This window comes from Bradyrhizobium sp. 25ACV, assembly GCF_054863005.1.
Map to the genome: position 1 here is coordinate 167,864 of NZ_JAVAYO010000012.1, position 57,671 is coordinate 225,534.

Here is a 57,671-nt window from a genome sequence, read left to right on the forward strand (position 1 = left end):
GGCCGACATGGGACAGAAGCTCCCGCGCACGCTCGCAAGCTTTGTCATAAGGCATGCCATGCGCGACCGGGCCGACAGTGAGAATTTGACCGACCGTCGATCGCGGATTGAGCGATGCGAAAGGATCCTGAAAGATCATCTGGATGTTCGGCCGTAGCGGCCGAAACTCGGCTTCGGAAAGCCCAGCGATGTCGCGGCCTTCGAACAGAATCGAGCCGCCGTCGCACTCCATGAGCTTGATCAACAGCCGACCGAGCGACGACTTGCCCGAACCGCTTTCCCCGACGACGCCGAGCGTGCGACCCGACGTGAGGTCGAAGCTGACCCCATTGACCGCAGGCACGATGCGCTGCGTACGGAAAAGCGCGCTGCCGCTGCGATAAGTCTTTGCCAGGCATTCGACCTTCAGGATCGACGCTCGCTCCAGGGCTTCCGAGGGAACGCGGTCCTTCCCGGTCAGGTGGGGCACGGCTGCGATCAGACGGCGCGTATAGAGATGACCGGGCGACTTCAGCACCTGCGCGGCACTGCCCTGCTCCACGCAATGGCCCTTCTCCATCACCACAACGTGGTCGGCAATCTCCGCGACGACGCCGAAATCATGGGTAATGAACATGACGCTCATTCCCTTGCGGCGCTGAATGTCGCGGATCAATTGCAGGATCTGCGCCTGGGTCGTCACGTCGAGTGCGGTGGTCGGCTCGTCCGCAATCAGGATCGCAGGTTCGAGAGCCAGAGCCATAGCGATCATCACCCGCTGCCGCTGCCCGCCCGAAAGCCGGAAGGGATATTGGTGATACATGAGCTGCGGATCAGGCAGACCCACTTCAATCAACAAGTCTATGGCCCGGCTGCGGCGCGAGGCCGGCGTGCCCACGTCGTGCGCGGCCATCACCTCCTCGATCTGCGCGCCCACGGTCATCAGCGGGTTGAGCGCCGAGAGAGGATCTTGAAAGATCATCGAGACGACTCGGCCGCGCAGACTGCGGAGCTTTTCTGGCGCGAGGCCTACGATGTTCGTCCCATTCAGGTGGATCGCCCCCGAGGTGACCCTGATCACCTTCGGCAGAAGCCCCATGATCGCATTGGCGGTGACCGACTTGCCCGATCCAGATTCTCCGATGATGCAGAGAATCTGTCCACGTTTGAGATCGAAGGAGATGTTCTCGACGGCGTGGGCCCGCTCCATTCCTTCAGGCAGGCTCACGGTCAGTTCGCGCACCGACAGCGCGACATCGGCGGGGGCTGCAGCCGGCTCGCCAGAGGCCATCGGAACATCCTCCCTTTTTAGCTTCGTTCGGCCATCCTGCTGCGAGCCGCGCCTTCGGTTCTTTGCCTTGCCACGCTTCTTCGACAGGTCGACGATTTGACGTTCGACGTGCCATTCCTCCATTGGAGGCTGCGACATGATTCAGGCCTCCCCGCGCAAGAGGCAAGAACTCTTCTTCGCAGTGCGGCGCCGACCGAACAGGTCAGTTCGATCGAAGCGAAGCATGGATGGTGCCGAGCTCATAGCTTGATCGCTTCTGCCAAGATCTGCTCCTCGACAAGGCTCATGCGGGTTGCCTCTATGGACTTCGATCCTTCGATCCGTTCTGCCGATCTTGACGATTTGAATCACCCTGGAGTCGCCGAAAGCCGGCATCGAAGCAGCAGGAACTTCTGAAAACGAAGTCCGATTTGGCATTTCAGTCTGCGCCGCCAGCCCTGCCGCGGCGGCGCGCGACGGATCGCAGGAGCACGTGCATCAGTCTCGTCGCCTGCAAGCTGCGACCCAAGCAAAGTATTTTCGCAATAATAGCCTGTGTCAAAGGCAGTAAACCGCAGGATATTCGGTCTCATGGCCAAAGTCCGCGGGGCCTGCCGCAATTCCCCGGTTACGCTACGCAACCACCGGAGATCCCTGTCGGATGAGCGCGCCGCTCCTGCATATCGAATCCAGTCCATCCCTGCCTCGTGAGGCGGACGTCGTCGTCATCGGCGGCGGCGTCGTGGGCGTGTTCACAAGCTACTATCTCGCGCGTCGCGGCCTCAAGGTTGCCTTGCTCGAGAAGGGCCGCGTCGCCGCCGAGCAGTCCAGCCGCAACTGGGGATGGTGCCGACAACAGAACCGCGACGCACGCGAGCTGCCTCTTGCGACCAAGAGCCTCGATCTCTGGGAACGAGTTGCCCAGGAAACGGGTGAACACACGGGCTTTCGCCGCTGCGGCCTATTGTATTTGTCGAACGACGAGAATGAGCTGGCAGGCTGGGCCAAGTGGCGAGACTTCGCCAGGACCGTTGGCGTCACGACGCATCTGTTGAGCTCGGAAGAGGCGAGCGGTCGGGGCAAGGCGACGGGTCGCAAGTGGAAGGGCGGCGTCTTCTCGCCGACAGACGGGACGGCGGACACTTCAAAGGCCGTCCCCATCGCCGCGCGTGCGATCATGGCGGCGGGCGGCACGGTGCACCAGCTCTGCGCCGCGCGCGGCATCGAGCTCAGTGCCGGCCGGGTCAACGGCGTGGTGACCGAGGCGGGCACGATCCGGACGAGGACGGTGGTCATGGCAGGAGGCGCATGGGCATCTTCGTTCTGCAACCAGCTCGGAATTCGCTTCCCGCAGGCATCCGTGCGCGCTTCAATTCTCGCCCTGGCCCCGGGCGCGGCCGACCTGCCTGATGCCCTTTACGCAGGGCTCGTGTCGGCCACGCGACGCGGCAATGGCGGATACACGCTGGCCATCAGCGGGCGCGCGCGACTAGATCCGACGCCGCAGCAGGTCAGGTTCGGCCGCGAATTCCTCCCCATGTTCGCCCGCCGCTGGCGAAGCCTCAGCCCTGGGGCCTTCGAGGGCATGCGGCAAGGCCACGAATCCCTGGCGAAATGGAGGCTCGACGAGGTGACTCCGATGGAGCTGAACCGAACGCTCAATCCCCGCCCCGACATGAGGCAGATTCGGCTGACGCATCGACGCGCGTGCAAGCTGGTCCCCGAGCTGCGGCACCTCGCCATCTCAAACGTCTGGGCCGGCTACATCGACAGCACACCGGACGGCATTCCGGCAATCGGCGAAGTTGAATCCATTCCAGGCTTCATCCTTGCGGCGGGGTTCAGTGGGCACGGCTTCGGGATTGGGCCCGGCACCGGGCACTTGATCGCCGACATCATCACCGGTCGAGCACCGATCGTCGACCCGCGTCCCTACAGGCCGGAACGGCTGAAAATGAGCGCCTGGGGGAAGGTCAGCGAGTTCTGAATTGCAGTTTCCGCCTCGTTGGGAAAAGCTGCTGGTTGATGCTATGACAATGCATATGACGCTGAAGACTCAAAGCCCTGACGCCGTTGTCGGCCCCATCTGATGGCATTGCTATGAAGCTCGATAAGATCGACATCAGGATTTTATGCGAACTGCAGAAGAACGGGCGCATTTCCAACGTCGAGCTCGCAGAGCTGATAAATCTTTCGCCGAGCCCGTGCCTGATGCGCGTCAAGAGGCTCCAGACGGAGGGCTTCATCACCGGCTATTCCGCCCAGATCGATGTTGCCAAGCTCGGACAAACTCTGACGGTCTTCGCTGAAATCACCCTGAAGAATCATCGGCAGATCGATTTCGCTCGCTTTCTCACGACGATCGAAAAGATCGATTCGGTCGTCGAATGCCATCTGGTTTCGGGCGGGTACGACTATCTCGTCAAGTTCATCACCGCGGGGATCAGCGAATACCAGGCGGTCATGGAACGCCTGGTCGAGATGGATATCGGCATCGACAAGTACTTCAGTTTCGTCGTGCTGAAGTCCCCGATCGTGAAATCCCATCTGCCGCTCGAAAGCATCTTCGATAGCTAAGAACAATCTCCGACCGGCAGCGCGGTGATCATCCCTTCATCGCCGCGCGGACGTCCTTGTCTTCGAGCGTCTGGTCGAGCGTAGTCTTTGTCCGCTCGATAATGCCGTCGATGTCGTCATCGGTGCAGCACAGCGGCGGCGCGTAGCCCAGCACGCCTTGCGCGAAGGCGCGGATCACGAGACCATTGTCCCACGCGCGGTCGAAGATGCGGCGCGCCGCGTCGGCTTCCGCCGGCAGAGGCGTCTTGAGCTCCTTGTCAGTCACGAGCTCGATTGCAGCCAGCATGCCGCGACCGCGGACATCGCCGACAAGCGGATGATCGGCAAGCGCCCGAAGACCTTCCATCAGCCGGTGCCCGGCCTTCCGGCCGTTTTCCAGCAAGCCGTTTTCATAGAGATCAAGGCACGCGAGCCCAACGGCTGCGCTGACGGGATGAGCGGAATAGGTGTAGCCGTGGCCGACGGCCACCTTGCCGGCGCCATCGGCAATCGTGTTGTAGACGCCGTCGGACATGAGAACGGCCCCCATCGGCACGTAGCCAGAGGTTAGCCCCTTTGCCGTGGTCATGAGATCCGGCACGACGTCATCCTCTTCACAGGCGAAGAGCGGACCGACACGGCCAAAGCCGGTGATGACCTCATCGGCAACGAACAGAATATCGTGCTCCTTGCAGACCGCATGCATCGCCTTCAGCCAGGACGGCGGCGGAACGAGGACGCCTCCTGACCCCTGTATCGGCTCGACATAGAAGGCGGCGACGCGTTCGGCGCCGAGTTCGGCGATCTTGGCCCGCAAGGCCGCGACCGACGCCGCAATGATAGCCTGGGGATGGGAACCGACAGGGTTGCGATAGGCGTAGTGCGAGGGGATCTTGTGTTGCCAGTTGTATGGCACCCCAAAGCCCGCATGAAAGGCGGGCAGCGCCGTCAAGCCAGCCCCTGCCGTCGACGATCCATGGTAGCCAGACTCGACGGAAATGAACTGGTCCTTCTGCGGCCGCCCTTTGGAATGATAGTAGTACCTGATGAACCGGATCGTACTGTCGATGGCATCGGAGCCACCCAGCGTGAAGTAGACATGGTTCAGATCGGCAGGCGCCAATTCAGCCAACCTGGCCGCCAGCCGGATCGCCGGGTCCGAGCCCAAACCGAAATAGCCCGTCGCATAAGGCAGCTCCTGCAGCTGCCGCGTAGCCGCTTCAACGATGCTGTCCTGTCCGTAGCCGGCATTGACACACCATAGGCCGGCGAAGCCGTCCAGCAATTGACGTCCCGAGACATCGGTCAGCGTCGCGCCCTTCCCTGACTTCAGCACGCGGACACCCGTCGTCTCGTGGCTTCGATAGGATGAGACCGGGTGAATCAGATGCGCGCGATCGAGTTCAATCAGCGAGTTGCTCAACATGTCGTCCTCCAGATCAACCGCAATGTTTGTGCGGCCACCCCGATGTTTTCGCACTCAACGTAGGATGACCAAGACAGCAGTTGCTCCCAGGCTGGACATGGACGAAGGGCATTTTGACTGTCATTGACGATCGGCGCCGCATCTTATGCCGGCATCGGCTTGCGCCAGGCATTGGCGCTCACGTCGGATGCGCCTATTTCGCACAACTCTCTGCCACAGCTCCGATCCGATACGACACAATCTGCTCCCGGTCACCGCGACATCGGTGCTTTATCTTGTCGGGTGCTCGCTATGATGCTTGTCGTACCGGCAAGCGGTGCGTGAGATCGCAAGGATTGGAGCTATGGCGACGTTCAGACCCAAATACATCACCTTCGACTGTTACGGCACGCTGACCAATTTCGACATGGCCGGCGCGGCGAGGAGAGTCTATGGCTCTCAACTTTCTGCCACGACGATGGCTAGTTTCATCAAGGATTTCGCCGCCTATCGCCTGGACGAGGTTCTTGGCGCGTGGAAGCCGTACTTCGAGGTCGTGCATAATTCGGTGGAGCGCGCTTGCAAGCGCAACGGTATCGTATTTCGGCCGGAGGATGCCCAGCGCATCAATGAAGAGATCCACACGTGGGGTCCACATGCCGACGTCCCGGCTGGTCTGGCCAAAGTTGCCAGGGAGATTCCGCTGGTCATTTTGTCGAACTCCATGAAGAACCTCATCATGTCCAACGTGGAGAAGCTCGGTGCTCCCTTCCACACGGTCATCACGGCCGAGGAGACTGGCGCCTACAAGCCACACATGAAGGGCTTCGAATACATGCTCGACAAGCTGGGCTGCGGCCCGGAAGATATCACCCACGTCTCCTCCTCGTTCCGCTACGATCTGATGACCGCCTACGATCTGGGTATCAAGAGCAAGGTATGGGTGAACCGCGGTCACGAGCCGGCGAACCCCTTCTATGAATACGCCGAGGTCTCTGGCATCGGCGGCTTGGCTGCCGCAGTCGGCCTGGAGCCTCTTCGTAAAAGCGCCTAAGCGCAGTTCTTTCGGGATCGCTCGCGGCATTTCAGCAATAGAGATCTGCGCTGGTCAAGGAAAAGGGGGCGGTTCAACCGCCCCCTTTTCTTGTTTCAGATCCGATGGACGCTCAATCCAGGCCGCCGACATGAAGGGCCTTGCTCTCGAGATATTCTTCTATCCCGAGCTGAGATCCCTCGCGTCCCAGGCCCGACTGTTTGACACCGCCAAAGGGCGCAACCTCGGTCGAGATCAGGCCGGTGTTCAAGCCGACCATGCCGAACTCCAGCGCTTCGGCAACACGCCAAGAACGCTTCAGGTTTTCAGTGTAGAAATACGCCGCAAGACCGAAGGGCGTACCGTTTGCGATCGCTATCGCCTCGTCCTCCGTCTCGAACCGGAAAAGCGGCGCGACCGGCCCGAAGGTCTCCTCCGAAGCCAGGAGCATCTCGGTCGTCGCGCCACCGAGCACGAGAGGCCGAGCAAATTGCCGGCCCTCCGGCACCGCCTCACTCTCAGCGATGATCTTTGCGCCTTTATCCAGCGCGTCCATGACGTGCCGCTTGATCTTCTCGATCGCTGCGCCATTGATCATCGGCCCGATTGCGACCCCATCTTCCGTACCGGCACCGACCTTCATTTTCGCGACCTTGCCGGCGAGCTTCTGTGCAAAGGCATCGTAGACACCCGATTGGACAAGAATGCGATTGCAGCAGACGCAGGTCTGTCCGCCGTTGCGGAACTTCGACGCAATTGCGCCCTCGACGGCGCGGTCGATATCGGCATCGTCGAAGACGATGAACGGCGCGTTGCCGCCGAGCTCGAGACTGAGCCGCTTGATGTTGTCGGCGGCGCCTTTCATCAGCAGCGCGCCGACGCGGGTCGATCCCGTGAACGAGATCTTGCGGACGGACTCATTGGCCATCAGCTCCTTGCCAATGTCCGTCGGCATGCCCGTCACGATGTTGATCACGCCAGGTGGAATCCCCGCCCGCTCCGCCAGCACACCGATCGCGAGGGCCGAAAACGGCGTGAATTCAGAGGGCTTGATGACGACGGTGCAGCCCGCGGCCAGCGCGGGCGCCACTTTCCGTGTAATCATCGCGTTGGGGAAATTCCAGGGCGTAATGATCCCGCAGACGCCGACAGGCTCTTTCAAAACCAGAATGCGGCGATCGACCGTGGGAGACGGGACCGTCGATCCGTTGATCCGGCGCGCCTCTTCCGCAAACCATTTGACGAAGGAGGCTCCATAGCGGATTTCGCCGAGCGATTCCGCCAGTGGCTTGCCCTGCTCCAGCGTGAGCAGAAGAGCCAAATCCTGCTCATGGAGTCGCATGAGCTCATACCAGCGCTCCAGCAGCGCGGCGCGCTCTGCATGGGCCTTGGTCTTCCAATGCTTGAACGCGTCGACCGCAGCGCTGATGGCAGCCTTGGTCTCCTCGCACCCCATATCGGGGATGGTGCCAAGAACTTGCTGGCTGGCAGGATCGATGACATCAACCGTCGCCTTCGCACTCGCGTCGCGCCAGTGGCCGCCGATCAGTGCCTGCTGGCGAAACAGATCCTTGTCTTTCAATGCAACCATGTATTTGTTCCCTTACTCTTCGGGGTCAAACCGCCAACACTGCCGGATATGCGATTGGCGAGACAAGCCGTCTCATCTGAGCCATACAGCACCGCGCGCCGCATTTTTCATCGAGAAGGAAGCGTCTGACCGCGTTGAATCCGGTCAGACGGGCACTCGAAAGTCGATTGTTCTGGCCGTCGTTTAGTGAGGCCGCCGTCAGGCATCGTGCTCAGTCATAGTGGCAGACATAGATCTTCCGCACGGTCTCGATCGTGCGCCAGACGCCAACAAAGCCCGGCTTCATCACAAAGCTGTCGCCGGCGCGGAAAGTCTTCGTCTCACCACCTTTTTCCTCGATTTCGATAAGACCCGAGATGATGTGGCAGAACTCGAAGGTGGTGCCCTTGATCGAATGGGTCTCGCCGGGGGTTGCCTCCCAGACGCCCGTCAGCACCTTCTCACCCTTCGAGGCGTCCTGCGCCCAGGTCTTGAAGGACGGATTGCCCGAAATGAGCCGTTCCGGATCCGGCACGGCCTTCTTCGGTACAAAATCCGGATTGGTGTCGATGGCAATCAGAAGTGACATGGCATCTTTCCTGTTAGTAACCGAGCGCTCGATCGACGAGGCCGATCGGATTTCGTCCAGCGCGGTGGCGCCGGATGTTCTCTATGACGGATTGTGCTGCCGTATGCGGTTGCGTCACGGACGCGATATGCGGCGTGATGATCACCTTCGGATGGGACCAGAGTGGATGGTTCTCTGGCAATGGCTCGGGATCGGTGACGTCAAGCATGGCGGCCGCAAGGTGCCCGCTGTCGAGCGCCTCGATGAGTGCGCCCTGGTCAAGCTGCGGACCGCGGCCGACATGCAGCAGCCTTGCTCCCGCCGGCAGGAGAGAGAACAGCTGTGCGTTCAGGATGCCGCTCGTTTGCTCCGTCAGGGGCAGAAGACAGACGAGAATGTCCGTTCCTTTCAGGAAGCTGCCAAGCTGACCATCGCCGTGGAAGCAGGTGACGCCCTCGATCGTTTTGTTGCTGCGGCTCCACGCGGCAAGGGGAAATCCAAACGGCTTGAGGCGATCAATCGCAGCTTGCGCCAACATGCCGAGGCCCAGAAAGCCGACGCGCCGATCGGCAGCCTGGGGCGTTGCAAGAGCCTGCCATAGGCCTCTTCCCTGCTGCTCCCGATAGGCAAGCATCTCGCGATGGAGTGTCAGCACCCCAAGCACGACGTACTCCTGCATCATGCGTATGATGCCATCCTCGATCATGCGCACGAGCTTGACGTGGCCAGGTAGGGTCTCCGGCTTGAATTGATCGACCCCCGCACCGGTGGAAAAGAGCATTTCCAGATTTCGAAAACGCGAGAGATCGTCGGGCGGGTTCCAGGTTATCAGGTACCGTACCTTTTCCGGCTCGAAGCATTCGCTGGAATGATAGAATTCGAGATCAGGGAGCTCGCGCGCAAAGGCCTGCCGGAATATAGCCGCCCGAGCAGCATCGGAATTGAAAAGGAACGCCATCGACGTGGTCCTCTCAGGTCCTCGCCCGGGATGCGGCGCGTTGAGACCGGACTGGCCGGCCACCGAGGGCTGGAAAGGCGGCGAGCCCTACGAAGCCTTCAACGTTCACTGGGGTCACCCTGCCTGCTGTTGCCGGATATCGATAGGCCGCAACCAGTAGCTTTCCCTGCTGAATCGAGCTCCACTGGCGGCGAAACATTCCGAGTACCGCCCGCCAAACAGGCGAAACCTGCTGGCCTTCCGCGCTATGCTGCTGCAAAAGAGGGCTTGTGCGGCACGCAGCAGAAGGTCGGCGGGGGATAGGCCGCGGCCTTTGAGCCCGCAAAGGAATGGATGAGCTGAATGGGACGAACGGTACGCGTGAAGTCCTTTGAACTGGTGGCCAAGGACATAAACGACGTTGATGTGAAGCTGCTCCACGCGCTTTCGATCGGTGTCGGCTGGCCGCATCGCCCCAAGGATTGGGATTTCCTACGCCGCGCCGGCCACGGCATCGTCGCCGTTGACGGCATAGGCCGCGTTTTCGGCAGCGCGATGTGGTTCCCTTATAGCCAGGAATTCGCGACGATTGGCCTGGTGATCACATCGCCCCGAACCCAGGCACAAGGTACTGGCCGCTGGCTCATGGAGCAGGTTTTCGAGCGGTGTGGCGACCGGAATTTGACCCTCAATTCAACCCATGCCGCCTATCATCTGTATCTGTCGCTGGGGTTCACGAAGGAAGCCACCGTGCATCTGTGGCAAGGAGAGATCGTCTCACCGCCCCCGCCGGTGCCGGGTCTGGCCGGTGAGTTGAGCTCGCTGTCCACGGCTAACATCGGAGAGATCGCGGCACTGGATGAACGCGCGTTCGGAACTAACCGGCAGAAGCTGCTCGCGTTGCTTTCTGAAGGTGCGTCAATCTCCGTCCTGCGCCGCGGCGGAGAGACCGTCGGTTATTCCATGAAGCGCGAATTCGGGCGCGGTCATGTGATCGGCCCGATCATCGCCAGCAATGATTGTGACGCGATCCATCTCACGGCCGTGCATCTCAGGGATCTCGCGAGACAATTCGTCCGCGTCGATACGCGGGAGCAGACGGGTCTGTTTGCCGACTTCCTTCAACAGAGCCGCCTCGGGATGACCGACACCGTCACGACGATGTCTAAGGGCCGGCGATTCCTGAACCGAAAGGAAAATGAGCCGTGGGTGTACGGGCTAGCTGGTCACGCGTTGAGCTGAAGCTATGAAGCGAAGCTTCGTGGGGACTGGTGCCAACGGCCGATCGCGACCCTACAGAGACGGGCCGTGGCTAGGGCGACCAGCAGAGGGACGAGTCGCTCGCGAAGCGGCCCCAAGCGCACGAAATCGTAGTTTGACGCACACAATCGCGCAATTGGCGGAGAGAGTGTCCGACTAACTAAGTCTTCGTGACGTTCGCCATCGTCCGTCTAAGAATGCCGAATCCGCTCGAAATTGGCTGATTTCGCCGCCTCCGTCCGTCAATGTCTATACCCGCTCGCCCAAAGCCGTGTTATTTTTGGGGACTGAGTTGGGGACCGGATTGAGGGCGAACATGGCCAGCAAGCTCACCGCGCGCAAAGTCGAGACTGCCAAGCCGGGCAAATACAGCGACGGCGGCAACCTCTATTTGATCGTCTCGGAAACCGGTGCTCGTAAATGGGTTCTCCGCTTTACGTGGCGCGGCCGGGCTAAGGAAATGGGCCTGGGCAGCGCGGCCAGCGTTCCGCTCGCCGATGCCCGCGAGAAGGCCGCCACCGCGCGCCGGAAGATTGCCCGAGGGCTCAACCCCATCGAGGAACGCAAGCGCGACGGCGGCATCCCCAACTTCGGTGAGATGGCCGACGACGTGCGGGAGGCGCTTTCGGCCGGCTTCCGCAACGAGAAACACAAGGCGCAATGGAAATCGACGCTGGAAAGCTACGCGGCCCCGCTACGGTCGAAGCCGGTGGACACCATCACCACCGACGACGTGCTGGCCGTCCTGAAGCCGATCTGGACCACGAAGGCGGAAACCGCCTCACGAGTGCGCGGGCGGATTGAGAAGGTTCTGGACGCTGCCAAGGCCAAGGGCTTCCGGGACGGCGAGAACCCAGCACGCTGGCGCGGTCATTTGGACCATCTGTTGCCAAAGCCGTCCAAGCTAGCGCGCGGCCACCATCCGGCGATGCCCTATGAGGAGGTCGCGACCTTCGTCGGCAATCTGCGGCAGCGGGAGGCAACGGCATCGCTGGCATTGGAGCTTTGTATTCTCACCGCCGCTCGTTCGGGCGAGGTCTTGGGAATGCAGTGGTCGGAAATCGATTTCGACAAGAAAATTTGGACGGTGCCAGCGGAACGTATGAAGGCAGGCCGGGAGCATCGCGTTCCCCTGTCCTCGCGAACCGCCGCAATCCTGCGCCAGCTCGAAAAGCTCAAGAGCGGCGAATTCGTCTTTGCGGGACAGGCCCGCAACAAGCCGCTGTCCAACATGGCGATGGAGATGGTGTTGCGGCGAATGAAGGTGGAGGACGCGACCGTGCACGGCTTCCGTTCTAGCTTCCGGGATTGGGCCGGCAATGTTTCCAACTTCCCGCGCGAGGTCGTCGAGACTGCCCTGGCGCATGTTATCGGCGATAAGGCCGAACAGGCGTATCGCCGCAGCGATGCGCTGGAGAAGCGTCGCAAGCTGATGGATGCCTGGGCCGCCTATTGTGAACCTGAGGCGGTAGATAACGTCGTTCATCTGAAAAAATCAACGCGATAGCGTGCTCCCGAAAGCGCCAGTGCCCCCCACCAAACGAATCCTTCCCTTTGCTTCCTCCGCGGGCGCCACACCCGACTTCGCGATATCCGAGGCAGACTGGAAAGCATTGCAGGCTGCGCTTGGCAAAGAGCTACCTGATGATGTCCGAGGCAAGCTTATTGGCCTAACGGCAAACTTCTTGCACTTTGCGTCTTTTGAGAGGGCTGCAGAGTCATTCGATGGCACCGAAGCACGACTTACAAAGGTTCAGAGATCAGCCAGTGCGTTTCAGAAGGCACTCATCGGCACTGAGAGTACCGATGCTGCTTTCTTCGCAACCTACTTGATCGAGCGGCATTTCGACGATGCTCGAATCCAAAGAGTACATATTCTATCCGACGTCCTGACAGCATTCATCAGCGCCTGCACGAAGGCTCAAGAGGAGGTCGATGGAGATAGTCTCGCTGGGCCTCGCTCTGGCGCGGCATGGAACGCCTGGATACGGAACGTAACCAAACTCTTGCAAGAAAACGATCTGCCGACACAGGTCCGTAAGGATTCCGACAAGAACCGAAGCGGTCAAGCTTCGCCATTTGTACAGTTTGTCAAACGCCTTCAGACTTCTTTCGAGCCGGAATACCGGCGAGGCAAACAATCGTGTGAAGCGCTTGCTGTAGCCATCGCACGCGCGCGTCGGGTCGCAAAACCTCGAAAGAAGCGAGTTAATAAGACCCGCAATAGAAAAGGCTGACCGCTCACAGTCTCCGTCGTCCGCAATGACACAGACGATCACGGAGAAACACACATGAGTACTGGCAGCACGTTTCAGCGCGAAGGCCTTTCAATTTCAGAAGCCTGCGCTATGGCCGGAATCGGCAGAACCAAGGTCTACGAAGCCATCGCCTCGGGACACCTGAAGGCTCGCAAGTGTGGCACGCGGACGCTGATCTTGAGGGATGATCTGCGCCGATTTCTAAATTCGCTTCCGAGCGCGGCATAGATGCCGCTGAAGAACAACCCGGCGCGGTCTCGCCACCGCCGCCGGGCTTCTTTTTGCCAACTCCAGGTCAACAGGAATTAGGCGCGATGACGGTATCCCATTCGAAAGAATATTTCCACCTCCCCGAAATCCTCGACCAGCGCGATCAGCGCGACTTGGGTTCTGACCACCGGATCCGGTGGGTTGCTCGGCGCTGCCGGGTCTCGATCCCTACGGCGGCAACACTGGCAGCGAACGCGGGCCTCCTTGGCAGGGAGGACCGCTGATGACGGTGTTGACGTTGAAGGCTCAGATCGACGCCGGAAACGCCGTTGTCGTTGCCGGTCGGGCCGCGTGGGCCTTGCTGGAACTGCTGGCGGCAGGGCACACCGGCTGCACTTACTTCGACAACCCCGCCCCGCGCTGGAGTAGCTATATCCACAAACTGCGTAAGCTTGGCGTCATCATAGATACCCTGCAGGAAGCGCACGGTGGTCCTTTTGCTGGGTTTCACGCGCGTTACGTGTTGCGCAGTAGCGTAACTGTTCTGGAAATCATCGGCGGGCTGTCCTAATGCCCATTGCTGACCCACAGAACGGCGCTGGTGCGGTTTCGGCCCCGCCGGCACCCTCGGTACGCCTGAACTCGCGAACAATCACGGACGGCATTCTGAGGCAGGAGGCGCATGATGCGTCGCCGCAGGCGTAACAAGCGACTTGATGCACCCCACGTGCGTTTGTATCGCTGGCTGCTCGACTCTCCGGCTTATTTGTCGCTGACATGCCCGGCGCGGGCGGTGCTAATCGAAATCGCGCGAGCATACGACGGATTTAACAACGGACGAATTGGGCTTTCGGTCCGACGTGCCTCTGAGCGCTGCAATATTGCCCGCGGAACGGCATCCCGGGCATTTGTTGAGCTTCAAGACCGCGGATTCATCGAGTGCATGACCAAAGGCGGCTTCAATCGCAAGCTCCCTCATGCCAGCGAGTGGAAACTTACGTTCTGGGGTTGCGACGTCACGGGCGAGCTGGCAACCAAAGAGTTTATGAGCTGGGAGCGAGAAAACTAGAACGCGGCATCAATATATCCCGGCGCGGTATCAAATCAGAGCCAGCGTGCACCTTATAACAGCGCGGAAGGAGCTTCACGGTGCCTCCTTTTGATACCGCAAAGCATGATCTACCTGCGATCGCGGTATCAATCTAGGGCACACATATAGTTTACCATAGGGTGTAGCTAACTAGGACCGCTGGGCGTTGGACTTTCAGAACTGGCAAGTCGATCCGAACGACGAAGCCAGCCAAGGAGCAGAGGGCCGGTTTACCCGCAGTTCCGCGAACGGCAGCGTTTGAGATCTGAGCCGACCAACGCACCAGCGCAAGTCGGTGAACCGCACTAATGCCCACGCCGCCGGGCGTAGTCAGCTAGTCGCTGATATCGATGGTCTTTACGCAAAGGCGGCTCCGCTTGTGCTATGGCTTCCAAGCACTCCGTTAGCTCTCTCGGTGCCCACAACTGATCAGCCAAGATGGCGGCGAGCAAGCGTAGTGAAGACTCTGGGAATCGGGCGCATAGTCCTGATGTATGGAGCTGATGCACAGCGTAGTGAGGGTGTTCGATCGGACGTAACCAGTCCGCGATAGTAGCCAGTACGGAAGGGAACGTATCTGCCCCTGCGATACACATGATGGCGAGAGACTCAGAAATGCTGTTCGACGCGAGGTCGCGCGACTTCGGCCAAATTTGTTGCCAGAAGGGGTGAACTCGATTTTTCCAGTAATCCTCCCGCTGCGCCCCAGCCCCTCCAAGCGCTTGCGAGAGGGCCTGCACCACCTCCTGCAAGCCCTCTTCTGGTAGGGCCCCAATAGCATGTTGGAAGTCCTCGGGCGTGTAGCCTTCCGCCGGGTCCAAGGCGGCGTAGGTGAGGAGTGCTGCATACTGTCGGCCGTGATCGCCAAGACTTTCGTAGTGATGCGCCGTGGACAGGAATTGCGGCTTGAGAGCGATGAGGAGTGGGTGGTACAGCCGAGGCGACCAGAGAAAACCATCCCAAGCTGCCTTTGCTTCGCTAGAATTACGGTCCCAGTCAAAAAGAGGCAGTAGATTCTGCTCTGTCCATGGACGATCTACCCGAAACAACGCGATCAGACGTGACGCCAACAACACCCGCCCGTGACGGAAGCGCGCGACTCCAATATCGCACATCGCTGTGAAAAACGGCTCGATGCCAGCAGGCAGCCCTTCATTGTCATTGGGCTTGCGTTCGAACCAAAGATTTAGCAGTGCCTCCGCGACGTGGCCAATCGGATGATTGATGGCTTCCGTCACAGGTTCGTTGACCTGCTTTCCGTCCTCACTGATCCCAGTATCCGGGTCTTGATATGCTGAGAGCAGGCGTCCGCAAAGGTCGAGTAGGACAGTCTCATGCGGGGCAGCGCTTTTAGAGGCCGCCCTCATCCACCAAGTAAGGCTGTGAGCGGTTGCCTGCACAACCGCCTCAGGCATCCTTGCCAGCAAGGGGGCCGCATGGCGCCACGACCGAACAATAAGGATTCCCTCGCTCCACGCCTGTAGCGCCTCTCTCCAACGCCCGGCAGGCCAAATACCCTCACTGGCCAAATCGCATAAGGCAAAGAGACTATGAAAGAACCGAGTTCGACAGGTATCCAGCCATGTGTCTTCATCATAAAAGGACGACATCCTGGTCTGCGGCTGCTTGAGCCATTGGACCAGATCCGTCCGCTTACGAGGTGCAATGTCGACACGCCGCTTTGATTCAAAATCGGGGTCGCCCGTTCCACTCATCCAGTGTGAGAATTCGTCCTGTTCATCTTTAGCCAACCGGCGACGAGCCTCGGCGGCCGTCAAGCTATCGAGCCGCAGAGAAGCGGCTTGCCCCAGCAAACCGCCGCTCTCGCGTAGTTTGGCGAGACGTAGCCAAACTGCGTCCTCTACGATCGATTCCCAATCCTCAGGTGTGAGGCCTTCTCGATACATGTGGCGTGGCGGGCCAGCTAAAATTGCCGTCTCTAACTCGGCTCTAGCTGCCGATGACATCGTCGATCCTTGAAGCACCAGCAATCTCATGGTTTCGCGCTTCGTGCCGCCGGACCATAACCACCAACCATCGTCCAAAACCAACCATCCGACCCACTTTTCTGAATCGATAACGTCACCCTGGCTGGCGGCAAACAGTGCCAACCGCTTGAATGTCGGATACGGTATATTGAACCATGCTAGTGCTATGTGCCGCGCGCGCTCGGGCGCGTATTTTTGGGTTTCCAGCCACGCATCACGCAATAACTCGATCAAAGTCACCCAGTCGCGGAATCCACGGTTCTGCCAATGTGGCATGATCGATGGCAAATCCCAGTACGAACGGTCATCTCGGTCGTCGGCCTCACCCAATTCACGCAGCAAATCCAGCGCATCGCGAAGGAGCTGCTGAAAGTTATCCAAAAGCGATGGTAACGCCGATTGCCATTGGTCATCCGCCAGATCGCGAAGGGACGAATGAACGTGATCGGCGGCCAGCACGAGTTCCCAATCAACCAACTGCTTAATGCGCGTTGGCTCTTCCGTGCGCTCTTCTGCTCCCCAACGAAAGGGCTTTTTCAACGTCACCTTGGGCGACAGTAGCTCGCGGAGTTGCAGCCGCAGCGCAGCTGTTAATCCGTCGCGTTTCAGACGATCCTTCCAGTGGTAAAAGCTTAGCTCGCGCCAAGGCGCTCTTACGTGCCCCGTGAGCAGCAAGCGCCAAATGATTTGCATCAGTGGGCCGGGAATGGCATTGGGTGATTGGGCGCGGATATCGTCCAGTTCGGCCGTCCTTCCGTCCCGAAGTAACTTGGCAAATTGGTTCAATTGTTGCTCGATGAGCCTTATCCAGCGCTCGTGCAATTGGCCACCGTGCTGCGCCAGCCAAAGGATCAATGCTGGATCGTTCAAATGCCTGGCCAGCCAGCGGGCCAGATGGAACATCACGTCGTCCCATTCGCTGCCGCGAACACCACCCGACACGAGTGTCATCCATGGTGCATATCGATAAGGGGCGGGGCGCTGGATCAAGCTAAAACGGAGTTCGTCATCCACGTCTCTGCGCGGTGGAACACCGAAGCGGTTCAAGTCACGGTGCAGGTACCGTGGACCCGAGAACGCCTCTAGCCATTCGAGCCCCGGTACGGGATTAAAGTCAGCGAACTGCTTCGCGGGCAATCCTGACTCGTCGGACAGTGCCCAGAGCATTCGACCCACAAAGTCGTCCTGCTGAGTGCTGCCAGAAGGCCGCGCGAGAGCGTGCGCAAGGACGATCCGCTCCTTGCCGAGTGTGCCATCGCGATAGGTGCCGGCCCACGACTTCAGAGTCTCGTGCAGCGCCGAGTGACTGCCCGCGCGGACCTCGTAAAGGATGGGTGTAACACCCTTTGCTGCCCATTCAATCGTCTTTGCGTGTTCTTGGCCCGGCTCGCAATCGCCCAAAGCATAGGCTTGCGGAATGAACTCGCCCAGCATCCGGTCGGCAGCTAGTGCGTCCATCATGTAGCGCAACACCGGATCGTTGATGCTGTAGCCGACGAAGCAAACCAGGTAATTCCGGAACAATTCGCCTACAAAGCGCGCCGCCCAGCGTTCTGTCAGATACGCAAGGCCAAAATCGCCACTAGTGAGCACCAGCCGGTGAAGCGCGGCATCGTCCGCTTTAGCTGGCAGCAACCCATGTAGATAAACTAGCCCGTTCCACCGGCTGTTCTTCGGTATAGGGAGCATCGGCGCGGCGTAGGGGTCGAATGCCTTGCCGGACCGCTTTCCTACTCGTTCAAAGACGCGGTCGAAATTTGTAGTCACAAGACGCAGTGAGCCGTCGCGACAGCGAGCTAGTTCAAGCAGCGCCTCGTGAGTATCCGTGGCACCCTTGCGGCGCCACTTAGGCTTCAGGGCTTCGGCCAGCTTTTGCCGAACGGCGATGCGATTTCCGGGCAGTCGGCGTTCCAGCAGATCGAGAGTAGCATCGAACTGATTGCGCTCGTAGGCATCTTGCTCAATGGCTGAGCGGCTAGTGCCGACACGCTTGTAAATCTCGTCGACCAGTCCCTTGAAACCCGGCAAGCCAGCGGGATAAGAAATCCCCGCCCCGCAGAAAAAAACAACCCGGCCTTCTTCATGTGCTTGCAAAAGGGCGTCGGGGACGTCGGGGCCGTTAGCGACAAATTGCATGAGAGATCAATCAATGTTGGGCCGTGCAGCGTGAGCCGTGCTCCGCCACCACCATTAACAGGTGATTCGCAGGGTTTCGAGAATGATACGTTGGACGGGCATTGACGGGAAATTGCTCGCTTATCTAACAAATTCACATATGCTTCGGCGGATCGGGGCACATGCCGAGTGCGGATAGACGGAAGAGATTCTCCGACGGCGAGGCGAGCCGAATCACTTGTGGTTCTGCTGGAGCGGCACAGCGCGCTCGGGATTAGATCGGCTCAGAAGCGCTATCTTGAGCTAACTTCTTCGTCGGCCAAGAACTCGCTTTGTGCATGTGGTCGCTGCCAATCCCTGACAGGGTGCGACAGGCACAATTGCCGACCTAGCTAGATGCGGTAATGGGCCCGGCTCCGAGCAAGGGGTCATGATGGTGGCTGTCCCCCGATAGATGATGAAACGGGGTCACGACTTGAGTCGGCCCCAAGCATCTGGAGACGGAGGACAGCCGTGGACAATTATGCCGGAATCGACGTGTCATTGGAACTGTCGAGCGCGTGTGTTGTGGACGCCCAGGGTAATATCCTGAGGGAAGCAAAGGTCGCAAGCGAGCCCGGCGCCTTAGTTGAGCTTTTTGAGGCGCTCGGCTTTGCAGTGAAGCGGATCGGGCTGGAGGCTGGGCCGCTGTCGCAATGGCTGCATGCGGGCCTGAGAGGTGCAGGATTCGAAACAGTTCTGCTGGAAACGCGGCACGTGAAGGCCGCGTTGTCTGCAATGACGGTTAAGACGGATCGGAAGGATGCCCGCGGGATCGCCCAGTTGATCCGGATGGGGTGGTATCGATCGGTACACGTAAAGTCGGTTGACGCGCAAGAGATCCGGGCACTCCTGATCGCACGCAAACAGCTTCTCGGGCGGCTCATCGATGTAGAACTAAGTATCGAGGGATTTTGCGCGGCTTCGGTCTGAAGGTTGGCCCGGTGACCCGAAGGAATTTCGAAGCGCGGATTCGAGAGCTGGTTGCGGGCCAGGCGACATTGGAGCGCATTGCCGATGCGATGCTTTCGGCGCGATCGACCCTGAAGGCAGAATACGGAAGGCTGCACAGGGCTATGCTGGCAATTGTGCGTGATGATGCAGTCTGCCGCCGGCTTATGACGGTACCAGGCGTTGGTCCCCCCTGGTGGCCATCACCTACAAATCCGCGATTGATGATCCTCATCGCATTGCAAAGTCAAAGGCAGCAGGCGCGCTGTTCGGGCTCACACCAAAGAAATATCAATCGGGAGAAAAGGACGTCACGGGCGGAATCACGCTGGCCGGCGATGAGACGGTGCGGACGGTCTTGTATGAAGCCGCCAACGTTCTGCTATCGCGCATCACACGGTTCTCAAAACTCAAGCGCTGGGGGATGGACGTCGCCAAACGGCGAGGCTCGAAGCGCGCAAAAGTCGCCATGGCACGTAAGCTCGCAGTGATCTTGCATCGGATCTGGGTCGACGGCACAACTTACCGATGGGCTGAAGCGGGGCCGATAGCGGCATAGAACAGGCGGAGGAAATTAAGAACGCAACCGGGCTAAACTGAAGCCCAATGCCCGAAGTCCCGTCGCCGGGACGGTGGATCCGGTGAAGCCGTTACACGCCCAGTGGCCGTCGTCTGACGAACCACGCGTATCTAGATAGGCTCACCGCTCCCTCTGACAGCATGATGTGGCGGCCAGGCGTCGACCACGGACAGAAGCATGAGCTCGGCGGCGTGACGTTCACCCGGGAGGCTTGACATCATCGGGCCCATTACAGAAGGGCGTGTACTCATCTGTGGACGCCCCGCCAGATGCAAGCGGTTTTTGAGGAAGATTGGCACGTAGTCGGATGCTGCCATCTGTCCGGCCTCTGATGCAGCGATGGAGCTGCGGGCCTGTATGGGAGTTCGCGGACCGGAACCAAATCATAAATGCGTGCTCTAGGCACGATGAGTACATCTGGTTCTTCCGGCCCCGTCTCGCCGACTGTTGCGCCATACCCTCCTTCGACCGACTACACCTCTGACGACCTCAGGCCCACCAAGATCACGCCTTGGCTGCGACCGGAGCCCTGTAATTTTCCTGCTTTACAAGTAGCGCCCAGACGATCCGCGCCATCTTGTTGGCGAGCGCGATGGTCACCAGCATGCGCGGTTTGCGAGCTAGCATCTGTTCGAGCCACGAACCCCTTGGCGCGCCGCGTTTGCTTGCCTGTTGCACGACCGCGCTGCTGCCGATGATGAGGAGGCGCCTGAGCGTGCGTTCGCCCATCTTGGATGTCGCACCGAGCTTCTGCTTGCCGCCTGTCGATCTTTGAAGAGGCGTGAGACCCAACCAAGCGGCGAAGTCACGGCCTTTGGCAAAGGTCTCGGCCGGCGGTGCTAGAGCGGCGATCGCGGTGGCGGAGATTGGGCCAATGCCGGGAACGGTCATTAGCCGGCGCGATACTTCGTCCTCGCGAGCACGTCGCGCGATTTCCTGGTCGAGGTCCGCGACCTTGCCATTGAGGTCGGTCAGCAGGTCCAACATCAATCGGAACATGGCGTGGGCCGCTTTGGGGAGCGAGCTGGCCATCTCTTCTTCCTCGATCAGGTCGGTAAGCATCGTCACGTGCGACGGCCCCTTAGGTGCGACCCATCCATATTCAGTGAGGTGTCCCCGGATCGCGTTGATGAGCTGCGTTCGCTGCCGCACTAACAGGTCACGGGTCCGAAACACCAGACCCGCCGCCTGTTGCTGTTCGCTCTTCACGGCCACGAACCGCATGCTCGGCCGCTGCGCTGCTTCGCAGATCGCCTCGGCATCGATCGCGTCATTCTTTTGCCGCTTCACAAACGGCTTTACGTAGGCGGGAGGGATCAGTCGAACTTCATGGCCAAGCTGGGCGAGCTGCCGGGCCCAGTGATGGGCTCCGCCACATGCCTCCAGAGCTACCGTGCAACTCGGCTGGGCTGCAAAGAAATCCAGCAGCTTTCCTCGGCTGATCCGTTTGCTGAATATAGCTCGCCCTTTCCCGTCTGCTCCATGAGCGTGGAAAACATGCTTGGCGATATCCAGACCGATTATGATAACCTCTGACACGGACGCCTCCCTTAAGTGGTGCTCAACACCTCCACTTTGGCACATCGATGCCGTCGGGCGGGGCGTCCACCCCATCATAAGTGAGACGCTTGATCTTGGTCGCGCCTGATGTCCGCTCATCATTCAACAGCGGCACAAACAGCAGACATCGTTGAAGGTCGCCGAAGGGCCAACAGCGGTCGTTCCGCAACCGCGTAGATGAGTGTTGCCCTCACCGGGAAGCGAGGCGGCGCATCGGGTGGAGCGGGTACAAACGCCGCAAGCCATTTGAAGCGCCTCGCCTTTACGTTTCGGTACACAGGCTTGACCTTGACGCCCGCGCGTCGCAGGTTTCGGGGGTGCCGCGCGGCTCGCGCGCCTAACAGGCAGGATCGATCTTTCATGGCATTCGTGCAGTTCACGCAACCGGACGATCAGCCCATCGTCATCAACACGCATAGGATCGTGACCGCCACACCACTACGACGGACAAGGCACGCGCATCACCTTCAACAACGGTGGCCATCAGGACGTGAAGCAACTCATCGCTGACGTGCTGCGGCAGTTGAACATAAGCGCGTAGGCTCGGGCAGCGCCGCCTGGGCAAACAATTCCGCCGATGAAGTGAGATCGTGCACTTTTTTTGAGTGCTGCCCACGTCGCAGGTGGGTCATTGAAAAAGCAAAACGGCCTCAGTGCGCGCGTCTGAGGCCGTTTGAGACCTCCCGCCGGGCATTGGGCAAAATGTCGACCGGTCGGTGGCTTGGCTTTCGGAGATAAGATCGCCGATCGCTCAAGACCAAGACCAGCCCATGTGAATCGTTCCGCCTCAAACTGAAATCTTTAGCGCCCTGATCGCACCGCAGATGACGCGCTGGCCCTGTTTTGACCCTTGAAGCGCTCTGCAACCCCTAATGCAGCAACCGAACACGAATTAGCTGGCTATTCGGTTCGATCGGGATCTATATAGCTCCATCACCGCCGCATCCCGGGCATCCACCGGTGACAGAGAGTGTTGCGCTCCCGCCTATTCGAGGGGAGGCATCATATGCCCCAATCCAAACGCATGTCGTCCGCCATTCCGCCAGTTGCATTTGGGCGCCCAGCCTGCCCGAAGTGCAAGGCCAAGATGATGCTTACCAGCATCGAGCCAGCACGCCCAGGCGTCGACTTGCATACGTTTAAATGTGCTGTTTGCAATCACGTAGTTACGGCCCTGGCCGCGTATGAAGATCCTATGAAGTCGAAGGCTCTGGGACGCTGGCTTCAAGGCGACTTGCATTCGCCGACATAGTTAAGTGTAAACACAAAAGGGCAAATTAGGCCTCGAACTCCCGGGAAACTCCTTTCGACTTTCGGCCCACCGACAAAAAATTGCGTAATGAGCAACTGCAGAAGGAGGAGGAAATGAGGGATTATACATACGACCGTCAGGTGCCCACCGCGGCCTTGCGTAAGGCACGAAAGGCCTTCAAGGAGGCGGACGTCAAGGTAGCGATGGCCGAGTATGAACGCACGCAAACGGCGCTCCATGCAAACCACGAGCGATTAAAGGCGGAGCGAGTGGCTCGCGATGCCGAAGCAGCGCGGAAGCTCAAAAACTGATCGAAGGCTTTCGGTCCATAGCTCCTCGAACCTATTAGGCCGAAATATCTTGCTGCTCGTCGGTGATCTGCACCTGCCAGCTGGCCCGAATTTGGGTGCGAGCTTTCGTAACCGCCAGCATTGGACTGAGTGGCTAGCACCGACGGTTTCCCGTCCTCCTTCTTCGCATGAATGCTGAACGTCATCCCATCCTCAAAAGGGAAAGGTCGGCTGACGTTGCGCCGCTCTGAGGACTATTAGCTACAACCACTGATGGCCCTGCACCGCCTTCAGTATCTGCCCCTCAGCGAAAGCCAGCATAGATGCGTGCGCTACCTCTCACCACTGGATATGACAGTCACACACTGACTTACGACAGCTTGGTCACTGCTAGCGTCGATTCGGTGTCACGACTGAATGACCATTGTCTCAAATGGGTCACAAGCTGCCCATGCCACGGCGCCCACCACAGGTCTGCTATTGAGGCAGAACCGGCCCGGTGCGCTGCCTCAGGGACACCGCACTCACCGAACGACGTCCGCATGTTCGGTTTCGTCAAGTCAGCGAACAACGGCCGCAGCATCGTCCTTGCTCGGTACCAGCCAATCGACCGCAAGCAGGCAACCTTCGAGGACAATGAAGGCAGCCAGGCCGCCGAGCCAACCGAAAAAGACAATGGAAAAGGTTGCGAGCATGAGCGCGCAAAAGGCGTCGGCGAGCACCTTGGCGGTGCGGATGTCTCGGGTCTGATCCGACGTGAAGTAAGGCATTGTGCTCTCCTAGAGGTTCGGAAGCGTAGCCTCAAGCGTGCCTAACCGTCCACTCCTCTCGGGACTGAAAGGCCCCGTCGTCTGATCTCATCCTCGATTTCTCCGATGAGCTTGAGCATTTCGAGGCCATCCATGTCCTCTCGCGCGGCTTGCCTGAGGCGCTCCACGAGTGTCAGCTCAGTCTTCGTAAAGGGTCTATTGCCGTTTTCCATCAACCGTCTCCATTCCTTAGGAGGCGGGAGCATTCGGCTCTCAGTCACCGATAGAGGCCACGGACCATGCGGTGATACGGAAAACTAGCACTGCGCCGATGACGTTGTCTGGTCCAAAATTTAGGCACCCATTCAGGGACGCTTACCTGTCGGCCTACCTGGTTCTTAGTGAACTCGCACCCTTAGGAGAGATTGCTGCTTTTGCCATGGGACGGCGCGGCGACCACTTCAACCGTCGCGGACACGGTCGCGTCCGATGGCTTTCCATCTCGAGCAAAAACGCCGCCCGCTTAAATAAAGCGCAGGCGGCGGCTTACAGCCCTGGGAGGGTGAGAGTAAATTCCCGATGAGAATTAATCTCCTCGCTTTGTGCCGAGGTTCATCGCTTTAGCGAAGAAGATCAAGTTGGGGGCCGTAGTCCCGGCGAGGTCAGCCACTTGTTGACCTCTCCGGCAACATCGATCTGCCGGGCCTTTTGCAGGAGCTCCGTGCGGCGGATGCCTGGGGGCATTCCTCTGGCTTGTTGGCGCAAGTTAATTGCGTCTTGCGCAAGACGGTACTCGAATGTCGAGGATTGTTCCAGGATTCGTCGGCCCGGCATCTTTTTGTGCTCCGCTGTGGCGTTGAGCGGGAGCGCAAACTTGCGTCCACACCACCGATAGATGCTACGGGCCGCGCGGTGGCAGTGAGACAGTGCACCTTTATTAGCTGGATAGCTAGCCTTTATCGTCGCAAGCTATTTGCAGCTGCCCGGCGATGCCGCGGGCTGGATCACTCATCGTGGCTCGAGGTCTTGTTCGAACGATCAACGCGGACCCCTCGAAATTCCGCAGGCCCTTGAAGCAGGCGCTGCTTTCTTGTCGATTGGACCTTGGAGCTTGCGGAGCTATCTGCTCTGTCATCTATTGCCGCGCCAGCCAGATGAAGAGCCCGCTTCCGGTGGCGGGCCACTCGGCGACCTTTGGCACCGTCTTTCGTCATTTGACTAGCCCCCTAATTGAAGCGTCCATGTTCGGAACACGCTCGCGCGGTCGGCGAAACTCAGCAACCGCGGCAAATATTCTTTAGCTTTGCGGCGGTTCTGGCTTCTTCCGCAAGGAATGGGTCCTTGTCGCTTGACGATGAGTCGATAACGGTCTCGGCTGGCTTCCTCGTTTTTGGAGGAAAGGCTGCGTCGTAGCAGGAGAGGCGCGCGCTGGTGCTTTCGACCGCACGGCAGTTCGGCTCCGCGGCGAAAGCGGCAGGCGTAGGGACGGCAAGTGCCGAGGCCAGAAAAAGCGCCGCCGTCCATGAACCTGTTAGGCCCTTCGTCATGCTGAACATCTCATTCCTACTTACCTGCCCAAGAGAGACGCTCGCCCGTGCAGGCCGGAAGAGCATCCCATTCGGACCAACGCATCCGGCGCTCCTCGTCTCCGACCCTGACGAAAACAAAGGGCGCATCGTCCCGTCCTGTTTTCGAACCAACAAAAATTGCCGGGACTCCATAGGCGTCCCTGATGATCGCTGTGTTTGCCATTTCCGACTCCTGTCTGGGCCGGAGGCTTGGCTCGATCACCCGGCCGCGGTTGTGGGACCTATCGCTATAGAACGGCAGCGGCAGCGATCAGAAGTAAAAGAAATATCGGCACCAATAATGGTGGTACGAGCCACTCACGAATATCGAATTTGACAGGATCGGACATCTGACCGCCCTCTTTCAGTTGGAGGCGGGAGCGCAACGCTCTCAGTCACCGATAGATGCCACTGATCGGGGCGGTGATGGGTGACACCCTAGGCCTTAACAGCGCGCAGCGATATCGAAAAATGCGCACCGGAACGCGACGAAATGGCTGTCAGCGGCCTAACTCCGACGAGCGCAGAACGGTGGGATGCATTGCGTTCCGTTTCTGCTGCAGGCCGGCGACCACGCCGATAATACGCTCTGCAGTGAGCGGATCGAAGGGGAAGGCCGCGAGTCGCCCGTAGTGGGAGATTATCTCGTCTAGCTCTTTGCACGTTTCGCACATCGGCTCACCCGCTCAATTTGAGGCGGGAGCACACGGCTCTCGGTCACCGACAACAGAGGATGACACTGGCTAATGGCTGCCGGTGCGCTTTCAGTTCCTAGGAGCGGCCACCGGGCGCGGGCTGCGGACGCAGGAGAACGTCGCGCCGAATGTGCAGTAGGGGTCAAAAGCCGCGGTGAGCACGTCCATCTTCAGACGTTCGTTCGCGATCAGTAAGCCGATATGGCGAATCGCCGTTCGTTGCCGTTGGGGCGCCAACAGGCACCAAGCAATTCGCAATGACCGCGTCCGATGAAATCCGATACAAACCAGCCTTGGCTGAAATGGAAGAGCCCGCCTGAGGTGGCTAGTACTCGTCCTCGTCGCTGTGATGGAGATCAAAAGCTCGATCGTACCTGTCGCGGGCTTCGGTACCTACGCTGTATCGGCCGGGCCACCATGAATGTGGTGGATTGTAGTTGTCGTTCTCAGCGTCTTCCTTGGCTTTTCTGCTCAACTTCTCGGGCGTCCAAAGCGACATGGATTTATCTTTACTCATGCCTAGGTCCTTCCGAGGGTGCTGCGGCCTATCGCACCGGCAGCGATTTGAAGCGAAGTGCCAACCGCCCAACAGCATCCGACCAGAACTCTGAATCCATCGTGCACGGTCTCATCGAGGACAATCATGCTGACGGACAGAAAAAGAGCGAGCGCGGAAGAGAAAGTTCCGGCCGCGCTGGCGAGCGCCGCCGCGTCGGCACCGAACCTCCATTCTTCCGGCCGTTGGAATCTTGCTGTGTGCGCAACACGGTTAGGCAGATCGATGCCCACATAAAAACCAAAGGCCCCGTAAAGCATCATCAACAGGACCATCCATTCGTTTCGAAACAACGCGGTTTGCATGCGCATCAGTCCAATGGCCACGTAAAGGCCGCCCGCGCCGCCGACCATGGCAAGTCCACTTCTTTCAAAGATGTGCGCCACCTTGATGACCCCGGAACGGCCGAGCCACGTCGTGAGGGTGACGTAAGCGTGCTTCGCCAAGTCCTTCTCTCCAAATGACAAAGAGCTAAAGACAACCGCAATGCTCATTTTCGCAGGCACTGCCGGAGTGCATCGTGATGCAGTTCGGATATCAATTTCAGAATGATGTGTGCCCACCGACGGCACTGGGCCGCCATTGATGGAAGCGGAAACGCCGATGCGTCATCGCTTTTGATGCAGCTCTCGAGCAATTCGCTCGACCAAGTAAAGGGTACGCCCTTTTCGTTCGAGCACCTAGTAAATAGCTCTCGTTCGGGAAAACTTATCGTGAGGCTCACCGAGGCCGTCTCGCATACGCCCAACATTCATATACTTTGGAGATGCGAGAGCCGATTTCAAATGGGCCAATGGGGCTGCCAGCAACGAACTTGCCAACCGACGCCGGGCGGCCAATTGGACACCTTGTCGCTTCAGGTGAGGCTTTCTGGATGTAAAGGTCGGTGGACCCATCGGAATTAGCCTTGAGAGTTTGACGAGCGCTGACCGAGTAGCGGCAAGTTGCTCCCCAAGGCACTCCGCAAAAGCTCACGGACTGGGAGGTCGCTTTGACCTAAATCAAAGGAACTAGCGGCGCCGCCATCTTGAACATACGGACATCAATTCCGGTTACTGATCGCATCCATTTATGAGATTTGTCTCGACTTCCGACCGCGAAGGGAATGTAGTTCAGTCATCACCGCCCATCGTAGGCACCCCACCGGTGACTGAGAGTGTTGCGCTCCCGCCTGAACAAGCGTGAGTAACGATGGCAAAGAACACCCCGCCGCCCGTCTGCCCGAAATGCCGGAAACCGATGCACTTCGTTATCGTAGAGACCGGAGGCCGTAAATTCCGGTGCCTGGATTGCCATGGGGAAGACCCGATGAAGTCCCCTGACGTGACAGGGTGGCTTAAGGGCGAATTGGCGGTGGAAAGATAAGGCCGCCTCATTGGCGGGCTCTCACGTTTCTGGCGGCTTACCGGGAACGGTAGCATAAAGTTGGCTCCCCTACTGCAGGCATGGTCGCAATGCCCATATACGAATGTCCCGGCTGCCATTTCGGTGGCCTGGCGTTTCATCAGGGCAAGCACTTTGTCCGTGATTTCCCGGGTGTCTTAATTCCCCTCTGCGGGTGTCCCGCCATCACGCATTGAACCTTGGCACGACACGTGCAGACAGACTGGTATCGGGATTTTACAATCTCCCTCCCGGGGCTGGAAGACCGCCGCCTGCATTGGATTTCAAGCGGGCGGCGTTTTTAATGGTATCCTAATCTGCCAGCGCGCGTGTCCAGTGCGAGTGTAAATCTCGTATCTGGAAACGTTCTCGCAAACTTCAGCGTGTATTGCGCGAAGCAGGGTTGGGGTTTCGATGTCTTACATAACTGTCCCTTTCGGGTGCTGGCGTACTTATACGCTCGTCTGAAGTCTGCTCCGATGCGGCTCGGCGCCCTTAGCCAGACTGATCCAATCAGTGGCAAGCCTCAGCCATGCTTCTCGATCCACTTTGCTGAACGCCAATTCAGCCAGACGAAGGCATTCATCCGCTTCCATGCGGAACCTGTTCGCGTTGGGTTCGCTCACGAAGCCGCCTCCTAAACAAGTTCGCCGTAGCTGTGGCTATCGAGGCCGCCTCAACTCACGCAATAGCCAGCCCAGTGCCTCAGAAGTAATCGGGTCTTCGGGAGCCTGCGCTTCGGAGATCAGTCCGCATTTTCTGCACCGTAACGTGCGGTGCTCCAAGCCAGGTCTTCCCGTCACAATGCGCAAAACCTCCAACCGGGTTTCGCAAACCGGACAGCCGGGCCAGACCGTGTCGCGTAGGGAGAGACTTTTCGTGAGGAGTGTATCCTGCATGGTGCTCCCTTTCTTGGGAGGGCGGGAGCACAACACTCTCAGTCACCGATGAAAGCCACTGGTTGGGCGGTGATAGATAGCACCCTAGGCCTAAACCGCGTGTAGCGATATCAAAAAGGCGCACAGCACGCGATCAAATAACGCTCTCAGCGGCCTAAGTCTGCGAGCGGCAGATCGGTGGGATGCATCGCGTCCCGTTCCTGCTGTAGGCCGGCGATCACTCCCGTAATGCGTCCCTTAGTGAGGGGATCGAAGGGAAAGGCTGCAACGCACCGGTAGTGCCAGATTGTCTCGTCTAGTTCCTGGCACTTTTCGCACATGGGGCTCACCGGTTGAACTCCGGGGCGGGGAGCACGCGGGCTCTCACTCACCGATGACGGAGGACGGGGCGGTGATGCTGCTTAACTGCCACCTGTCGGCTCGGTTCCTAATCGAAGCGACCTTAGCCCCAGATGACGTGGGCCAGTCGTTCAATTGCGAAGCCCCTCTCTAGCTGTCTGCAGCGCATCCTTTTGCGGACCATGCCGGTGAGCGGCTTGCCGGTCGGAAGTAGCTTGCCTGCTTCAGGTCAAAGTCCGATCTCATGACGCGTCCCGCTGCACGTCCCTCAATGCCAGTCGGCTGATTTGGGTTGTCCACCCGTTCCCTCGATCAAAGACCGACCTCGGACCGCATATGACCGGTGTGGCCGGCTGCTGCGCGCGTATCGGGAGCGGCGCCATGACGATGGCCGCTCCTATCAAACTTATAAAACACCGGCACCCAATCATGATCGCTCCGATCATGTCATTTCCGATTTCGGCAGCGCCCGACTTGCCATCATAGCCGCTGAAATGATGGTGGTGAAATGTTGGTGATGTCTGGTCCGGGTCAAAAATGCGAAGAACTCAGGTTGAGTAAATCTGGGCCGCTCTGCCATGGTGAGCGGACCTTCGCCAGGCCTGGCGCAGCTTCGCAGATGGGCCAATCGGCGACATAGGGAGCGTCCCTCCAATGTCACCATAGTCTGAGCAAACAGTCGGTCAGCGCGACTGACGTTTTAGCTCGGCAGAGGGCGGCGCGGCTTGAGAGCATCGCGAAGCCCGGCGGCATCTGCATATCTTCCGCCGCCTACGATCAAGTTCGAGGCAAGGTCGGGGTTGAGTTCGCCGATCTGGGCGAGCAGAACCTCAAAAATATCGCCCTCCCAGTCCGTGCCTATGCTTCGCAGCTCTCCGATGCGCTGCCGGTTGTTTCGGGCTTTCCGTTTGGTCTGTGGCCTGCGCATGGTGTGCGGCGAGTTCGGGTGGGTCTAACGACGGCGCTTCTCCTGCTCATGGCTGGCGGCGGTCTCGGTTACTGGTACATCCGTTGGAGTGAGCCGCAGCTGGTGAACCATCGCCTATCGATTGTCGTGCTGCCATTCACAAATTTGAGCAACGAACCCGATCAGGAATACTTTGCGGAAGGTATTGCCGAAGATCTAAGTGCTGATCTCTCGCGCATCGAGGACAGCTTCGTGATCGCGCCGAGTACAGCCCGTGCCTATAAGAACGTTGACCCAAAGCGCGTTCGCCGCGAACTCGGCGTCCGCTATATTCTCGACGGTAGCTTGCGCAGAACGCAGTCAATTGTCCGGATCAATGCCCGGCTGATCGATGCGCGGACCGGCGCACAGATCTGGTCGGAGGGCGTCGACGGCGAGTGGTCCAAATCGTTACAGCTTCAGGATGTCATAACGGGTGGACTGGCACGGCGGCTTGATCTCGAACTGACTAACCAGGAAAGCCGCGATGCCGAGGTTGCGCGGCCCAACAACCCCGACGCGGTCGATCTTACAATGCGGGGCTGGGCCGTGCTCAATCGGCCCTATTCGCGCGAACAGTTGGCTCAGTCGAGTGCCCTCTTCGAGCGCGCACTCCAGATCGATCCCGGCTACCCTAAGGCCCTCGTAGGCTTGGCAGATACTCTGGCAATCCAAGTCAACTATCGTTGGATCGATGCGCCCGCCGATAAGCTGCGGCGCGCTGGGAGTGCGGTAGACCAGGTTCTGTCCCAGTTTCCCAGTGACGCTATGGCACATTTTGTAAAGGGCGAGATCCAACGGGCGAAGGGCAGGAACCTCGACGCTGCGGTCGGCGAGTATATGGCGGCAATTGCGATAAATCCGAGTCTCGCCCCGGCTCATGGCGCGCTCGGCGCTGCCAAGATACGCGTCGGCCACTCTGCGGAGGCATTTGTCCCTCTCCAAATGGCCATCCAGCTCAGCCCCCGCGATCCGCTCTTGAGCACTTGGTACTTCTACGTCTGCCATGCACACAGCCATCTCGGTCAATATGATGAAGTGATCGACTGGTGCGGCCGCTCCATCGCGGTGAATCCATTTGGATTGCCTACGCGGATCTCGCCGCCGCTAACGCATTGACGGGACATGAGCGTGAAGCTCACGCCGCCGTCGCCGAGCTTCGTCGGCTCAGGCCCAATTACACCGTTGCCCTTTGGCTGCAGGATGGATCTGAGTGGTCCGATAACGTCGTCTTTCTTGCCGAATTTCAGCGCATCGCTGAGGGTTTGCGCAAGGGGGGCTTCCGGAGTGAAGGGTTGCACGGGCAAAGGATCGAGCCCGATCCTCGCGCTCGCTGCGTGCCTGATGAAGGCTCGCCGGACCCCCGCTCCAGCCATAATGGAAAGATTCGGGAGTCCGGAATGGGTCAGGAGCGGCTGTCGGCACAAATTTGAGAAGCCCCACCAATTCTTTATCTGTCGGGCTTGTTGCGACCTCAGATCGGGAGTGTAATTTCGCAGAGAAGTCCGTCTTTGCGCCAGTCAAAGTGAACTTTCCCCTTTAGCTGGGCGATCATTCCTGCAATGATGCGGCCACCAACGCCCTTTCGCGTGGGTTCCTGCACGGCAGGACCACCTGTCTCTTTCCAGCGTAGATGCAATTGACCGCGAGCCTCGTGCGACCATTGCAGGTGGACCTGGCCGTTGGACTGGGACAAAGCACCGTACTTCGCGGCGTTGGTGGCCAGCTCGTGCAGCGTCATGGCAATTGCCTGAGCGACGCCGGGTTCTAACAGGATTGGCGGTCCATCTATCAGCAGTCGCTTCCCGGAATATGGAGCAAGTTCTTGTTCGGCGATCGCCGATAGATCGGCACCGATCCAGCGTGTCGCGACAAAGAGCGAGCAAACCTTCGCAAGCGATTCGATGCGCCCAACAATCGTCTGTTTGAGATCTTCCGGCGAGCTTGATTGAGAAAGATTAACCACCGCCAGAACGCTCGCAAGCATGTTCTTGCTGCGGTGCTCGGCCTCGCGTGCCAATGTCGTGATCACCTCCTGATTTTTCTTTTGCTCGGTGATATCTCTCGCGATCTTTGATGCGCCAACGATCTTGCCGCTGGCATCCTTGACAGGCGAAACCGTCAGCGAAACGACAATGAGGCTGCCGCGCTTAGTTTGCCGAACAGTCTCAAAATGGTCGATGCGCTCACCTCGCCTGATGCGAGTAAGTATCTCGCGCTCCTCGCCTTGCCGGTCCTCAGGGATAACAAGCGTAATGGGCTGACCAATCGCCTCACCGGGCGAGTAGCCGAAGATGCGCTCGGCACCCCTGTTCCAGCTCGAAATAATGCCATCGAGATTCTTGCTCACAATCGCGTCGTCGCTGGAATCGACTATGGAGGCCAGCCAGCGCAGCCGTTGCTCACTTTCGTGAAGTGCATTTTCAAAGTCGCTTTTCCGCGTCATAGGGCCCCCCTAGTCCAGAAGCTCCGCGGCCTTTGACGGCAACATCATAGCACCGATGTTCCGTCCAGCGTTGACCCGCCAACGTAGAAATCTGGTGCCAGTTCATGATGTCGCCTTTGGGGTCAAGATGCGAAGAACTCAGATTGAGAAATCTAGTCCGCTCTGCCGCAATGAGCGGACCTCCGTCAGACGAGGCGCAACTTCGCCGATGGGCCAATGTCAGACGTCGCCCGCGAGAAAGACGCCGTCCTTCTGGGCGGCGTTACTCCGCATCGATCCTGTAAACGTCGCCGGGTTCGAGCTTGAGTTCCTCGAACATCCTTTGCTGCTTTTCAGTGAGAACCGCTGGCACAACTTCCGCCGTCCAGCCTTCGGGAACGGCCGCGAGGACCAGCGTCATCGCGTGACTAGGTTTGGCTAACGCTAGCCACATCTGCTTCGTTGGCTGGGGCGCGTCGTCCGAGGTCACCTCAATGACAGTGAACGAATTGCCGAACGACTCTGCCATCTGAGTTGCAATAACTAACTGGGTCGAGGAAGTCGGACGGGGCCGGCAATCAACCTGTAAGTGGGCACCCAAGCGGTGTTCCACGATTCCATGGTCGCGCCGCAAACCGAACACTCGAAGCTGGCGATCTGCCGCCCCGGGGCCATCGCCTCGGTTCGGCTATAGACCGCCCCGCACCGACAGGATCGGTTATGAGAATCGGGCATCCCCATTTATGCGCTCGAAAGGCGACACAGGCCACTGCGAAAATCGAACTAGGCGCTGAGGCTGGAAAGAGCTGGAACCGCTGTGCAGGGTGTCCGCCTTGCTCCCGGCTCTGCATGTGGTTACGCTCAACAGTGAAGCTCAATTCGGTACTGGCAGAGACTTCACATGCTAACGACGACACGCGAGTACATTGTTTTTTGGGTCGAGAACAGCGTTCACGCTGCGGAGCAATCCGGGACACCGGGCGCGTCACAAAGCGTGGACGTATTGGTTGAGCGCCTCGTTGACGGGGCCAAGAATCAAAACATCACGCGTGAGGCCATTGAAAAAGAGGTTGGTGATCTAAAGCAGTACATCGAGGGAAAGCTCACGGCTGCCAACCGGATTGAGCAGGATCGCCGCAAATAACATCGACTTGCACCTGAGTTCCAGGGCCGCGAAATCGCGTCTGTCTTAGCTCCCATCTCGAAGACACTGCGAGAATAGCCATGGCAATCCGAAAGGAAATAAAGCGAGTGATACATGCTGCAACAGCCGGTATGTCGCAGCAGCTCTACTCAATGCTGCTGGTGTTGGGCGAGCTCTTGAGCAGCGCACTCGACAGAACCGATTCGAGAAAAAAGCCGATAGACAAACGGCAGATAGACGCTGATCGAGCACCAAGGGGAAGAGCATCCCTGAATGGAACTTAAAAAGGTCTCACTTGCCGGCATTGCCCTTGACCTCTCGCGCTAACCGCTCCGCTCTGAGACGTCTGTGGTTTTCTTGAAACTCTGGATCGGCCTGACTGTCCGCAATCGTTTGCCGCGCTCCGTTTGGGTTTTGCGCCTTGCGGTCCGCCTCGTCGGCTACCTGCTGCTGGGCCGAGCGTTTCCGTTCGATCATTACTAGATCCTTGCACTCATTGATCAGGGCCGTATCGCCCTGCAAAGATAGTTGGAAGAAGGAGCCATCAAGTCACTTCGCGTAACCCTGAGATCGGAGCCACGCGATCCGACGCTCTCCATTCATCCAATCGTCAATTTCGGTCTTGCTTGTGAAACCCGTGATTTCTCTGGGTTCTGCGCCTGGGTACTCGGCGATGATAGCCCAGTCGCCTTCATAGTTACGGACTGGTTTGAAATTCACTTTTGCTTTTGCCATGCCGAACTATGCAGGAAAGTGCGCAAAAAGTGAAGCTCGCGGAAGCATTTCGAGCCGCCTGCCCCCGACGCCTTGTCCTTTTGTCGCGCAGACGAGGAGCCGTTATATTCCCGAGCACCCAAGGTCGTTCCGGCAATCAGTCAACAGGTTCAGAACGAATCCACCAACGGTGATGAAAAGCACCGTTGGCTTTCTTATTGAAGTCTCTCAACTGCTGGTGTATTGTTTCGAACATCGATACTGGCCGAACAACTGTTCCGCTTTCGCCTCAGCTCCTGACGGCGCGCACGTTTCAGGCATTCTCCAACATCGACTAACCGGAACACTGGCCGCAACTCCGCGCGCCAGCTCCTGCGCGTATACGAAAGGACGACCTGATGAACACAGGCACAGTGAAGTGGTTTAACAGCCAAAAGGGCTTCGGCTTTATCCAGCCGACAAACGGCAGCAACGACGTTTTTGTTCATATCAGCGCGGTGGAACGCGCCGGTATGGATACTCTGAGCGAAGGTCAGACGCTGTCTTATGACGTCGTCGCAGACCGTCGTACAGGCAAGTCCGCTGCCGAAAATCTTCGTGCTGCTGCTTAAGTAAGAGCACGACAGACCTGTCGCTCTCGCCACGGATGTACTGGCAGAGCTTGTGGTCATGCCCCGTTCCCAAATCATTGGGAGCGGGGTTTTTGATTGAACCCAGTCAAAGCGATACATAAAGTAATCTCGTCGGTGGCTTCGCGTCAAAATCATCGCGCGTAGTCACCGAGAGACGAGCCGACAATCTGTTCTGGACTGCGTTCGCCAAGCCAACTCAAGAGTGACGTTGGTATTGGCGGCAGCCTCCGATCGCTGGACGGCTGACTCGTAGTTCGATCCCTGGCGAAAAGCAGCAAAGGCTGTTCGAAGAGCTAAACTACGAGCGATGCTTGCGGACTGCGGGAGTATCCCCGCTGCCGGGGATGCCTTTCCTGTTGTTATGTTCGCTCCCTCCCCTTCGGCCTGATGGGGCCTATTGCCTCTTTAAGAAACGATTGGTGTGTGGATTGAGCGGCCGTGCAATTCGACGAACGTGGTAGGGTTAGCGCAAAGCAGGAGATCAAATGAGTATTGTAAAGCGGCATCTGGCTGAGAAGGAAGAGCGCCTGGTCTTAGTCGAGGAAATCTGCATCGATAAAGGAGCGCTCGTCTTGGATACCGCCACAGACGAAGTCTCCTTTTCTGCGGATGAAGAGGCTTACAGGAACGCCTACGTCGCCGTGTTTCAGGCGTGGGCAAAGGGCACAATCAAAGGCACGGCGGAACAGATATTCGACGCTACAAAATCCATACTCGAGGATTAGCGAAGCCGCCAAGCCAAAATGGTCCGCACGTGAGTGCGTTAGGATCCGGAAGCAACAGGATGCATTCAGTTCCGCTGGAGCAGCCGCAACCGTAAGGTAAACACATGTCCTATGCGTATAAGCTCAATGAAGACGTTCGCCACCAACCCCAAGGCCCACAAGGACGGACTGGAACTGAACGGCCAGTGATTTACACCATCGTACAGCATATGCCCATCGAGTCCGATGGACGAGTTAGGTGCCGCATTAAGTGCAAGTCTGAGAGGATCGAGCGAGTCGTTACGGAAGATCAGCTTTCGTACCTTCAGTGACCTTCAGCGGTTGACCGATCGCGAAAATGTCCTGAGAGCGCGATGCGAAAAGCCGCCTCAAAGGCGCGAGGTGTGACAAAGGCGGTCGATATGACGCTCAGACTCGTAAAGTTCGAGCGTTCGCAGCCACGACTTGCCGCACCAAAGGCGTGCACGTCGGCCAGCCCCATGAGCAGCGAACTGCTGAGCCCTGTTACGCAAAAGGCGGTACCTCGACCAGCGTTCCGATCAATCGCAACAATGCTTGCTGTTCGGGCCCACTTCCGTGACGCAAGAACTCACCCAACTCGACGTGAGATAGGCGGCCACCAGAGGGCGCATTGGGCTGGTGGATGATGAAAGCATGACCGCTTGCCGGCTCGCGAGCGATGAACCATGCGTCGCCATTCGGGCTCCGATAGAGCTCTCGCCGGTCTGACATATCTCCTCCTAGCTCCCCCCGACAATATAAGAGGCGATGGCCGCTTGCGAGAGAGGCATCCGAAACGCCACCCAGGGCCCTTAGGAACTTACATGGACAGCCACGACATCGCACTGGGAAACAGGACAGTCTCACCACTGAACTTTGAACGCCGAGAGAGCCAAACGACCGGCGGCCAGGTCTGCTGAGGGTCATTCGCGTCGATCTAGCCGCGGCGCCCTCACGTCCGGTCTGGCCTCTACTGCTGACGCGTCGAATCCCGTCTCGATCTTCGCCTTCGGGCCAATAGCCGAAGTTCACTCGCCTTCACTCCTCTCAGGTGCCGGGCGGGCACTGACCGGTCGTTATCTTCAGTCGTCTGAGATGCCTGCGTCGGTGCGCCGCGCGTCTGCCAAATCGGCCGAGCCGATCGAGATCACCTCCATCATCAACCCGCGCGAACCCTCCGCCGGCACCTTAATCATCGTAGCAATGCGGCGGAACGCTGTGAAGGAAAGGCTCTCGATCATCTCCTCGTCGGTGACGACCTCGTAGGCGCCGGCCGGCAACTGCCGATCGATTCCGTTGATTCGGAACGGATGGTTGAAAGTGACGACTTCATATCGGGAACGGATGGTCATGCGCACCTCTACCGTTGCATCACCATTGCTCCGACGATCAGCAGCCCGAAAAAGATCGGGAGCAATACCGGAGGTACGAGCCAGTCACGCCATCCGCTCCCTTCGGGGTGCGTCTGCGGATTTTCCAATTGGGGGGAATGCTTCATTCGGGGGCTCTAAGACCTGGCGACCGTAGCCAATCGCCGATGTGGGAGGCGGTCTCGGTCAGCCGGGCTTGCCTTTGAACGGCATCGCGCAGGTGGCCGGGAGGAAGCATATTGGCTTGCTCATGCAAGCTTTTGGCTTTCTCGGCGAGACGCTCTTCGAGGGATTTGGTCTGCTTGAAACGTCGGCGCATGGTGCGACTCCTTTCCATTGAGGAAGGCGGGAGCGCGACCGGGCGTTCTCAGTCACAGACAACAGCCAAGGTCCGATCTGTGATGAGGATAGTGTGCGCCTCAAAACTGCGCGGCGCGAGTCATATTTACTGAACCTGCAGATACGCTGGCTCTCTTCAAGAGCGCGTCGACCTCGAGCTGATGCAAATGGTGTGCACCAACTTGTCTGCTTCGTCGTTTACTTCCAGCCGCCATTCTTGGCCCGGCCGGAACTTTCCGTCGATGTCGTTCAAAAGCGCACCCGCGTAGCTGGTGGCCTCTCGCCAAGCCGCTTCATCGTCTGGCAATTCCTCGCCCTCATAATCGGCATGGGGGGCGACGTTTTGAACGTTGAAGAAGTATCGTGGCATGCCGAGCAAATGCGTAGGCATGGTCACGGTTCCTGTATCCGTGTCCGCTCCCTCAGGGCCGTGCACGCCTCTCAGGTCCGCTATGAGTGCGAAAGTGGAAGTTGGTTGAGCAGCTGAGACACGGCCGTCACGACCTGGGCAGGCGCGAATGGCTTGTTCAATAGAACGCTGTTCGGCACGCCGCGAGAAGGCCACTCGTCTGCTGCTGCCCCGGTCATATAAATCACCGGTACGGCTGGATTAAGTTCTCTGGCGCGCTTGGCAACGTCCCAGCCCGTTAGCGAGCCGCGGAGGTTAACATCGGTCAAAAGAGCGCGGTGCTTGGCAATCTCTGCTTCGAGCAGGTGGATCGCGTCCTCACCTGACGGGACAACCTGCGCTTCGAATCCACCTTCGGATAGGGCTTCTCGAACTAAATCCTGAATTAGAAAGTCATCCTCCACAACGAGGACTAGCAGCATTTCGTTTTGCACCGGCCGCATCCTCACTCGCGTAGCATCGCTAGCAAGAACGGTTAAGTCCAAAAGTGTACCAAAGTTCCAGACCGGAACCGGCTCCTCACTTCCTCAGGGGCACAGGTCCACTCCTCTCGGGACTGAAAAGCCCCGTCGTCTGATCTCGTCCTCAATTTGTTCGATGAGCTTGAGGATTTCCAGACCATCCATGTCCTCACGCGCGGCTTGCCTGAGGCGCTCCACGAGTGTCAGCTCAGTGTTCGAAAAAGGTCTGTCGCCGTTTTCCATCAACCGTCTCCATTCCTTAGGAGGCGGGAGCAGTTCGGCTCTCAGTCACCGATAGAGGCCACGGACCATGCGGTGATACCGAAAGTTAGCACTGAGCCGATGACGTTGTCTGGACCAAAATTTAGGCACCCATTTAGGGACGCTTACCTGCCGGCCGACTTGGTTCCTAGTGAACTTGCACCTTGGTCGGCCACCTTATGAGAGATTGCTGCTTTTGCCATGGGACGGCGCGGCAACCACCTCAACCGTTGCGGACACGGTCATGACGGGCGAGTCTTTCGTCCTTACGTGGACGGAAAGCTTGTCGGTTAATCCCGAAGGGCTATGGTCCCGTATTCCCTCGGCGAGGTATCTCATCGCGGCATCACGCGCAGCCGCGAGACCAGGAAGCTCCTCACCGTTGTCGTCGAGGATGGTGCCGGCGAGGTCTTGGTAGTCGAAATAAAAGCGCATGCGGGCCAACGCTGCCTCGGTCCACGCGTTCCTGTGTGCGAGCATTAGCAGTGCCGGGGTTTTAGCCAGCTACTCAAAGTTAGTGGGACTGACCGCTCCCTCAGGGACACCGCATTCATTGAACGACGGAATTTCCACTAATGGGATGGACCGGCTGCTTCCCCCGCGGGGATAGTCTGCAAAGACTACCCTGCAGCATCCGGAGAAGCAGCCCATGACCACCACACCTTTGGCCTCGATCGGCATCGACATCGGCAAGGAAGTCTTCCATGTCGTCGGTTTCGGCACTGACGGCAAGATCGCTTTCCGTCGCAAGATCAAAAGACTGGCACTCCTTGAGGTCTTCAAACGACTGCCTCCCAGCATCGTCGGCATGAAGGCTTGTCTCAGCGCGCACTTTGTCAGCCGTGCTCTGCGCCAATTTGGCCATCAGCCAACGATCATCCCTGCGATCTATGTGAAGCCGTTCGTGAAGGGACAGAAGAACGACTACAACGACGCCGAAGCTATTGCTGAGGCCGCTCTGCGGCCGAACCTGCGCGTCGTGCGCGAGAAGACACAGGACCAGCTCGACCTCCAGGCTCTGCATCGGGTTCGCTCCCGCCTGGTCTCGCGGCGATCGGTGTCGATCAAGCTCATCGATAGGAGATCGTCGCTGTGACAATCTCGACGTAGTTGAGGAAGCGGCTCAATAGAGTGTGAACGCATGATCACGTTGGATCAATCATTCAGGCTGCTTCGATTTGTTCCTGCACTGGTGCGCGCGAGGGATGAGAGGGCGACTCGATCGCGTTGATCGAGCGCAGACATTAGACCGCACGCATCGACCAAGTGTCCATTTGGGAGCGCGTTATACTCAGTGGAGGCGAAGGCCGCCTATGCCGCCGTGATTGGATCGGCCGGCGCGATCGCGCTGATCAACTCGATCGGCAATCTCGCCGGCTTTGGCGGCCCTTATCTGATCGGCTGGGTCAAGGAAGCGACAGGGCAAACCTCGACAGGGCTGCTCGTGCTCGCGATCCTGCTCTTGATCGCCGGCATCCTGGTCTTCGCCGGGGGCCACGAGAGCAAGCACGAGTTCGCCGAGCCGAGGCGGTAAGCCTTTCCAGCATCGCCCCGGCAAATGCGAGACCCATATCCCAACTTGGGGTATGGGGGACTCAGCGTCAGAAGCGATAAGGCGCGACGGAGTACCCTGATCCTTTACTAGACCTGGACCGAAGTCAGCTTCTTCAGGCAGCGCAGCGCAAACGATGACCGGCTGTGGCGGATGCCCGGAATGCGATAGAGCTTTTCGCGCAGAAAGCGCTCATAGCCGGCGGTGCTTTCGACCGCGACCTTCACGATGTAATCGTAGTCGCCGGTGGTGAGATAGGCCTCGATCACCTCCGGCAAATTCGTAAGCAATTGGCCAAAGCGCTCGAGCATCTCCTCGTCGTGGCGGTCGAGCGTCAGCTCTATGATGACCGTTTCGGGGAGGCCAAGCTTGTCCTGATTGAGCAGCGCGACGTAGCCATCGATATAGCCCTGGGTCTCCAAACGCTTCAGCCTGTTCCAGCATGGCGTGGTGGAGAGCCCGATTCTGTCGGCAAGTTGCGCCGTCGTCAGGCGCGCATCCTGCTGCAAGGCACGCAGGATCTTGCGATCGATCTCGTCGAGCCGAAGTGCATCCTTGCGCGGAGCTTTGACAGGCCCTCTGGCACGTCCGACCGATGCCATACCAAGAATCCCATTCTCGCTTTGCTATTCGTACCCGGAAAATTTATATCGCATTTTGCGACTACACCCAGATCAAAAGAACGACAATCCTGGCTTTTGCCAGTACGATGTACTTAATACAATGAGACGCATGCGGTGTTTGTTCTCGAACTGCAGACCAGCAATATGCACGCCGCACTCGGCCGCCTGCTCGACCAGACCCGTGTCGCAGGGCTGCCGCTTGCTGCTCTCAGTGCGCGGGCGGATGCGGATGCCTGCCGCATCTCGGCTTCCATAGACATCAATGACCGCGACGTCATCGAACGGCTCGTTCGCCGCGTTGGTGCGTTATTCTGCGTCGATGCAATCGAGGTGAGAGGTGAAAGCCAATGTCCGACCCCAACCTCATCCGTGACATGATCCCGCAAGACGGGGCGGCTCCATCCGCCGAGCATCCGCCACTGAGGCTGCACGTGCCGGAGCCGGCGGTGCGCCCGGGTGGTGCGCCGGATTTCTCCAACATCCGCATTCCGCGCGCAGGCCAGGTCAATCGTCCCGACGTCGACGTGGATGCCGAGACGATTCGTGATCTCGCCTTCTCGGTTATCCGCGTGCTCAATCGCGACGGCCAGGCCGTCGGTTCCTGGGCAGGTGCGCTCTCCGACAACGAACTGCTCGAGGGCCTGCGTCACATGATGACGCTGCGTGCGTTCGATGCGCGCATGCAGATGGCGCAGCGTCAGGGCAAGACCTCGTTCTATATGCAGCACATGGGTGAAGAGGCCGTGAGCTGCGCCTTCCGCAAGGCGCTCAATCCGGGGGACATGAATTTTCCGACCTATCGCCAGGCCGGGCTTTTGATCGCCGGCGGCTACTCCCTGGTCGAGATGGCCTGCCAGATCTATTCCAACACACACGACCCCCTGAAGGGGCGCCAGCTGCCCGTGATGTATTCCTCAAGGGAGCACGGCTTCTTCACGATCTCGGGAAATCTTGCCACCCAATACATTCAGGCGGTCGGCTGGGCGATGGCCTCGGCAATCAAGAACGACACGAAGATCGCGGTCGCCTGGATCGGCGATGGCGCAACGGCAGAATCCGACTTCCACGCGGCCCTCGTGTTCGCTTCGACCTATCGCGCGCCGGTCGTACTCAACATCGTCAACAATCAATGGGCCATCTCGACCTTCCAGGGCATCGCGCGAGGTGGCTCCGGCACGTTCGCGGCGCGCGGCCTCGGCTTCGGCATTCCGGCTCTACGCGTCGACGGCAACGACTACCTCGCCGTCCACGCGGTTGCGAAATGGGCGTGCGAGCGTGCACGCCGCAATCTTGGCCCGACCCTGATCGAGCACGTGACCTACCGCGTCGGCGCGCACTCCACCTCGGACGATCCCGCGGGCTATCGGCCGAAGACGGAGTCCGAAGCGTGGCCGCTCGGAGATCCCGTGATCAGGCTGAAGAATCATTTGATCGTGCGCGGCGCCTGGTCGGAGGAACGACACAAGCAGGCCGAGGCGGAGATCATGGACACCGTGATCGCGGCGCAGAAGGAGGCCGAGGGCTACGGCACGCTGCATTCACCTCAGCATGCCTCGGCGCGTGACATGTTCGAAGGCGTGTTCGCGGATATGCCGCCACATCTGCGCCGCCAGCGCCAGGAAGCGGGAGTCTGAGCGATGCCGCGCAAAACCATGATCGAGGCGATTCGCGAGGCCATGGATGTGATGATGTCGCGCGATGACGACGTCGTCGTGTTCGGCGAGGACGTCGGCTATTTCGGCGGCGTGTTCCGCGCCAGCCAGGGCCTGCAAGCGAAATACGGAACGAGCCGTTGCTTCGATACCCCGATCAGCGAGCTCGGTATCGTCGGCATCGCAGTGGGCATGGCGGCTTACGGCCTGAGACCCTGCGTCGAAATCCAGTTCGCCGACTACATGTATCCGGCTTACGACCAGATCGTCTCCGAGGCCGCGCGGCTGCGCTATCGCTCGAACGGTCAATTCACCTGCCCGCTCGTGGTCCGCATGCCGACCGGCGGCGGCATTTTTGGCGGCCAGACACACAGCCAGAGCCCGGAAGCTCTGTTCACGCATGTCTGCGGTATCAAGACCGTCGTGCCGTCGAACCCACGGGACGCCAAGGGCCTGTTGATCTCTGCGATCGAGGACCCCGATCCCGTGATCTTTCTCGAACCGAAGCGGCTCTATAACGGTCCATTCGACGGTCATCACGACCGGCCGGTAACGCCGTGGTCGAAGCATGATCTCGGCGAAGTCGACGACGGACATTTTGCAATTCCGCTCGGCAGCGCCGCGATCCGCAGGCCGGGTGAGGCCGTCACCATCCTCGCCTACGGCACGATGGTGCACGTCGCCGAGACCGCCGCGACCGAATCCGGCATTGATGCCGAGATCATCGATCTTCGCTCGCTGCTGCCTCTCGATCTCGACACCATCGAAGCCTCGGTCAAGAAGACCGGACGCTGCGTCATCGTGCACGAGGCGACGCTGACCTCTGGCTTCGGTGCTGAGCTCTGCGCATTGGTCCAGACACGATGCTTCTATCATCTGGAAGCCCCGATCGTGCGTGTCGCCGGATGGGACACGCCCTACCCGCATGCGCAGGAATGGGACTATTTTCCGGGCCCTGCGCGTGTCGGCCGCGCATTGATCGAAACGCTGGAGGCTTGAGATGGCCGAGCGCGTGGTCAGGCTGCCCGACGTCGGCGAAGGCATTGCGGAGGCCGAGCTCGTGGAATGGCACGTGAAGGTCGGCGATGTCGTGCGCGAAGACGCCGTGCTCGGTGCCGTCATGACCGACAAGGCGACGGTGGAAATTCCTTCACCGACGGACGGACGGGTCATCTGGCTCGCCGGCAATGTGGGCGACGTTCTCGCCATCGGCTCGGACTTTGTTCGGCTGGAGGTGGACGGCAAAAGCGCGCCAGCGGCGGAGGCAGTGAAGTCAGCATCGTCCACGGCAAGCACTTTGGCCAAAAAGCCTGACGTCGCCGCAAGCGCCCCGTGCATCGCGCGCGAGCCGCCCAACATGCTGAAGTCGCAGCCCTCTGCGGCGCCACCCCACGACGCAGGCGATCGACCTCTCGCCGCCCCCGCGGTTCGGCTCCGCGCGCGGGAGGCAGGCGTCGACTTGCGTCAGATCCGGGGCACGGGCCCCGCCGGGCGGATCACCCATGATGATCTCGACGCCCATCTCGCGCGCGGCCGCACCGGAACGGCGACGCCGTATCCAACGCAAACCGCGGTCACTGACATCAAGATCGTCGGCTTGCGACGCAAGATCGCCGAGAAGATGTCCGTTGCGAGCTCGCGCATTCCGCACATCACTTATGTCGAAGAGGTCGATGTCACCGCGCTCGAGGATTTGCGCGCGAAGCTCAACAGCCAGAAGCAGCCGGGTAGACCCAAACTGACAATGTTGCCGTTCCTGATGCGCGCCATGGTGCGCGCGATCGCCGAGCAGCAGCATCTCAATGCCCATTTCGACGACGAGGCCGGGATCGTTCACCAGCACGCAGGCGTTCATATCGGGATCGCCACGCAAACGCCGGCCGGCCTCGTGGTCCCCGTCGTCCGGCATGCGGAAGCGCGCGACCTCTGGAGTTGCGCCGCCGAGGTGGCACGGCTCGCGGAAGCGGCTCGGAACGGCAGCGCCACCCGTGACGAGCTCACCGGATCGACCATCACCATCACATCGCTCGGCGCGCTGGGCGGGCTCGCGACGACGCCCATCATCAATCATCCGGAGGTCGCGATCGTCGGCGTCAACCGCATCGCGATCCGTCCGCATTGGGATGGCGCCGCCTTCGTGCCGCGTCAGATGATGAACCTGTCGTCCAGCTTCGACCACCGGGTCATCGATGGGTTCGATGCAGCCCAGTTCGTGCAGCGGATCAAGACCCAGTTGGAGACACCCGCCATGATCTTCATTGACGGGTAGGATGATGACCGAGATCACCTGCAAGCTCCTTGTCATCGGCGCGGGCCCCGGCGGCTACACCTGCGCGATCCGTGCCGGCCAGCTCGGCATCGATACGATCATCGTCGAGGCCGAGAAGCCGGGTGGAACCTGCCTCAATGTCGGCTGCATTCCTTCCAAGGCCTTGATCCATGCGGCCGGCGAGTATGAAACCATTGCGCGCGCCTCGGCGGGCGAGAGCGCACTGGGCATCACCACGGCGAAGCCGTCTCTCGACTTCGCCAAGACCATCGCCTGGAAGGACAATATCGTCCGACGTCTGAACGGCGGTGTGGCTGGTCTCTTGAGAAGGGCCGGTGTCAGGCTCGTGGCCGGCTATGCTCGCTTCCGCGACGGCAAGACCGTCGAGGTCGAAACGCAATCCGGCCGGCAGGTGATCCATGCCGAAACGGTGGTGATTGCGACAGGCTCCGAGCCGGTCGCCCTGCCGTTTCTTCCCTTCGGTGGCCGCGTGATCTCCTCGACCGAGGCTGTGGCGCTCACCGAAATCCCTAAGAGGCTCGTCGTGGTCGGCGGCGGGTACATTGGCCTCGAGCTCGGTACTGCATTCGCGAAAATCGGCGCGACCGTCACGGTCGTGGAGGCCGCGCCACGCGTTCTCCCGCAATATGATCGCGACTTGAGCGAGCCCGTCGCAAGGCGCCTGACCGCGCTCGGGGTCACGGTTTTGACGGAGGCAAAGGTGAAAGCACTCGCCACCGACGGAACGGCGCTGGCGGTCGAGACCGCCGATGGTGAGCAGGTTTCTCTCGCAGCCGACAAGATCCTTGTCACGGTCGGCCGCAGACCCCTGACAAGCGGCTTCGGCCTCGAGCAGCTCGATCTCGATATGGACGGACCTTTCATTCGAATTGACGACCGATGTCGTACCTCGATGCACGGCATCTCTGCGATCGGAGACGTCACGGGAGAGCCGATGCTGGCGCATCGCGCCATGGCGCAAGGCGAGATGGTAGCCGAGATCGTTGCCGGCCGCCGTCGCGCCTGGGACCGGGTTTCGATCCCGGCGATCTGCTTCACTGACCCCGAGCTCGTGACGGTCGGCCTGTCACCCAACGAGGCGAGCAGCAGGGGATTCGACGTCAAGACGGACCTCTTCCCGTTCAAGGCCAACGGCCGCGCATTGACGCTGGATCGGGAAGACGGCTTCATCCGGACGGTCGCGCGAGCCGACAATCACCTCCTGTTGGGTATCCAGGGCGTCGGCGCCGGCATCGCCGAGCTTTCGGCAGCCTTCACCCTTGCGCTGGAGATGGGCGCGCGGCTGGAGGATATCGCCATGACCATCCATGCGCATCCAACCCAAAGCGAAGCCTTTCACGAAGCTGCGCTGAAGTCGCTGGGGCATGCGATTCATATCTAAGCACAGGCACCACCTGCGCCGTAGAGCTGCCACCTGGCGCCACAACGAGCGCCCGTCAAATTCGAGTCGCCGCCAGAACTCGGTTCTTGGCGCCACAACGCAGTCGCAGCGGTGGTCATTCTTACAGCATCAATGGTTGCCCCTGTTACCGGGCAGTGCTGGCTTGGTCCTGTCCCATTTCGAATGGCCCTGCTCAACCCCGGTGCACACGTAGTGCACACGCTGCCATCTAAGTGATTGAAAGACCTAAATTCCCAATCGATCATGGGGGCTATGGAAAACTTCCGATCTAACCCGTTCATTTACTGAGATATTCGCCTCTGCCCGGCCCTTGATGTGATTGGACCGATTGAGAAATCTGGTGTGCCAAGGCTTCCGAAACCTTGAATTGGAAGTGGAAATCGCATCTTCGGAGTCCCGGTGCACCCGTCACGCAAACGCTCAGCGAGAGGGCACACGCCACTCATAGGACACGCAGCAAAGGGCCTCGAGCACTCAGCTGGGAGATATCGGCTTCGATCATATTCGGTCGGCAATGTGAATCCAGGTTGCGCAGACGCTGAGCCCATTCAATCGCGACCGCGCAGACCGAAATTTCCCGCCCTGGTCAGACGACACACACCCGGTTGCTCACATCCGCGCATGATCCGCTTGTCTTGTCGTGAATTACATTTGTCACAATGACCGATCATATGTATAGTTGATTGAAATGACACAAGCCGCTTAAGCGGCATCGTCAGCCAGGGAGAGCGCCGGAAGCTTCAGATCTCACGACTACAATGACCGCCCCACTCCGCGCGGCGCGGGGCAGCGCATTCGAATCGAGCGAGAGACCGCTGCGCGGTCGACGCGCGGCGTGACACGCGACCCATAGCAGAGGCGTCATGGTCCGAGTTGTTCAGATTTCCGATACGCATCTCAGCCCCAGCAAGCAGCACTTCGAGGCAAACTGGGCGCCCCTTGCGCGTTGGATCGCGCAGCATAAGCCAGATCTCGTCATACATACCGGCGATGTGACGGTCGATGCAGCCGATCAGGAAACCGACGCAGCATATTGCGCGACCCAACTGGCCTCGCTCGGCGTCCCTGTCGTGGTGGTTCCGGGAAATCATGACGTCGGCGAGGTCGGCAATCCGCATCAGCCGGTAAATGGCGAGCGGCTCGATCGCTTTCGCCGCCACTTCGGCGACGACCGCTGGCTACGCGATGTGGACGGTTGGCGCCTGATCGGCCTCAATTCGATGATCTTCGGCGGCGGCCCCGAAGAGGCGCGGCAGACCGAATGGCTCGAGGCCGCGATGGCCGATGCTGCGGGACGTCGCCTTGCCTGGTTCACGCACCGGCCGCTGTTCATCGAGTCACCGACCGAGGCCGACACCGGTTACTGGTCGGTCAAGCCGGAGCCGCGCCGCGCCCTCCTCGATCTGCTGCAACGCTACCGGGTTGAGATCGTGGCCAGTGGGCATTTGCATCGGTGGCACGAAATCCGGCTGAACGGCACGCACTACATTTGGGGGCCGGCGGCCGGCTTTCTGGTCGGTGAGAAACTGGCGCCGCCGATGGGCGGCGCTGCCCGGCTTGGGGCGGTGGTCTACGACATCAACGGCGAGAACATCGACGTGAGCATTCGTCCGGTGCCCGGCCTTACCGATTACTGGATCGACGACGTCGTGCACGAAGTCTATCCACCGCGCGAAGCTGAGGCGTGAGCTGCGATGGCCGGCCTCACATTGCGCGGCATCCATAAGGCCTTCGGCGACACGGCCGTCCTCAACGACATCGACCTCGATATTGCGGACGGCGAATTTCTGACGCTGGTTGGCCCCTCCGGCTGTGGCAAGTCGACGCTCCTGCGCATCATCGCCGGCCTCGAACCTCAGGACCGCGGCTCGGTGTCGATCGGCGGGACGTCGGTCGACCATATGCGGCCTCACGAGCGCAGGATCGCCATGGTGTTCCAGAATTACGCGCTCTATCCCCACATGTCGGTGTTCGACAACATCGCGCTGCCCCTCACCATGACGCGCCTCAACCTGTTCGAGCGCCTGCCCTTGATGCGTCATCTGTCGCCTCGCCGCAGGCGCATCATGGACGAGATCGCGCGTGAGGTGCGGGCCGTCGCGGAGCAGCTTCGCATCGAATCCTTCTTTCACCGCCGCCCCGGACAGCTTTCGGGCGGGCAACGGCAGCGCGTCGCGCTCGGCCGCGCAATGGTGCGTCATCCCCAGGCTTTCCTGATGGACGAGCCATTGTCGAACCTCGACGCCAAGCTGCGTGTGCACATGCGTGGCGAGCTGACCGAGCTGCACGCGCGTCTCGGCGCCACGATGATCTACGTGACACACGACCAGATCGAGGCGATGACGATGTCCGATCGCCTTGCCGTGATGGATCACGGCAACATACTCCAGCTCGGCACCCCCGCCGAGGTCTATGAACGGCCCGCCACGACCGCGGTCGCGCAGTTCATTGGCAGTCCGGCGATCAATCTATTTCCGGCCCATGTGGGGCCCAGCGGTCACGTCGAGCTGCTCGGCCGGACGCTGCCGATCGATGTTCGCAACGCGCCGACGCCGGAACTGACGGTCGGCGTGCGTCCGGACGCGATGCGGATCGGAGGCGGACCGTGCGCCGTCACGTGCAGGTTCCGGCGCCGCGAAAATCTCGGCTCGGAAAGCATCCTTCACTTCGATCTCGTGGCCTCCCCGGAAGTAGCGGTGCTCTGCCGGGTCGACAACAGCATCCCGATCCCCGAGGGCGAGGTCCCGCTCGCCTTCGAGCCACGGGATTGCCACGTCTTCGACAACAACGGCCGCCGCATCGAGGTGGAAAGCCGCAATGCCGCCGGCCGCGATGTGCGCCGCACGAGCGAGGCCCGATGACCACGGTCGCGGCTCTAGTCACTCCGCTCGTCGCGGCGCCGCCAGCCGGCCGCCAGCGATGGGTCGAGCGGTTCGCGGGCTTGGGCTTTGCCGCGCCGGCCTTCATCCTGCTGGTCCTGACGAATCTGGCGCCGCTGGCTGCTCTCGCCTTCCTGAGTTTTACCAACTACGAGCTGGGTGCGCTCGACTTCTCGTTCGTCGGCTTCAAGAACTTCGGCGCGGCGCTGCAGGATCCCGTGATTCGACGCTCGATTACCAATACCCTGCTCTACGTGGCGATTGTCGTGCCCGGCGGCGTCCTGATCTCGCTGCTGGTCGCAATCCTGATCCACCAGCGCAAGCGCACGCGCAGCCTCTATGAAGTGATCTATTTCCTCCCCGTCACCTCGACGCTCATCGCAATGGCCACGATGTGGCAGTTCCTGCTGCACCCGACCCTGGGGCTCATCAATCAGGCGCTCAAGGGACTGGGGTTCGCGGAGACGGCTTTCCTGAGCGAGCCGCGTCTCGTCATCCCGACGCTCGCCGCGATCGGCATCTGGCAGCTCGTCGGCTTCAACATGGTGCTGTTCCTCGCCGGCCTTTCGGCGATCCCCCGCGATCTCTACGAGGCCGTCGACATCGATGGCGCGAGCCATCCCATTGACCGCTTCCTGAAAGTGACGTGGCCGATGCTTGGTCCGACGACGATGTTCGTGACCGTGACCACCTTCATCACCGCCTTCAAGATCTTCGACACGGTTGCGGTGATGACGCGGGGTGGCCCCGGAGGCGCATCCGAGGTGCTGCTGTATGCCATCTATCTGGAGGGATTTCAGTACTTTCACATGAGCTATGCGGCGACGCTCACACTCGTCTTCCTGGCGTTCACGCTGGTGTTCTCGGTGCTGCAAACCTTCATCCTCGATCGACGGGTGCACTATTGATGCGCAACTCGGCCACGATCACTCGCCCGCCGACACCGGTGGCGATCCGGATGCGGCGCCTCGTGTCGCTTGCGCTCGTCCACGCGGTGCTGATCGGCGGCGCAGTCTTCATGCTGCTGCCGTTCGTCTTCATGCTGACGAGCGCGATCAAGCCGCCGGGTGAGATCTTCGAGGCGACGTTCCGGCTCTGGCCGCGCCAGTTCTACGGATGGCAGAACTTCGAATCTGCCCTGAGCACCGCACCACTGCTGCGTTTTCTGCTCAACGGTCTCATCGTCTGCGGCGGAATCCTCGTCGTCCAGCTGCTGGTCGCAATTCCCTGCGCCTATGCGCTCGCCAAGCTGAAGTTTCCGGGACGGCCGATCCTGTTTTCGCTTGTCCTGCTCGGACTCTGCATTCCGGTCCAGGCGCCCTCGCTCCCGCTCTACATCGCGTTCGCCGAGCTCGGCATCCTCAATACCTACCTCTCGATGATGATGCCCTTCTTCCTGTCGGTGTTCGCGATTTTCCTGTTCCGCCAGTTCTTCAAGTCCTATCCGGATGAGATCATCCAGGCCGCGCGGCTCGACGGTGTCGGTGAGTTCGAAATCGTGTGGCGCATCGTTGTGCCGAGCGCATGGCCGGCGATCGCGGCGTTTTCGATCTTCTCTGTCGTGGCGCACTGGAACGACCTGTATTGGCCGCTCATCGTCGTCTCCGACACCAAGCTCGCAACGCCGCCGCTCGGCATGATGTATTTCGCCGATTCCGAGTTGGGCTCGAATTACGGGGCGCTCGCCGCCGGCGCCACCATCATCACGGCGCCACTGGTCATCGCGTTCCTGATCGCGCGGCGGCATTTCATTGCCGGCATCACGATGACCGGAATCAAATGACTTCAACAACCGCCAGGGGAGACACCGTCATGCTGCATCGCCGAGACATCCTGAAAAGCGCCGCGGCCGTCGGGACGACCGCGCTTTCAAGCCCGTTCCTGACGCGAACGGCTGACGCGCAGGACGTGACGCTGGATGTGCTTTATGCCTTTCCTGCCTTCGCGAAGTTCCATGAGCCGATCGCCCAGGAGTTCATGAAGCGGCAGTCGGGCATCAAGATCCAGTTCCGGGCGCCGGCGGCGAGCTATGACGAAGGTCATCAGACCATGCTGCGGCAGGCCGTCACCAACCAGCTGCCCGACGTCTACTATTCGGGTTATCACCTGCTCGCCGAGCTCGTGCGCACGCTGGTGAAACGCAACCAGATCACCGAGGTCGCCTCGCTGCTGCAGAAGGAGGACGCCGCCTGGCGCAAGGCCAACTATTCCGACGGAATCCTGGCCCTCGGGGCGGTCGACGGCAAGATCTACGGCCTCGCATTTAATGCGTCGCTGCCGGTCATCTATTTCAACACACAGCTCGTGAAGGAAGCGGGCGGCGATCCGGACAAGATGCCCGACAACTGGACGGACATGATCGCCCTCGCCGTCAACATCAAGAGCAAGGGAGCCGATGTCGCCGGCATAGCCTATAACATCCATGACTGGCCCGACGACTGGCTGTTCCGTTCCCTGATCCTGCAAGGTGGTGGTCAGATGCTCGACGCATCCGAAACCACTGCCGGTTTCGGCAACGAGGCCGGGCAAAAGGCCCTGGCCCATTGCCGGCGGTTCGTGGCCGATGCCAAGATGCCGCTGATCGATTGGGACTCCTCACGCCAGCAGTTCATCGCCGGGAAAATCGGCATTTTCGCCGACACGCCGGCCCGGTTGCGCCAGGTCACGGACCTGATCGGCGACAAGTTCACCTTGCGCACCTGCACCTTCCCGATCGACGACAAGCAGAAAGGTGGACTGCCCACCGGCGGCAACGCAGCCATCATCACGGCGAAAGATCCGGCAAAGCAGCGGGCCGCCTGGGAGTTCCTGAAATTCGTGAGCGGACCGGAAGCGCAGAAGATCGTGGTGGAGACCACGGGCTACATGCCGACCAATTTGCGCGCCTCGGGGCCCGACTTCCTGGCTCCGTTTTACGACAAGAACCCGAACTTCCGCACCGTGTCGCAGCAGATCGAGCGCGCGAAGCCATGGCAGGGCTATCCGGGCGGACAGTCCGTGAAGATCTGGCGCACGCAGCGCGAGATCATCCATGCCGTCATGCGCGGCGAGACGACCGCGGAGGCCGGGCTCGATCGCATGGTCAAGGAAAGCAACGTCTTGATGAAGAGCTCGTAAGCAACGGACAGCCGGCCACAGTGGCCAAGCGCTGGTAAAGGCCCTTCTCTCCGGAACAGGACTCCCGTGTTCATCATTGCCCAGCTGAGCGATTTCCATGTGCGTCCGCATGGCAAGAAAGCTTACGGCGACATCGATACCAACGCGATGTTTCACGAGGCGATCGACGCCGTGCTGAACCTCGATCCGCAACCCGACTGCGTCGTGGTCAGCGGCGATCTGACTGATTGCGGGCTCGAGGAGGAATACGAGACTGTCGCCGCTGGCCTGGCCAGACTACCGATGCCGGTATTCGTTATTCCCGGCAACCATGACCGGCGCGAGCAGTTCAGACGGTCGCTGCGACCACGCTACCGCTATCTTCCGTCCGACGGCTTCATCGACTTTGTCGTGGACGATTTCCCGGTCCGGCTGATTTTCCTCGATAGCGTCGAGGTCGGACAGACCAACGGGACTTTCTGCGCGGCACGGCAGCAGTGGCTACGCGAAGTGCTCGCGGAAAGCCGCGGCAAGCCGACGGTCATTATCATTCATCATCCGCCATTCCTCGTCGGAGCCGACGGAATGGACGAGCTGGGTATCAGCGACGCTACAGCGCTCGACGCAATCATCAAGGACCATCCGGATATCGAACGCGTGCTGTGCGGTCACTATCACCGCTCGATCACGGTGCGCTACGCGGGGACCGTGGGCTATGTGGCGGCGAGCACGGCGCACCAGGTCGCGCTCGACCTGCGGCCCGGTCGTGGTAACCGTTTCATCAAGGAGCCGCCGGGATTTGCCTTGCACTGTTGGCGGCCGGACATGGGCATCAGCAGCCATCTCGTCCCGATCGGAGACTATGGTCGTCCGTTCGACATCGCGCCCGATCGGGACGATCCGGGAATCGAGGAGCGCAAGAGCCTTCCGACGCTGCTAGGGCGCGCAGAGGCCGTCGTTGCTGAGGCTGCGGCCAGGCTGGTCGCGATGCAATCCACGCCGCTACGCACAGAGCGCAAGGACGGGCTCGATATCGTCACCGAGGCGGATCTTGCCTCCGAGGCGATCGTCGTCGCGGGTTTGAAGTCGCTGACGCCGGATGCCGGCATCCTGGCCGAGGAGAGCGGCGCGAGCCAAGGGGACAATGCTGCGCGCTGGATCATCGATCCGCTCGACGGTACGATCAACTACGCGCGGGGACTGCCGTGGTTTTCCGTGACGGTCGCCTACGAGGTCGGCGGTGAGACGAAACTTGGCCTCATCAACGCTCCCAAGATCGGACTGACTGCGCGCTATCTCGCGGGGGAAGGCGCAACGATCGATGGCGTACCCGCCCGCGTCTCGACGACGCGTTCGCTGTCAGATGCGGTCGTCTCGGTGATTCTGACCTCGCATTTCTCGTCCGACGAAGTCCAGCAGACGACGCGTGTGATCGAACTGCTCGGCAAAGTGGCGCGCGGCGTGCGTATCGTCGTCTCGGGTGCCTTCGAGACGACGATGGTGGCCTCGGGTCGCCTGGACGGCTTCGTCTCATTGAAAGCCGACATCGTTTCGCACGCTGCCGCATTGCCGATGGTGTGGGCCGGCGGCGGGAAGGTCACGACACTGACGGGGCGTCCGTGCCGCAACGACGATCTCGACAAGATCGCCTCCAACGGATTGATCCACGAGGAACTGCTGGCTCTCCTGCGCCAGGCGCTGCGATGACGGAGCTTTATCTCGGAAACAGCTTATCGCGGATGTAGCGCGAGGTCGGGGTCAGTCTGGCGCCGCGCGGCTTGCGCCAAACCGCTCGATCGATCTCCTTCTTGTCGCCGACCTTCAGCCGCCCCGACACCTTCTTGGCCAGGAAGATCGCATCACTCATCCGCCGGCCGGTTCGGCTCTTTCTCGCTTTCACTTCCTTCCATAGTTTCAACGGCCCGAGCTTCAGCTTGGGAAGCTCCTCCTTGATCTCACGACGAAGGCATCTCCTGTCGCTCTCGCCTGCCCGCTTTCGGCCGCCGGGAAACATCCAGAGCCCGTCGCGCCTGCGTCTGACCATCAGGACGCGTCCCTTTCTTGCGACGACCAGCTTCGACGATTTCGCCATTGGCACCAGTCCTGCCGAGCACTTGCGAGATAGCACTCAATCTACGGGCAGATGATCGCCTTGATGATGCCGTCGCGCCGCGCGACCTGCTGCTCGAACGCGACAGGCGTCTGGTCGAGCGAGAAACGATGCGTGGCCAGCGGTGCCAGCTTGACCTGCCCGCCTTGCGCAAGCGCGATGGCGCGCGGATAAACTTCCGGCATGCGCCGTGAAAACTTGATCGACAGGCCCTTTCGACGCGACTCGGCGCCGCTGAGGATGTACTGATTATTCTCCGGGATGCCGACGAGGACGACCCGGCCACCGATCCGGGCGCAGCGCGCCGCATGCTCGAAGCCGTGCGATGAGTCGGTTGCTTCGATCACCAGATCGACGCCGCGGCCTTCGGTGGCGTCCCCGACCTCAGCGTAGCTGCGGCATGCTACGTCCGCCCCGAGGTCGCAGGCCAGTGCAGTACGCTGCCCGACGGGGTCGATCGCGATGATCTTTCCGCTACCTGCAAGCCGCGCCAGTTGCACGAGCAGCAATCCCACCGGCCCGCAGCCGAGCACTGCCACGCTTTCCAGAAGCCGCGGGCGCGCCAGATCCATCGCATGGATCGCGACGCCAAGCGTCTCCAGGATCGCCGCGCCGGCCGGATCGATGCTGTCAGGCACCAGATGCACGGCGGATCGGGGCACGCAGACGAATTCGGCCATGGCGCCGTTGTGCGGCGCGTAGCCCAGGAATTTCACATTGGGGCAGAGATTGGTGTGACCGCGGTGACACCATTCGCAATGGCCGCAGGGAATGGAAGGATCGACCGCCACCAACGCGTCGGCCGAGAACCCCGCTTTTCGCGCCGAGTCCGGTGTGAGGACACCCGAGAACTCATGGCCCAGGACGAACGGCCTGACTTGGGTCGGGCCAGTTGTTCCGCCCTCGAGATAGGAATGCAAATCGCTGCCGCAAACGCCGACAGCCTTGACGCGGATGATGAGCTCGTCCTCCGCGAGCGGCTTCGGCTCGGGGATATCGAGGACGCGGATGTCACGAATGTCCTGGAGCACCGCAGCGCGCATGTCGACGCCATCCTTCTGAGCAGTTGTCTCTCCTATATTACATATGTAATATCGAAGTGACAAATGCTTTTGCAGGCCGTTCGGCGCGCACGGGGGCTCGCGCCCTCGGTGCCGAAGGCGCGGATCCCCTCTTCGTTGCGAGAATGCGGCTATTTTTGCTTGTCGATCAGTTTCAGCGCGGCGACGGCGGTGTTCTCGTCCGTCACCAGCACCTTGCCGATCCGGCCGCGCAGCACCGCGGCGATGATCGGCGCCTTGTTGAGCCCCCCGGCGATCAGCATTGACGTCGGCACGCGCGCCAGCTTCTCGAGCGGCAGCGCAATGGCGCGGCTGTTGATGCCGTGATCTATGGGCCGGCCGGTCTTGTCGAGAAACTGCGCCAGGACGTCGCCGACGGCGCCTGCCGCCCGCAGATGCTCGGCACGAACGTCCGGCGGCAGCCCATGCCGCATCAGCAGCGAGCGCGGCGTCAGATCTCCCATGCTCAATAGCGCTAGATCGATCTTCTCAACGCTGTTCAGCACCTCCTGATAGACCTCCTGGGCCAGGAAGGTGTCGCGCGAGCGCCGGCTGCTGACAAAGATCGGGGCGGCCAGATAGCTGCACTGGGCGTGCAGCCGGTGCGCTAGCTCACCCGCAATCTCGAAGGTGTTGAGCTCGAGTCCACGCGACAGGCCCCCCATCATGGAGACGATGGAGAGTTCGGGATAGTCCGCCGGCGTGACGTAACGGATGGTCTCACGCAAGGTCGCGCCCCAGCCGATACCGATGATGCGCGGCCGCTTCTGTTCGAGGAATTTCGATAAATACGCGCCCGCCGCCATCCCGATCAGGCTGCCGGCCTGCTCGGGATTCTCCGGGCTCGGGATGACGACCGCGTCCTCGAGACCGCATTCCCGGCGCAAGCGATGCTCCAGCTCCGTGCAGCTCGCAAAGGCGGAGTTGAGGCGGATGTTGACGATACCGGTCTGCCGGGCATCCGACAGCATGCGATTGACGCGGGCGCGGGTCAGCCCCAGCCGCTCGCCGATCTCGGCCTGGGTCAGGTTCTCCATGTAATAGAGCCAGGCGACCCGCAGGATGGTTTGGTCAGTCACGGCGCAGCCCCCACAGCGGCCTCAAGGCACAGTCAGATGTCGGAGCATTTGAGGCGATCTTTCGTTGGTCGTCAAATCTGTGCCGTGCGGATCTCGTCATGCGACCCTCGCGCCCGGCGCGCCATCCTCGACCACAAAGTTCGTCAGCCGGCGCACCGCGCTCGCGGCATCCTTGACGTCGTCGAGCGCCTCGAATCCCACAGTGCAATGCCGGGCGTCGAGCTCCACGGTCGCATAGCCGCGCTTGTCGCCACGCGCATAGAGCAGATGCGGATTCTCCGCCAGCGTCTTGCGCACGCTGGCTTCGCTCGGACCGTCTGAGGTGATCGACGTACCGACGAACTCGGTCGCAATGGTCGGTCCGTCCGGCCGGGCGAAATCATGCTTCAGATCGGCGGTAAAGAAGGCGTGGCGGTCGCCGCCGATCACGATCGGATTGCGCCGGCGTTGCGCGACAAGCGAATCAAGCAGCCGGCGGCGGGCGTTGGGATAGCCGTCCCAGCCGTCCATCCAGAAATGCGCGCCATCGTCCGCTTCCCGCTTGTCCTGCGCCATCAATGTCTGCTGCGCGACGATTGTCCAACGGCCGCGACAGTCGCGCAGGCGCGCATCGAGCCATTGTTCCTGTAGTTCGCCGAGCATCGTCCGCGCTTCATCCGTCCGGCTCACACAGTCAGCCACCCAGGTCGGCCGCCCGCTTCCGACGCAGGCCGAAGCCGAGCGATATTGCCGGTCGTCGAGCAGCAGCACGTCGAGCATCTCGCCGAAGCGATAGTGTTCATAGATCGTGGCGTCGGCGCCGCGCGGGCGCGCCGTGGGTGGCAGCGGCATGTGCTCGTAATAGGCCTGATAAGCTGCCGCACGGATCTTCAGGAACTGAGCGGCATCGCGCACGGTGTAGGAGCGATCATTGGCATAATCGTCCATCACCTCGTGGTCGTCCCAGACCGAAAGCCAGGGAAAGGCAGCGTGCGCCGCTCGCAGGTCGGGATCGCTCTTGTAGAGCGCGTAGCGGTTGCGGAATTCCTCGAGCGTCGTCGGAATTCCAACGCCATGCTGGCGGACGTGGCGCGATCCCCAGGATTTCTCGTAGATATAATCGCCGAGATGCACGACCAGGTCGAGATCGCGCGCGGCCATGTCGCGGTAGGCGGTAAAATAGCCTTGCTCGTATTGCTGGCAGGATGCGAAAGCAAAGCGGAAAGGCCGCGCCGCCCTGGCGGGCGCGGTTCGGGTGCGTCCGACCGGGCTGAGCGCCGGGCCGGCGCGGAAGCGGTACCAGTAAACGCGATCCGGCCGCAGCCCCGTCGCCTCGGCGTGCACGGAATGCGCAAGCTCCGCGGTCGTCCGCACGACGCCGTGGGTGGCGATGCGCGCAAAGGCCTCGTCGTCAGCAACCTG

At 60.2% G+C, this 57,671-nt stretch carries 48 protein-coding genes and 3 pseudogenes (2 of these 51 running past the window's edge); 28 read left to right on the plus strand and 23 right to left on the minus strand.

The window, feature by feature from the left end; genetic code table 11:
• On the minus strand, positions 1-1,270 hold the 5' portion of the coding sequence (locus tag RAD04_RS26265; RefSeq protein WP_049815061.1) for an ABC transporter ATP-binding protein. It extends 422 nt beyond the left edge of the window; 1,270 of the gene's 1,692 nt are visible here — the first part of the coding sequence; it begins with the start codon at positions 1,268-1,270; its stop codon lies off the left edge, out of view.
• 640 nt (positions 1,271-1,910) lie between these two features.
• Here RAD04_RS26265 and RAD04_RS26270 point away from each other — a divergent pair.
• Positions 1,911-3,236, plus strand: coding sequence for an NAD(P)/FAD-dependent oxidoreductase (locus RAD04_RS26270; protein ID WP_461626092.1), 1,326 nt, complete (start codon positions 1,911-1,913; stop codon positions 3,234-3,236).
• Positions 3,237-3,349: 113 nt separating this feature from the next.
• The gene (locus tag RAD04_RS26275; RefSeq protein WP_018321783.1) at positions 3,350-3,826 is read left to right on the plus strand and encodes an Lrp/AsnC family transcriptional regulator; all 477 of its coding nucleotides are present in this window, start codon (positions 3,350-3,352) and stop codon (positions 3,824-3,826) included.
• A gap of 28 nt (positions 3,827-3,854) precedes the next feature.
• Here RAD04_RS26275 and RAD04_RS26280 read toward each other — a convergent pair whose 3' ends face one another.
• Complete coding sequence (locus RAD04_RS26280; RefSeq protein WP_461626093.1) at positions 3,855-5,231, minus strand: aminotransferase class III-fold pyridoxal phosphate-dependent enzyme; 1,377 nt, start codon at positions 5,229-5,231, stop codon at positions 3,855-3,857.
• 343 nt (positions 5,232-5,574) lie between these two features.
• Here RAD04_RS26280 and RAD04_RS26285 point away from each other — a divergent pair, with 343 nt between their 5' ends.
• Complete coding sequence (locus tag RAD04_RS26285) at positions 5,575-6,264, plus strand: haloacid dehalogenase type II (protein WP_461626094.1); 690 nt, start codon at positions 5,575-5,577, stop codon at positions 6,262-6,264.
• 112 nt (positions 6,265-6,376) lie between these two features.
• Here RAD04_RS26285 and RAD04_RS26290 read toward each other — a convergent pair whose 3' ends face one another.
• The 3 genes from RAD04_RS26290 to RAD04_RS26300 form a co-directional block, all read right to left on the minus strand.
• Positions 6,377-7,834, minus strand: coding sequence for an NAD-dependent succinate-semialdehyde dehydrogenase (locus tag RAD04_RS26290; protein ID WP_461626095.1), 1,458 nt, complete (start codon positions 7,832-7,834; stop codon positions 6,377-6,379).
• Between the two features lie 211 nt (positions 7,835-8,045).
• On the minus strand, positions 8,046-8,402 hold the full coding sequence (locus tag RAD04_RS26295) for a cupin domain-containing protein (protein ID WP_092252113.1): 357 nt from the start codon (positions 8,400-8,402) through the stop codon (positions 8,046-8,048).
• Positions 8,403-8,415: 13 nt separating this feature from the next.
• Complete coding sequence (locus RAD04_RS26300; protein ID WP_461626096.1) at positions 8,416-9,339, minus strand: 2-hydroxyacid dehydrogenase; 924 nt, start codon at positions 9,337-9,339, stop codon at positions 8,416-8,418.
• 342 nt (positions 9,340-9,681) lie between these two features.
• On the opposite strand from RAD04_RS26300, the gene RAD04_RS26305 reads away from it, so the two are divergent.
• The 6 genes from RAD04_RS26305 (at position 9,682) to RAD04_RS26330 (ending at position 14,115) form a co-directional block, all read left to right on the plus strand.
• The gene (locus RAD04_RS26305; RefSeq protein WP_092252109.1) at positions 9,682-10,560 is read left to right on the plus strand and encodes a GNAT family N-acetyltransferase; all 879 of its coding nucleotides are present in this window, start codon (positions 9,682-9,684) and stop codon (positions 10,558-10,560) included.
• Positions 10,561-10,894: 334 nt separating this feature from the next.
• Positions 10,895-12,085, plus strand: a complete 1,191-nt coding sequence (locus RAD04_RS26310; RefSeq protein WP_461626097.1) for a tyrosine-type recombinase/integrase — start codon at positions 10,895-10,897, stop codon at positions 12,083-12,085.
• Positions 12,086-12,104: 19 nt separating this feature from the next.
• A complete protein-coding gene (locus RAD04_RS26315) occupies positions 12,105-12,815 on the plus strand; it encodes a hypothetical protein (RefSeq protein ID WP_461626098.1) in 711 nt (236 codons plus the stop codon).
• A 54-nt stretch (positions 12,816-12,869) separates the two neighbouring features.
• A complete protein-coding gene (locus RAD04_RS26320; protein ID WP_461626099.1) occupies positions 12,870-13,064 on the plus strand; it encodes a helix-turn-helix domain-containing protein in 195 nt (64 codons plus the stop codon).
• A gap of 265 nt (positions 13,065-13,329) precedes the next feature.
• Positions 13,330-13,617: a winged helix domain-containing protein gene (locus RAD04_RS26325; protein WP_461626100.1), complete on the plus strand. Its 288-nt coding sequence runs from the start codon at positions 13,330-13,332 to the stop codon at positions 13,615-13,617.
• 111 nt (positions 13,618-13,728) lie between these two features.
• Positions 13,729-14,115 carry a hypothetical protein gene (locus tag RAD04_RS26330; protein ID WP_461626101.1) on the plus strand — a complete coding sequence of 129 codons (387 nt, stop codon included), beginning with the start codon at positions 13,729-13,731 and terminating at the stop codon, positions 14,113-14,115.
• A gap of 326 nt (positions 14,116-14,441) precedes the next feature.
• Here the strand turns inward: RAD04_RS26330 and dsr1 are convergent, their stop codons facing one another.
• Positions 14,442-18,260, minus strand: a complete 3,819-nt coding sequence (gene dsr1 / locus RAD04_RS26335; RefSeq protein ID WP_461626102.1) for an anti-phage defense-associated sirtuin Dsr1 — start codon at positions 18,258-18,260, stop codon at positions 14,442-14,444.
• Between the two features lie 492 nt (positions 18,261-18,752).
• On the opposite strand from dsr1, the pseudogene RAD04_RS26340 reads away from it, so the two are divergent.
• Positions 18,753-19,788 (plus strand): annotated as a pseudogene (locus RAD04_RS26340) (IS110 family RNA-guided transposase).
• Between the two features lie 525 nt (positions 19,789-20,313).
• On the opposite strand, the gene RAD04_RS26345 reads toward RAD04_RS26340, so the two are convergent.
• The gene (locus tag RAD04_RS26345; RefSeq protein ID WP_461626103.1) at positions 20,314-21,348 is read right to left on the minus strand and encodes an IS110 family RNA-guided transposase; all 1,035 of its coding nucleotides are present in this window, start codon (positions 21,346-21,348) and stop codon (positions 20,314-20,316) included.
• 1,386 nt (positions 21,349-22,734) lie between these two features.
• Here RAD04_RS26345 and RAD04_RS26350 point away from each other — a divergent pair.
• Positions 22,735-22,932: a hypothetical protein gene (locus tag RAD04_RS26350; RefSeq protein ID WP_461626104.1), complete on the plus strand. Its 198-nt coding sequence runs from the start codon at positions 22,735-22,737 to the stop codon at positions 22,930-22,932.
• Between the two features lie 539 nt (positions 22,933-23,471).
• Here the strand turns inward: RAD04_RS26350 and RAD04_RS26355 are convergent.
• The gene (locus RAD04_RS26355) at positions 23,472-23,681 is read right to left on the minus strand and encodes a hypothetical protein (RefSeq protein WP_461626105.1); all 210 of its coding nucleotides are present in this window, start codon (positions 23,679-23,681) and stop codon (positions 23,472-23,474) included.
• A gap of 2,761 nt (positions 23,682-26,442) precedes the next feature.
• Positions 26,443-26,925 carry a hypothetical protein gene (locus RAD04_RS26360; RefSeq protein WP_461626106.1) on the minus strand — a complete coding sequence of 161 codons (483 nt, stop codon included), beginning with the start codon at positions 26,923-26,925 and terminating at the stop codon, positions 26,443-26,445.
• A 3,121-nt stretch (positions 26,926-30,046) separates the two neighbouring features.
• Between RAD04_RS26360 and RAD04_RS26365 the strand changes: the two genes are divergently transcribed.
• Complete coding sequence (locus tag RAD04_RS26365; protein WP_461626107.1) at positions 30,047-31,165, plus strand: tetratricopeptide repeat protein; 1,119 nt, start codon at positions 30,047-30,049, stop codon at positions 31,163-31,165.
• Positions 31,166-31,520: 355 nt separating this feature from the next.
• Here the strand turns inward: RAD04_RS26365 and RAD04_RS26370 are convergent, their stop codons facing one another.
• Both RAD04_RS26370 and RAD04_RS26375 read right to left on the minus strand, forming a co-directional pair.
• On the minus strand, positions 31,521-32,492 hold the full coding sequence (locus RAD04_RS26370; RefSeq protein ID WP_461626108.1) for a PAS domain S-box protein: 972 nt from the start codon (positions 32,490-32,492) through the stop codon (positions 31,521-31,523).
• 262 nt (positions 32,493-32,754) lie between these two features.
• The gene (locus RAD04_RS26375; protein WP_461626109.1) at positions 32,755-33,000 is read right to left on the minus strand and encodes a hypothetical protein; all 246 of its coding nucleotides are present in this window, start codon (positions 32,998-33,000) and stop codon (positions 32,755-32,757) included.
• A gap of 372 nt (positions 33,001-33,372) precedes the next feature.
• Between RAD04_RS26375 and RAD04_RS26380 the strand changes: the two genes are divergently transcribed.
• Positions 33,373-33,615, plus strand: coding sequence for a hypothetical protein (locus tag RAD04_RS26380; protein WP_461626110.1), 243 nt, complete (start codon positions 33,373-33,375; stop codon positions 33,613-33,615).
• A 291-nt stretch (positions 33,616-33,906) separates the two neighbouring features.
• On the opposite strand, the gene RAD04_RS26385 is transcribed toward RAD04_RS26380, so the two are convergent.
• Positions 33,907-34,092, minus strand: a complete 186-nt coding sequence (locus RAD04_RS26385) for a hypothetical protein (RefSeq protein ID WP_461626111.1) — start codon at positions 34,090-34,092, stop codon at positions 33,907-33,909.
• A gap of 635 nt (positions 34,093-34,727) precedes the next feature.
• Here RAD04_RS26385 and RAD04_RS26390 point away from each other — a divergent pair.
• Together RAD04_RS26390 and RAD04_RS26395 are read left to right on the plus strand one after the other, a co-directional pair.
• A complete protein-coding gene (locus RAD04_RS26390) occupies positions 34,728-34,940 on the plus strand; it encodes a cold-shock protein (RefSeq protein WP_080586619.1) in 213 nt (70 codons plus the stop codon).
• A 506-nt stretch (positions 34,941-35,446) separates the two neighbouring features.
• Entirely contained in the window at positions 35,447-35,686 is a 240-nt protein-coding gene (locus RAD04_RS26395; RefSeq protein ID WP_461626112.1) for a hypothetical protein, read from the plus strand.
• A gap of 1,082 nt (positions 35,687-36,768) precedes the next feature.
• On the opposite strand, the gene RAD04_RS26400 is transcribed toward RAD04_RS26395, so the two are convergent.
• The 6 genes from RAD04_RS26400 to RAD04_RS26425 all read right to left on the minus strand — a co-directional run bounded on the left by RAD04_RS26400 (position 36,769) and on the right by RAD04_RS26425 (position 38,961).
• Positions 36,769-37,038: a hypothetical protein gene (locus RAD04_RS26400; protein ID WP_461626156.1), complete on the minus strand. Its 270-nt coding sequence runs from the start codon at positions 37,036-37,038 to the stop codon at positions 36,769-36,771.
• A gap of 142 nt (positions 37,039-37,180) precedes the next feature.
• Complete coding sequence (locus RAD04_RS26405; RefSeq protein ID WP_461626113.1) at positions 37,181-37,375, minus strand: hypothetical protein; 195 nt, start codon at positions 37,373-37,375, stop codon at positions 37,181-37,183.
• A gap of 156 nt (positions 37,376-37,531) precedes the next feature.
• Positions 37,532-37,786, minus strand: a complete 255-nt coding sequence (locus tag RAD04_RS26410) for a DUF6894 family protein (protein WP_461626114.1) — start codon at positions 37,784-37,786, stop codon at positions 37,532-37,534.
• A gap of 59 nt (positions 37,787-37,845) precedes the next feature.
• On the minus strand, positions 37,846-38,247 hold the full coding sequence (locus RAD04_RS26415) for a response regulator (protein ID WP_461626115.1): 402 nt from the start codon (positions 38,245-38,247) through the stop codon (positions 37,846-37,848).
• A gap of 84 nt (positions 38,248-38,331) precedes the next feature.
• A complete protein-coding gene (locus RAD04_RS26420) occupies positions 38,332-38,508 on the minus strand; it encodes a hypothetical protein (protein WP_461626116.1) in 177 nt (58 codons plus the stop codon).
• Between the two features lie 195 nt (positions 38,509-38,703).
• Positions 38,704-38,961, minus strand: coding sequence for a DUF6894 family protein (locus tag RAD04_RS26425; RefSeq protein ID WP_461626157.1), 258 nt, complete (start codon positions 38,959-38,961; stop codon positions 38,704-38,706).
• Positions 38,962-39,175: 214 nt separating this feature from the next.
• Between RAD04_RS26425 and RAD04_RS26430 the strand changes: the two are divergent.
• Both RAD04_RS26430 and RAD04_RS26435 read left to right on the plus strand, forming a co-directional pair.
• Positions 39,176-39,601: pseudogene (locus RAD04_RS26430) on the plus strand (IS110 family transposase); the annotation flags it as partial.
• Between the two features lie 255 nt (positions 39,602-39,856).
• A pseudogene (locus RAD04_RS26435) lies at positions 39,857-40,060 on the plus strand (MFS transporter); the annotation flags it as partial.
• Between the two features lie 107 nt (positions 40,061-40,167).
• Here RAD04_RS26435 and RAD04_RS26440 read toward each other — a convergent pair.
• Positions 40,168-40,680 (minus strand): Lrp/AsnC family transcriptional regulator, encoded by a 513-nt coding sequence (locus tag RAD04_RS26440; protein ID WP_183258897.1) that lies wholly within the window; start codon positions 40,678-40,680, stop codon positions 40,168-40,170.
• A 135-nt stretch (positions 40,681-40,815) separates the two neighbouring features.
• Between RAD04_RS26440 and RAD04_RS26445 the strand changes: the two genes are divergently transcribed.
• The 11 genes from RAD04_RS26445 (at position 40,816) to RAD04_RS26495 (ending at position 53,727) form a co-directional block, all read left to right on the plus strand.
• Positions 40,816-41,079, plus strand: coding sequence for a hypothetical protein (locus tag RAD04_RS26445; RefSeq protein ID WP_461626117.1), 264 nt, complete (start codon positions 40,816-40,818; stop codon positions 41,077-41,079).
• On the plus strand, positions 41,076-42,335 hold the full coding sequence (locus tag RAD04_RS26450) for a thiamine pyrophosphate-dependent enzyme (protein ID WP_461626158.1): 1,260 nt from the start codon (positions 41,076-41,078) through the stop codon (positions 42,333-42,335). The genes RAD04_RS26445 and RAD04_RS26450 overlap by 4 nt, the downstream gene beginning before the upstream one ends.
• A 3-nt stretch (positions 42,336-42,338) precedes the next feature.
• A complete protein-coding gene (locus tag RAD04_RS26455) occupies positions 42,339-43,352 on the plus strand; it encodes an alpha-ketoacid dehydrogenase subunit beta (protein WP_461626118.1) in 1,014 nt (337 codons plus the stop codon).
• Between the two features lies 1 nt (position 43,353).
• On the plus strand, positions 43,354-44,622 hold the full coding sequence (locus RAD04_RS26460; protein ID WP_461626119.1) for a dihydrolipoamide acetyltransferase family protein: 1,269 nt from the start codon (positions 43,354-43,356) through the stop codon (positions 44,620-44,622).
• Between the two features lie 4 nt (positions 44,623-44,626).
• Positions 44,627-46,024, plus strand: a complete 1,398-nt coding sequence (gene lpdA, locus RAD04_RS26465; RefSeq protein WP_461626159.1) for a dihydrolipoyl dehydrogenase — start codon at positions 44,627-44,629, stop codon at positions 46,022-46,024.
• Positions 46,025-46,908: 884 nt separating this feature from the next.
• The gene (locus tag RAD04_RS26470; RefSeq protein WP_461626120.1) at positions 46,909-47,733 is read left to right on the plus strand and encodes a metallophosphoesterase family protein; all 825 of its coding nucleotides are present in this window, start codon (positions 46,909-46,911) and stop codon (positions 47,731-47,733) included.
• 6 nt (positions 47,734-47,739) lie between these two features.
• Entirely contained in the window at positions 47,740-48,906 is a 1,167-nt protein-coding gene (locus RAD04_RS26475) for an ABC transporter ATP-binding protein (protein WP_461626121.1), read from the plus strand.
• Positions 48,903-49,832: a carbohydrate ABC transporter permease gene (locus RAD04_RS26480; RefSeq protein ID WP_461626122.1), complete on the plus strand. Its 930-nt coding sequence runs from the start codon at positions 48,903-48,905 to the stop codon at positions 49,830-49,832. The genes RAD04_RS26475 and RAD04_RS26480 overlap by 4 nt, the downstream gene beginning before the upstream one ends.
• 50 nt (positions 49,833-49,882) lie before the next feature.
• Positions 49,883-50,707 (plus strand): carbohydrate ABC transporter permease, encoded by an 825-nt coding sequence (locus tag RAD04_RS26485; protein WP_091953789.1) that lies wholly within the window; start codon positions 49,883-49,885, stop codon positions 50,705-50,707.
• Positions 50,708-50,736: 29 nt separating this feature from the next.
• Positions 50,737-52,041 carry an ABC transporter substrate-binding protein gene (locus tag RAD04_RS26490; protein WP_461626123.1) on the plus strand — a complete coding sequence of 435 codons (1,305 nt, stop codon included), beginning with the start codon at positions 50,737-50,739 and terminating at the stop codon, positions 52,039-52,041.
• 66 nt (positions 52,042-52,107) lie between these two features.
• A complete protein-coding gene (locus RAD04_RS26495; RefSeq protein ID WP_461626124.1) occupies positions 52,108-53,727 on the plus strand; it encodes an inositol monophosphatase family protein in 1,620 nt (539 codons plus the stop codon).
• Between the two features lie 7 nt (positions 53,728-53,734).
• On the opposite strand, the gene RAD04_RS26500 is transcribed toward RAD04_RS26495, so the two are convergent.
• The 4 genes from RAD04_RS26500 to RAD04_RS26515 all read right to left on the minus strand — a co-directional run.
• The gene (locus RAD04_RS26500) at positions 53,735-54,112 is read right to left on the minus strand and encodes an NUDIX hydrolase (RefSeq protein WP_461626125.1); all 378 of its coding nucleotides are present in this window, start codon (positions 54,110-54,112) and stop codon (positions 53,735-53,737) included.
• Positions 54,113-54,153: 41 nt separating this feature from the next.
• Positions 54,154-55,173 (minus strand): zinc-dependent alcohol dehydrogenase, encoded by a 1,020-nt coding sequence (locus tag RAD04_RS26505; protein WP_461626126.1) that lies wholly within the window; start codon positions 55,171-55,173, stop codon positions 54,154-54,156.
• Positions 55,174-55,322: 149 nt separating this feature from the next.
• Positions 55,323-56,270 (minus strand): sugar-binding transcriptional regulator, encoded by a 948-nt coding sequence (locus RAD04_RS26510; protein ID WP_461626127.1) that lies wholly within the window; start codon positions 56,268-56,270, stop codon positions 55,323-55,325.
• 96 nt (positions 56,271-56,366) lie between these two features.
• Positions 56,367-57,671 carry the 3' portion of an alkaline phosphatase D family protein gene (locus RAD04_RS26515; protein WP_461626128.1) on the minus strand. It continues 225 nt past the right edge of the window, so 1,305 of the gene's 1,530 nt are visible here — the last part of the coding sequence; its start codon lies off the right edge, out of view; it ends in the stop codon at positions 56,367-56,369.

What these genes read in the sequence shown, in the direction of transcription:
- RAD04_RS26470 (WP_461626120.1), top strand. Translation starts at nt 46,909, where the DNA reads ATGGTCCGAGTTGTTCAGATTTCCGATACGCATCTCAGCCCCAGCAAG.
- RAD04_RS26270 (WP_461626092.1), top strand. Translation starts at nt 1,911, where the DNA reads ATGAGCGCGCCGCTCCTGCATATCGAATCCAGTCCATCCCTGCCTCGT.
- RAD04_RS26490 (WP_461626123.1), top strand. Translation starts at nt 50,737, where the DNA reads ATGCTGCATCGCCGAGACATCCTGAAAAGCGCCGCGGCCGTCGGGACG.
- RAD04_RS26440 (WP_183258897.1), bottom strand. Translation starts at nt 40,680, where the DNA reads ATGGCATCGGTCGGACGTGCCAGAGGGCCTGTCAAAGCTCCGCGCAAG.
- RAD04_RS26305 (WP_092252109.1), top strand. Translation starts at nt 9,682, where the DNA reads ATGGGACGAACGGTACGCGTGAAGTCCTTTGAACTGGTGGCCAAGGAC.
- RAD04_RS26405 (WP_461626113.1), bottom strand. Translation starts at nt 37,375, where the DNA reads ATGCGCCGACGTTTCAAGCAGACCAAATCCCTCGAAGAGCGTCTCGCC.
- RAD04_RS26475 (WP_461626121.1), top strand. Translation starts at nt 47,740, where the DNA reads ATGGCCGGCCTCACATTGCGCGGCATCCATAAGGCCTTCGGCGACACG.
- RAD04_RS26425 (WP_461626157.1), bottom strand. Translation starts at nt 38,961, where the DNA reads ATGCGCTTTTATTTCGACTACCAAGACCTCGCCGGCACCATCCTCGAC.
- RAD04_RS26450 (WP_461626158.1), top strand. Translation starts at nt 41,076, where the DNA reads ATGATCCCGCAAGACGGGGCGGCTCCATCCGCCGAGCATCCGCCACTG.
- RAD04_RS26460 (WP_461626119.1), top strand. Translation starts at nt 43,354, where the DNA reads ATGGCCGAGCGCGTGGTCAGGCTGCCCGACGTCGGCGAAGGCATTGCG.
- RAD04_RS26310 (WP_461626097.1), top strand. Translation starts at nt 10,895, where the DNA reads ATGGCCAGCAAGCTCACCGCGCGCAAAGTCGAGACTGCCAAGCCGGGC.
- RAD04_RS26485 (WP_091953789.1), top strand. Translation starts at nt 49,883, where the DNA reads ATGCGGCGCCTCGTGTCGCTTGCGCTCGTCCACGCGGTGCTGATCGGC.
- RAD04_RS26500 (WP_461626125.1), bottom strand. Translation starts at nt 54,112, where the DNA reads ATGGCGAAATCGTCGAAGCTGGTCGTCGCAAGAAAGGGACGCGTCCTG.
- RAD04_RS26415 (WP_461626115.1), bottom strand. Translation starts at nt 38,247, where the DNA reads ATGCGGCCGGTGCAAAACGAAATGCTGCTAGTCCTCGTTGTGGAGGAT.
- RAD04_RS26290 (WP_461626095.1), bottom strand. Translation starts at nt 7,834, where the DNA reads ATGGTTGCATTGAAAGACAAGGATCTGTTTCGCCAGCAGGCACTGATC.
- RAD04_RS26420 (WP_461626116.1), bottom strand. Translation starts at nt 38,508, where the DNA reads ATGGAAAACGGCGACAGACCTTTTTCGAACACTGAGCTGACACTCGTG.
- RAD04_RS26380 (WP_461626110.1), top strand. Translation starts at nt 33,373, where the DNA reads ATGCTAACGACGACACGCGAGTACATTGTTTTTTGGGTCGAGAACAGC.
- RAD04_RS26410 (WP_461626114.1), bottom strand. Translation starts at nt 37,786, where the DNA reads ATGCCTACGCATTTGCTCGGCATGCCACGATACTTCTTCAACGTTCAA.
- RAD04_RS26385 (WP_461626111.1), bottom strand. Translation starts at nt 34,092, where the DNA reads ATGATCGAACGGAAACGCTCGGCCCAGCAGCAGGTAGCCGACGAGGCG.
- RAD04_RS26355 (WP_461626105.1), bottom strand. Translation starts at nt 23,681, where the DNA reads ATGCCTTACTTCACGTCGGATCAGACCCGAGACATCCGCACCGCCAAG.
- RAD04_RS26325 (WP_461626100.1), top strand. Translation starts at nt 13,330, where the DNA reads ATGACGGTGTTGACGTTGAAGGCTCAGATCGACGCCGGAAACGCCGTT.
- RAD04_RS26300 (WP_461626096.1), bottom strand. Translation starts at nt 9,339, where the DNA reads ATGGCGTTCCTTTTCAATTCCGATGCTGCTCGGGCGGCTATATTCCGG.
- dsr1 (WP_461626102.1), bottom strand. Translation starts at nt 18,260, where the DNA reads ATGCAATTTGTCGCTAACGGCCCCGACGTCCCCGACGCCCTTTTGCAA.
- RAD04_RS26280 (WP_461626093.1), bottom strand. Translation starts at nt 5,231, where the DNA reads ATGTTGAGCAACTCGCTGATTGAACTCGATCGCGCGCATCTGATTCAC.
- lpdA (WP_461626159.1), top strand. Translation starts at nt 44,627, where the DNA reads ATGACCGAGATCACCTGCAAGCTCCTTGTCATCGGCGCGGGCCCCGGC.
- RAD04_RS26370 (WP_461626108.1), bottom strand. Translation starts at nt 32,492, where the DNA reads ATGACGCGGAAAAGCGACTTTGAAAATGCACTTCACGAAAGTGAGCAA.
- RAD04_RS26505 (WP_461626126.1), bottom strand. Translation starts at nt 55,173, where the DNA reads ATGCGCGCTGCGGTGCTCCAGGACATTCGTGACATCCGCGTCCTCGAT.
- RAD04_RS26390 (WP_080586619.1), top strand. Translation starts at nt 34,728, where the DNA reads ATGAACACAGGCACAGTGAAGTGGTTTAACAGCCAAAAGGGCTTCGGC.
- RAD04_RS26275 (WP_018321783.1), top strand. Translation starts at nt 3,350, where the DNA reads ATGAAGCTCGATAAGATCGACATCAGGATTTTATGCGAACTGCAGAAG.
- RAD04_RS26330 (WP_461626101.1), top strand. Translation starts at nt 13,729, where the DNA reads ATGATGCGTCGCCGCAGGCGTAACAAGCGACTTGATGCACCCCACGTG.
- RAD04_RS26455 (WP_461626118.1), top strand. Translation starts at nt 42,339, where the DNA reads ATGCCGCGCAAAACCATGATCGAGGCGATTCGCGAGGCCATGGATGTG.
- RAD04_RS26400 (WP_461626156.1), bottom strand. Translation starts at nt 37,038, where the DNA reads ATGACCATCCGTTCCCGATATGAAGTCGTCACTTTCAACCATCCGTTC.
- RAD04_RS26480 (WP_461626122.1), top strand. Translation starts at nt 48,903, where the DNA reads ATGACCACGGTCGCGGCTCTAGTCACTCCGCTCGTCGCGGCGCCGCCA.
- RAD04_RS26395 (WP_461626112.1), top strand. Translation starts at nt 35,447, where the DNA reads ATGAGTATTGTAAAGCGGCATCTGGCTGAGAAGGAAGAGCGCCTGGTC.
- RAD04_RS26320 (WP_461626099.1), top strand. Translation starts at nt 12,870, where the DNA reads ATGAGTACTGGCAGCACGTTTCAGCGCGAAGGCCTTTCAATTTCAGAA.
- RAD04_RS26350 (WP_461626104.1), top strand. Translation starts at nt 22,735, where the DNA reads ATGAGGGATTATACATACGACCGTCAGGTGCCCACCGCGGCCTTGCGT.
- RAD04_RS26285 (WP_461626094.1), top strand. Translation starts at nt 5,575, where the DNA reads ATGGCGACGTTCAGACCCAAATACATCACCTTCGACTGTTACGGCACG.
- RAD04_RS26295 (WP_092252113.1), bottom strand. Translation starts at nt 8,402, where the DNA reads ATGTCACTTCTGATTGCCATCGACACCAATCCGGATTTTGTACCGAAG.
- RAD04_RS26375 (WP_461626109.1), bottom strand. Translation starts at nt 33,000, where the DNA reads ATGGCAGAGTCGTTCGGCAATTCGTTCACTGTCATTGAGGTGACCTCG.